Here is a 49,696-nt window from a genome sequence, read left to right on the forward strand (position 1 = left end):
CCGACTCGGCCCAGGGCCGCCATCAACGGGTGTACCAACAACTGCACGGCGAAACCCAAGATGCCGCTGAATTGGCGCGTGAATACCTGCAGGATCAATTGGCCCTGGTAGAAGCCACCGACTGCGACTTGCCAGAGGCCCCCGAACAGCTGCTGGCCTGGGTAGAGCAGCGCTGCGCCGAGGTGGCCCAGGCCTATGCCGACTATCTGGAACAGCGCCGAAACGGTGGGCCGCGGCGGTATTTCCAGAACAAGGCCCATGCGTTGTATTTCCTGCAGTGCGTGGCGCCGACCAAACAGGTCGACGGCGCCTGGCTCTACGGCTTGCTGCGCTATTGGCAAGACCAGCGCTTCGACGGCCTGCTCACCACTTACTTGGAAGAATTGGGCGACGGTGAAGCCGCGCAGAACCATGTGGTGATCTACCGCAAGTTGCTCAGCGAACACGATGCCGACAGCGAAGCCGGCCTTGAGGATGACCATTACCTGCAAGGCGCGCTGCAACTGGCGCTGGGTGTGTGTGCCGACGAGTTCCTGCCGGAGGTCATTGGCTTCAACCTGGGTTACGAGCAACTGCCGCTGCACCTGTTGATCACCGCCTATGAACTCAGTGAGTTGGGCATCGACCCTTATTATTTCACGCTGCATGTCACCATCGACAACGCCAGCAGTGGCCACGCCTGCAAGGCGGCGCAATCGGTGCTGAACCTGTTGCCGCTGGGTGAGGGCAAGGCAGGCTTCTATCGCCGGGTGGCCGCAGGCTACCGTCTGAATGATCTGGGCCTGGGCACCACGTCTGTCATCAAACAGTTCAACCTGCAGGACCAAGTGGTGGCGATGCTCGAGCGCAAGCGCGCCTTCGGCCAGCACATGCATTCGGACTATTGCCGCTTCGAAGGCCAAACCGTCAACCAGTGGCTGGCCCAGCCTGGACAGATCGGCGCGTTCCTCAAGGCCCTGGAAGACAAGGGCTGGATCCAGCACAACCAGGACCCCGCCAACAGCCGCTTCTGGCAACTCATCGAGGGTGCTGGCGCCGCAATGTTTGGTGTGTTCAGCGGTTATGAAAAACAGTTGATCCATGACTGGATCGCCGGTGAGTGGGTGGCCAGCGAACGCGTGGCGCCGGTGCGGCCGGGACGCGGCAGCCGGTTTTCCCGCGAGCAGCATCGTCCCGCGGATCCTGATACCCAGGCCCTGGCGGAGTCGTTGTGCAACCTGCCCGATGTGCAACAGCTCAATGCGCTGATCCCATGGCTGTCGGCACGCCGTCATTGCACGCCTGCCGGGCTGTATGCCACTCGCCGCTTTATCCAACTGCGTGCGCGCCTGCGCTAAGGAATGTGCCTATGTCTGCGCAACAACTGGCTGATCGTGCCTTGTTGAACCTGGGCCGGGGGTTGAAGGAGGGCGGTTATCGCTTTATCACGCCGACGCCCTTGACCCATGAGCGTGTCTATCGGCGGCTGGCGACGCCCCTGGCAATGACGCTGCGCGATGTGTTCGGGTGGTCGATGCCGTTTGATCAAGGCCTGTTGCCCGAGGCCTTGCGTGAGGAGTTGCAGCAAGCGGATGTGATCGAAAAACATGGCGCGCTATGGCGCAGCACGGTGCGTTGGTCGAGCCTCGATGAGCTGTTGTTCGCTCATTCGCCTTATCCCACCGATCAGGCGGACGCGGTGTTTTTCGGCCCCGACAGCTACCGCTTTGCCCAGGTAATCGAAGCCTACCTGCAACAGCGTTTCGAGCCCCTCAAGCGCGCCGTGGACATCGGCTGTGGCGCCGGTGTCGGCGCGCTGGTGATTGCTAAAGCCCGACATGACGCCCAGGTGCTGGCGGTGGATATCAACCCCCGTGCCCTGCGCATGACGGCAGTGAATGCCGAACTGGCCGGGCTGAATAACCTCAGCGTTTACCACAGTGACGTGCTGGCCAGTGTGGAGGGCGAGTTCGACCTGATCGTCGCCAACCCGCCGTACATGAAAGATGACCGCCAGCGCGCCTATCGCCATGGTGGTGGCGCCCTGGGGGAGCAGTTGTCGCTGCGCATCGTCAGTGAGTCCATTGGGTGCCTGGCCCTGGGCGGGAGCCTGCTGTTGTACACCGGGGTGGCGATGGTGGCCGGCAGCGATCCCTTCCTGGAGGCGGTCAAGCCGCTGCTGGGCAGCGACGCCTACGGCTGGACCTACCGCGAACTGGACCCGGACGTTTTTGGTGAAGAACTGGAAAAGCCAGGCTATGAGCAGGTGGAGCGCATTGCCGTGGTCGCGCTGACTGTCACCCGATTGCGCTGAATGCCGATGCTCACCTTTGGTATTGAAGAGGAATACTTCATCACCGACCTGCACAGCCGTCAGATGGTCGGCGAGCCGTCTGCGGCGGTGCTGGCGGCCTGCCGCGAAGCGATTGGCGCGGGCTTCTCCTTTGAGATGTTCCAGGGCCAGATCGAGGCGGCCTCTCCGGTGTTCACCTCCAGCGCCGAAGCGAAGAACTACTTCCGAGCAGTACGCGGCAACCTGGCGCAATCCCTGGCTGAGTTCGGCCTCGGTGTGGTGTGCGCCGGCAGCCACCCGCTGGCCGATTGGCGTGGGCAACGGCCGACCGATCAGGCGCATTTCCGGCAACTGTTCGACGATATTCAATACGTAGCGCGGCGCAGTGTGTTGTGCGGGCTGCATGTGCATGTGCAGGTGCCGCAGGCGTTGGACCGCATCGCGGTGATGAACCAGGTGTCGCCGTGGTTGCCGTTGTTGCTGCTGCTCAGTTGCTCGTCTCCCTTCTGGGACGGCGCGCCCAGCGGCTTTATGAGCTACCGCCAGGCCGCTTGCGACGAGTGGCCCCGCATGGGCGTGCCAGAACACTTCACCGACTGGGCCGAGTACCTGCGCTACCTGGCCCTGTTGCAACGCATCGGCGCGATCAAGGCCGATGGCAATGGCTGGTGGGGCATTCGCCCGGCGGCGCGTTACCCCACCCTAGAACTGCGCATGACCGACGCCTGCCCACGGCTGACGGATGCCTTGGCCCTCGCCACGTTGTTTCGAGTGATGGTCACCTATGCCTGCGCGATGCAGCGTCCTGGCGCTGGTTTCAGTGCCGAGGCGCGCTGGCTGCTCAAGGAGAATCGCTGGCAGGCCAAGCGGTATGGAGCCGCTGGTACCTTTGCGCTGGACGACACCGGCACCCTGGGCAGCGCTGAGCAATGGCTGCAATGTGCCCGACAGACGTTTGCCGCCACCGCAGAGGCCATGGGCGAGCCGCTGTTGTTCGATACCTTGAATGCCTTGCTGCTACGCGGCAACAGCGCGACCGAGCAGTTGCGTTGGCACGCCCAGGCCCAGGCCAGCGGCGCCGATGCGCTTGCCAGCGTGCGCCAGGTAGTCGATCTGCTGTTGGCCCAGACGCGCGGCGACCATTGATCGGGTGTCGCTCTACGTCGAAGGAACACTGATGGGGCTGCTGCGCCCTTAATGAGTAACCCCTCAACGGCAGGAGCGCAGAGCATGCGAGCGATGACTTACCAGGGCGCACACAAGGTGCAGGTGGATACCGTGCCCGATCCGATCATTGAACAACCCGACGACATCATTCTGCGGGTCACCGCCACCGCAATCTGTGGCTCGGACCTGCACTTGTACCGTGGCAAGATCCCGACCGTGGAGCATGGCGATATCTTCGGCCATGAGTTCATGGGCATCGTCGAAGAAACCGGCCCGGCCGTCACTGCGGTGCAACGCGGCGACCGTGTGGTGATTCCGTTCGTGATTGCCTGTGGCGATTGTTTTTTCTGCCAGCTCCAGCAATTCGCCGCCTGCGAAACCACCAACGATGGGCGCGGTGCGATCCTGAATAAAAAAGCCATCCCACCGGGGGCCGCGCTGTTTGGCTACAGCCGCCTGTATGGCGGCATTCCCGGCGGCCAGGCGGAGTGGGTGAGGGTGCCCAAGGCCAACACCGGGCCGTTCAAGGTGCCCGGCACCCTGGCGGATGAGAAGGTGCTGTTCCTCTCCGATATTCTGCCCACCGCTTGGCAGGCAGTGACCAATGCCGGCATTGGCAAAGGCTCTAGTGTGGCGATTTATGGTGCCGGGCCCGTGGGCCTGCTCAGTGCGGCGTGCGCGCAGATGCTGGGCGCCGAGCAGATCTTCATGGTCGACGACCATCCGTATCGTTTGGCCTATGCGCAGAAAATGTACGGCGTGATCCCGATCAACTTCGAAGAAGACGAGGACCCGGCTGACACCATCATCCGCCAGACCGCCGGCATGCGCGGCGTCGATGGCGTGGTGGACGCGGTGGGTTTCGAGGCCAAGGGCAGTACCACGGAAACCCTGCTCACGGCCCTGAAGATCGAGGGCAGCAGCGGCAAGGCCCTGCGCCAGTGCATCGCTGCCGTACGCCGCGGTGGAGTGGTCAGCGTCGCCGGGGTGTATGCCGGGTTTATCCATGGCTTTATGTTTGGCGATGCCTTTGACAAGGGCCTGACCTTCAAGATGGGCCAGACCCATGTGCGGCGGTTCTTACCGGAGCTGTTGGAGCATATCGAGCTGGGGCATCTGCACCCGGAGGCGATCATCACTCACAGGCTGCCCCTGGAGCAGGCGGCGCGGGGGTATGAGCTGTTTGATAAAGCCGAGGAGGAATGCCGTAAGGTGATCCTGCTGCCGGGTGGGAACGACCGGCCGCTGACCGAGCCGCTGGACGAACTGACGCCTGAGTTGCGCGTACAAGGCGTTCCCGGTTTCTAGGCCAATACCCGGGAAAATATGGGAGCTTGCCTGCGATAGCGGTGGTTCAGTTGAATATTCAGTGACTGACACGCCGCCTTCGCGAGCAAGCCCGCTCCCACAGGGGATCTGTGCCAGGCGCTGATTCTGTGGGCAATACAGGACCAATGTGGGAGCTGGCTTGCCTGCGAAGACGGCATGACAAGCAACACCTATCTACCTGACACCCCACAATCCAACTGTGGGAGCGGGCTTGCTCGCGAAGGCGGCCCAGGCCAAAGTAAGCAAAGCGCTCTTGCCCCACCACTCGGCACCTCGCTTGGGCTCGGTGTGCCCGTAATCCGCCCGCGTGGTTTGACGGGGCGCCTAAGATCACAAGCAGATCAAGATCAAGAGCGGCTCGCTTCGCATCGTGGTTACCGACTGCGCCTTCAGCCCACAGAGTTGTATGTTGCGATAACGGTGTGGCAGTCACTGCATCTGTTACTGCGCTACCGCTTTCGCAGGCAAGCCAGCTCCCACATGGTTCTTCTTTGCTTCGAAAGTGGTGTTTCCCACATTAGCCTCTGTCAGGCTGCGGCTTGCGGCTGAATGCGCAACTCGCCGTCGACATCCTTGACCAGCCCACTGGCCACAAACAGCGGTGCCAGGCGTTTGTGCAGTTGCGGCTCGACGAATTCCTTCACCGTATCCAGCGCCAACACACCACTGAGCGGCAGCTCGGCCTTGGTGTACGACAACCAGGCCTTTTTCAACGCCATCAACACATCACTACCCGCCGTCGAAGCGAAGCGGCGGTGCACGGGCTTACCCTCGAAGGTGAAGGTGTGTTGGAACTCGTAGCCGCTTTCATCGCCGCCGTTGGCCGTGCAGCGCACGCAGGTGCAAGGGCCGTCGCCGAAGGCGCTGCGCAGGTAGGCGTTGAAGTCCACCACGGGCTTGAGTGACAGGCGCTTATCAACCTCGAACAGGTCCCCGGTCATTTTTTCGTCAGTGTTCAACGTCCATTTCCTCGCAGTCGGTTGCTGTGTTTCAAAGCGCGGCACAATACCAGCCGAGCGTGGGTTTGGGGATTATTTGCATCGTGGGAAAGGGTCAGCGGAAGAATTCACCGGGGGTGGAATCAAACTGCTGACGAAACGCGTTGATAAAGGCTGAGGTCGATTCATAGCCACACCCCAATGCCACATCCGTCACCCGCTCGCCTTGTTCCAGGGCGGGCAGGGCGCTTAACAGGCGCAGGCGCTGGCGCCACGCGCGCAATGTCAGCCCGGTGTCACTCAGGAACACCCGACTGAGGGTTTTTTCGCTGACTCCCAGCTTGCGGCTCCACTCGCCCAACGTGGTCTGTTGCTCGGGGTGCAGGTTGAGGCTGCGGTAGATCTGCCGCAGCCGCGGGTCGTGAGGCAGCGGCAACATCAAATCCACCTGGGGCGCGGCGGCGAGCTGGTCGAGCAGCACCTGGGCCAGGCGTCCGTCCGCCCCGTCCTCGGTATATTCCACCGGCAATTGGCTGAAGTTGCGGATCAGCTCGCGTAGCAAACTGCTCACCTCCAGCACCTGGCAACGCTCGGCGGCCCAGGCGGTGACGCTGCAATCAAGATACAAACTGCGCATTTCCGTAAGGGGCGAACTGAACACCCGATGGGGCATGCCGGCCGGGATCCACACCGCACGCTGGGGTGGCGCGACGAAACGGCCGACGCTGGTCTGGATCTCCAATACCCCGGAAATCGCGTAGGACAACTGCACCCACGGGTGGCTGTGGCGTCGCGTCAGCGCCCGATTGGGCAAGGATTCAGTGCGCCCGTACACCGGCCTAGGCAGGCTGGAAAGCCCAGGAACACTACGGCGCACGGCTTTTTCATGTCCTTTAGGCGGCATTTACTGGCTCATTGGCGTTAGTCGGTAACAGGTGGTTACGTTAGAGTCGTCGCGACGCTCTTGGCAACCCCTGGAAGAATTGCTTATGACCCGGCCCCGGTTTCTCCCCGACAACTTCACCCTCACCCTGATCGCCACCGTGATCCTCGCCTCACTGCTGCCCGCCAGCGGCCAGACCGCCGTGGCGTTCGGCTGGGTCACCAACCTGGCCATCGCGCTGCTGTTTTTCCTGCACGGCGCCAAGCTGTCGCGCAAGGCCATCGTCGCCGGTGCCGGTCACTGGCGCCTGCATTTACTGGTGTTCAGCCTGACCTTCGTACTGTTTCCGTTGCTGGGCCTGGCGCTCAAGCCAGTGCTGTCGCCGCTGATCGGCACCGAGCTGTACATGGGCATGCTCTACCTCTGCGCCTTGCCGGCCACCGTGCAATCGGCGATTGCCTTTACCTCCCTGGCCCGCGGCAACATCCCGGCGGCCATCTGCAGCGCGGCGGCGTCCAGCCTGTTCGGCATCTTCCTGACGCCGCTGCTGGTAGCGCTGCTGCTCAACGTACACGGTGATGGCGGCTCCACAGTCGATGCAATTGTCAAAATCAGCGTGCAGTTGTTGCTGCCGTTCATTGCCGGGCAAGTCGCCAGCCGCTGGATTGGGGGCTGGGTCGGGCGTAACAAAGCCTGGCTGAAATTCGTCGACCAGGGCTCGATTCTGTTGGTGGTCTACGGGGCTTTCAGCGAGGCTGTCAACGAAGGCATCTGGCACCAGATCCCGCTGTGGGAATTGGGCGGCTTGGTGGTGGCCTGCTGCGTGTTGCTGGCCCTGGTGCTGGTGGCGTCTACGCTGCTGGGCAAGGCGTTTGGCTTTAATCAGGAGGACCGCATCACCATCCTGTTCTGCGGCTCGAAGAAAAGCCTGGCGACCGGCGTGCCGATGGCGCAGGTGCTGTTTGCCGGGGCGAGTATGGGGGTGTTGATTTTGCCGTTGATGCTGTTTCACCAGATCCAGTTGATGGTTTGTGCGGCGTTGGCCCAACGCTATGCCCAGCGGCCGGAGAGCATTCCTGAGTTGATGGGGCAGGTGGATCCGTGACGCACCTCTCATTGGCGGGTAAATAAGCTCAAGTTAACCGGCGTGCCGACGACTTACTTCTTAACTAACCCAAGAAGGAGTGTCGGCATGAACGTTCATCGTGTAGCGGTAATGACTGGCCTTCTGGGGCTGTGGGCAAGTACCTGCGGCGCCGCACAAACCGTGGGGCAGGGCACCATCAGGTTCAGCGGCGCCATTGTCGAGTCAGGGTGTGCGACAAATGCGCGCAGCGGTTCGGTAATGGAACTGCGCGGCTGTGCCCAATCCAGTCGTGGCAGCCGAATCGAGGTGCGCAGTGTCGCGCCGGTGGTCAGTGTCGACGCACCCCATGTGCGGCTGGTGGCGGACAGCGGCGAGGGGCGCTATTACGATCAGCGTTACGTGTTGGTAGACCGCGCCGGTAAGCTCATCCAGTCAGGCAACTACATCATTACCATGACTTCGCCTTAGGTCGTCGGGCGACGATCCGCAGCAACAGCGGTGCGAGAAACCTATAGAATGCTCGGCGGCGGCGCTTGTCCTGGGTGGCCGTTTGATCACCGTCAGAGTACCGCGCCCGTCAATGAGCCTTTCAGCCGCAACCCCCCAAGCCAACTGGCAACCGGTCATCGCCCTCGCGCTGGCCGCGTTTGTGTTCAATACCACCGAATTCGTCCCGGTCGGGCTGCTCAGCGCCATCGGCGCCAGCTTTGACATGCCCGTGGCCAGCGTCGGCCTGATGCTCACCATTTATGCGTGGATCGTGTCGCTGACCTCGTTGCCGGTGATGCTGCTGACCCGCAACGTCGAACGGCGCAAATTGCTGATCGTGCTGTTCGGCCTGTTTATCGCCAGCCATATTCTTTCCAGCGTGGCCACCAGCTTCGGCTTGCTGATGGTCAGTCGGGTCGGCATCGCCCTGGCCCATGCGTTGTTCTGGTCGATCACGGCTTCACTGGCCGTACGCCTGGCGCCAGAAGGCAAGCAGGTGCAGGCCCTTGGCTTGCTGGCCACCGGCACATCCCTGGCGATGGTGTTGGGCATTCCCTTGGGCCGTCTGTTGGGCGAGGCCATGGGCTGGCGCACTACCTTTTTGGTGATCGCCGCGTTCGCCGCCGCGCTGGTGTTCTGGCTGGCGCGCACCTTGCCGTTGCTGCCCAGCCAGAACTCCGGCTCCCTGCGCAGCCTGCCGCTATTGTTCAAGCGTCCGGCGCTGGTGGCGCTGTACGTGCTGACGGCGATGACCGTCACCGCCCAATTCACCGCCTACAGCTACATCGAACCTTTCGTCGAAGGCGTCGCCGGCCTGGGCGGCAGTGCCGTGACCCTGATCCTGCTGGTGTTCGGTGGTGCTGGCATCATCGGCTCGTTGTTGTTCAGCCTGGTGCATCGCTTCAACCCCCACCTGTTCGTGATCGGCGCGGTGTCTATCCTCGCCGCGTGCCTGGCGCTGATGCTGCCGTTGAGCGGCGCCGAGTCTTACCTGGTGGGGCTAAGTATTTTCTGGGGCATGGCGATCATGGGGTTTGGCCTGGCCATGCAGTCCAAGGTGCTGGTGCTGGCACCGGATGCCACGGATGTGGCCATGGCGATGTTTTCCGGGATCTACAACATCGGCATCGGCGGTGGTGCGTTGATGGGCAGTTGGGTCGGCAGCCACTTCGGCTTCGCCTGGATCGGCGCGGCGGGCGGTTTGCTGGCGGGGTTGGCGTTGGTGGGGTATTGCCTGGCGATTCGGCGGTTTGGGCAGGGTGGTGCCCCGACGCCAAGCTGATCGGCCCGTATCCAACGGATAACTGCAGGCTATATGTGGGAGCTGGCTTGTCGGGTCGCCGCATCGCTGCGATGGCGGCCTGACAGCCGACACAGTCCTACTGAGTACATATCCATTCCTGCGGTAACGGCCACCTAGGGTTCCGCCCTGACGGCGGCTCACTTTTGAAAAGCGCAAAAGTAAGCAAAACGCTCTTGCCCCACCACTCGGCACCTCGCCTGGGCTCGGTGTGCCCGTAATCCGCCAGTGATTTGGGGGGCCGCCGCCACGCGCCATCCATGGCGCGGGGCGGCTAAACCGGCATCCCTGCCGGTTTACCCCCCAAATCCCTGTCGAATTCCGGCCAGCGTGGTTTGACGGGGCGCCTAAGATCAAAAGCAGATCAAGAGCGACTCGCTGCGCATCGTGGTTACCGTCTGCTGCTACAGCCCACAAAGTTGTGTAGATACCTATGCTGCGATGGCGGCCCGACAAACGACACATTCCCACCTGACACGCCGCGATCAAACTGTGGGAGCGGGCTTGCTCGCGAAAGCGGAGTGTCAGTCACTGCGTCTGTTACTGCACGACCGCTTTCGCAGGCAAGCCAGCTCCCACATTTGATCTTCACTGCCTTGAGCATTGCGTTCGCTTGACTGACTGTTCTACGCCACCGGAATCAACGGATCGGCCGCTGCCAGCGCCACCGCTCTATCCGCCGCCGGTGGGTAGATCCACACGCTATTGATCTGCTGTTTGAGCTCCTTGGCTTCCTGGCCCACCAGCTTGAGCTGACGGTCCCAGCCTTCGGTGTACACCGCGCCCCAGGCGCCGAGGTCGAGGCAGGTGACGTATTTGGGTTGGCTGTAGGCCATGGGGGCTACGCCGATCAGATCGGCGGCGACGTTGTTGCCGGCGTAGCGGCCCAGGGCGATGGCGTGCTGGCAGGACATGGCAGCGACGTTGCCCAGCTCGTCTGTGGCGGCGTAGGCCACGTCGCCAGCGGCGAAGATGGCAGCCTGGCCCTTGACCTTGAGGGTGGCGTCCACGTGCAGGCGGCCCTGGGGATCGCGGGTGCCCTCAACCTGTTCGGCCAGCGGGTTGGCGCGAAAGCCGATGGTCCAGATCACGGTGCTTGATTCAATCCGCTGCCCATCCGCCAGGGTCACGCCACCGGCGTCCACCGAGGCGACCGAGGTGTTCAGTACCCATTCAAGCCCCAGTGCCTGGCTGGCTTCGATGATCGAGGGGCGTATGCCATCGCCCATCGACGCGGCAATCTGCGGCCCGCGGTCTACCACGATCACACGGATGTTGGCCGTTTCACCCAGCGCTTCCCGCAGGCGCGCCGGCATTTCGGTGGCGGTCTCGATACCGGTAAAGCCGCCGCCGGCCACCACCACGGTATTGCGGGCCCGACTGTCGGGCAGATTTTTGAGGGCCTTGATATGGGCCTCAAGGCGCGCGGCGTCTTCGATCTGATCCACATCGAACACGTGCGCGATGCCGTCCATGTCTGGGCGGTTCAAGCGGCTGCCGGCAGCCACTACCAGGCGGTCGTAGCTGAGGGTGGCCGGGATGCCGGCCGCGTTGCGATAGGTCACTTGCTTATTAGGGGCGTCGATGCTTTCGGCGGCGCCTTGCACAAAGGTCACGCCCACAGCGTCGAACAGCGCATCAAGCGGGGCCAGCATGGTATGCACATCGGGCTCGTAGAACCGCGGGCGAATACGCAGCTCCGCTTGGGGGGCGAGCAGGCTGATGCGCACATCGTTGCGTTCGTGCTTGTCCAGCAGCCGAGCGGCGCTCAAGGCGCTCCACACGCCACCAAACCCGGCGCCGATGATCAGAATATGTTGTTTCATGGGGTTGCTCCAGAGACCAGGTAAGCCGCAAGGCATTGCCGGATCACTGTAAAAGCAGCAGGGTCTGTCCGAAAGGACAGATAACCCTGGATGACTGCCAGGTCAATCGGCCTAGCGGGAAAAACGCTCGCGGTAGTCGCGCGGTGAGATGGCCAGGTGGCGGTGGAAGGTGCAGCGCATGCGTTCTTCGTCGCCAAACCCGCACAGCCCGGCGATCTGCTCGATGCTGCGCTGGGAGTCTTCAAGCATGCGGCGCGCCGCTTCCATGCGAAACAGTTCGATGGCCTTGGCCGGGGTGCGACCGGTTTTTTGCTTATAGACCCGGGCAAAATTGCGTGGGCTCATATGGCTCTGCGCGGCCAGGCGTTCGACGCTGAGGTCGCTGTCGCGCAGGTTGTCGCTGATCCAGGCATGCAGCGCATCAAAGCCGGCGCTGTCGGCGGTTTGCGCTTGCAGCACCTGGCTGAACTGCGCCTGGCCACCGGGGCGCTTGAGGAACACCACCAGTTCGCGTGCCACTTGCAGCGCCACTTCGCGCCCGCAGTCGGCCTCCACCAGCGCGAGCGCCAGGTCGATCCCGGCGCTGACGCCCGCCGAGGTCCACACCTGGCCTTGCTGTACGAAGATCGCGTCCACGTCCACCTCGATGCTCGGGAAGCGTTGCTTGAGCAGCTCGCACATTGCCCAATGCGTTGCCGCGCGGCGCCCCTCCAGCAAGCCCGCCAGCGCCAGCAAAAAAGTGCCGCTGCACACCGAGGCGGTACGTCGCGCCTGACCGGAGGCGTTGCGCAACCAGTCCACCAGCGCAGTATTGTCCAGCATGGCTTGCTCAATGGCGGGCGCGCCGGGTACCACCAGAGTGTCGATGGCGGCTGGGTCCAACTGCGCCAAAGCCACCGTGTCGACGCTCAAGCCTTCGGCGGTTGGCATCAGCCCGCCCGCCAGGCTGGCGTTGTGCAGCACATAACCTTGCAAACCGCGCTCGGCCATGGCCTTGGTCGCGGCCCAGAACACCGTTTGCGCGCCGGTCAGGTCGAGCAGGCCCATGTGCGGGTAGGTCAGGAACACCAGAGTGCGGGGTTGGCCAAGCGGGGAGAGTGCGGTCATGCGCTGGTCAGTTGCTCAATTTGGCTCAAGGTGCAGAAGTTTGCGCCCATGACCACCCTCAATTGCTCGGGTTGTTCAAGTTTGGCTGTCATGGTGGCGGTCTCCGGTGAAGGGGCTGGGCCCTGTTTTACCATGTCCCGCCAGTCAGTTTAAGCAGTCGCGCAGCGTTTGGTCTTGGTTGAATACTGTTTTGGCCAGGCCCTTCTGCAAACGTCGGTCAGGATTCACCGTTCTGATCGCCTCTGTTTGTTACTATCGCCATCCCGTCACCCGGAGTCGCCGCTCTATGCAACACCAGTGGGATGAAATGCACCGCACCCGCAAGCCCACGTTCGTCCTGTGTGGCGAGCCCCAGGGGGATGTGCTCAATCTCTATGTTCACGGTTACTCGGCGTTCTTCAACCGCCAGCAACTGGGCAATTTCAAGCAACAGTTGGCGGCTATCGAAGGCTCGACCAACCTGATGCTGTTCTGGCCGGCGGGGCATTTTCTGGAAAACCTGTTTGCACCGTTCAAGGACGTGCTCGCCTCATTGCTCGGCGGTGGCGGCCTGGGCGCGGCGACGGTGGGCGTGGGCAAGGCCATTGCCTATTTCCTTGATCATTACAAAAGCGTCGAGGCGCGGGTGGATGAAGTGGCCAAGACCTTGTTGCCCGAACTGGCCGGCTACCTGCACGACCAGTCGCTGCCGGTACGGCGCATCAACCTGATCGGCCATTCCCTGGGCGCGCGCATTCTGGTCAAGAGCCTGCTGGCCAGCCCCGAGATCGCTCGCGAACTGCCGTTGAATAACCTGTTGTTGATGGGCGGGGCGATCTGTACCTCGAGCCCTTGGGACGAGGTGTCGGCGCCGCTGAAGGGGCGGTTGATCAACTGCCATTCGAGCAAGGACTGGGCGCTGGCCATGAAGCCCGATACCGAGCGTTGCATTGGCCGCTATGCGATTGACGTGACGCCCGCGCTCAAGGCCAAGGTGACCAATGTGCACCTGGCCAGCTTCGATCATGCCGCCTATTGGCCGCAGTTGAAGACGGTGGTGCAGTACACCGATTTGCTGCAGGAGCGGCGCGGCATGATCCGTGTGGACTCGCGCAGCAGTGACGTGCGGTTTGCCGAAGCGGACGGGGACCTGTACCCGGCATTGGTGCAAGCGCGGCCGGAGGAGCTGAAGTTTCTTGCCGAACTGATGGCGCAAAAGCGCAGTGCCGCGATTGATGCCAGTGTGCGCGAACCGTTGAAACTGGCCATTGAGTTGCAGCGCATGGGCGGCGACAGCTTTATGAACCTGGCTCGTGGCCATGGCGTGGGCTATCGCCAGATTGCCGAAGACGTGGCGCAACGCCTGGGCATCAAGTTCGACCAACCACTTGAACACGTGGCGCTGGCAGAGATCGAAGGGCAGGTCGCAGAAACACTGATCGAGCAGTACAAGGACAAACTCAGCCGCGCTGATCGTCAGGCGTTCGAGGCCGAGCTCCAGGCGGCTGCGCAAAAAGAGCAGGGGTTGTTCAACCGCCTGGATGTGGGCCGTTCGGCTACCGCAGCCTTGAGCGGCACGGCGTTGGCCGGGCTGACCGGGTTTATCCTGCGGCGCGGTGCGGCGACGGCGATCCCGGTGGTGGGCCAGGCGCTGGCTGCGGCGATGTTGCTGGTCAGCGGTGTTCGGGCGTTTTCCGGCCCGGCGTATTCGATCACGACCTTGGCGGTACTGGTGGTCGGCGTGATCCGCCAACGCATGGAGCGCGAGGCGCTTAACCAGGAACTGGACCTGGTGGTGCAAGTGGTGGAAGCGTTTGACCTGCCACGGGACACGGTGATGCGCACGGTCGCGTCTGACTGATAAGCTGCTGCCCAAGTCTTGTGTATTTGCCTGGAATAGCGCGTGAAATTCAGCCTGCCAAAAATCGCTACCGCTCCGTTTTGCCCGCCGGAAGTGGCCGGCTCTGTCGCTGTTGATCCCAAGGCCTCGTTTTTTAAACGGGTGTTGATGTTCGCTGGCCCCGGCCTGTTGATCTCCATCGGCTACATGGACCCCGGCAACTGGGCAACGGCCATTGAAGCCGGTTCACGCTACGGCTACAGCCTGCTGTTTGTGGTGCTGCTGGCCAGCCTGGCGGGGATGGCGGTGCAATGCCTGTGTTCAAGGCTGGGCATCGCCACCGGCAAGGACCTGGCGCAACTGTGCCGTGAGCGCTACAGCCAGCGCTCTGCTCGTACCCAGTGGGTGTTGGCGGAAATCTCCATCATCGCCACAGACCTTGCCGAAGTGCTCGGCTGCGCCCTGGCGTTTCACCTGTTGCTCGGCGTGTCACTGACCACCGGCATTGTCATCACCGCATTCGACACGCTGTTGATCCTGGCCCTGCAAAATCGTGGTTTTCGCCGCCTGGAAGCGATCATGCTGGCGCTGGTCGCCACCATCGGCGTGTGCTTTTTCATCGAACTGGTGCTGATCAAACCCTATTGGCCGGATGTGCTCAGCGGGTTCACCCCTTCACTGTCGGCCATCAGCGATGCGGCGCCGTTGTACCTGGCCATCGGCATCCTCGGCGCGACGGTCATGCCCCATAACCTCTACTTGCACACCTCTATCGTGCAGACCCGCCTGATCGGCAAGGACCTGGCGAGCAAGCAGGACGCGGTCAAGCTGGCGCGTATCGACACTATCGGCTCCCTGGCCTTGGCGCTGTTGGTCAACGCCGCGATCCTGGTGCTGGCGGCTGCAGCCTTCTATAAGACCGGCCATACCGATGTGGTGGAAATCCAGGACGCCTATCACCTGCTCGACCCCTTGGTCGGCGGTGCTTTCGCCAGCATCCTGTTCGGTATCGCCTTGCTGGCTTCGGGCCAGAGTTCGACCTTTACTGGCACCATTGCCGGGCAAGTGATCATGGAGGGTTACCTGAACCTGCGCATACCCTGCTGGCAGCGCCGCCTGATCACCCGCGGGCTGGCGCTGATCCCGGCGTTCCTGGGGGTATGGCTGATGGGCGACGATGCCATCGGCAAGCTGCTGATTCTCAGCCAGGTGGTACTGAGCCTGCAGCTGCCCTTTGCGCTGTACCCGTTGATCCGCATGACCGGCGACAAGCAATTGATGGGGCCCTTCGTCAACCGGCTGCCCACGCGGCTGCTGGCGTGGTTTCTGTTCGCGGTGATCAGTGGGGCGAATGCGTGGTTGATTGGGCAGTGGGTGTTCTGAGCCAGGGTTGAGTCAGTGCTCTTTTTCTCAACCCGGCCTTCGAACAGTTTGCGCTCCGTCAGGGGGCGGTCACACTCACCGATCCCAATACGGCACCGTCCCAAAACACTCCACGAAATAGTCGATCACCGTGCGCACCTTCAACGACAGCCTCCTGCTGCCCGGCCACAGGGCGGCGATCTGTTGGGGCTCCAGGGTTGTCGCGACCTCGTACTCAGTCAGCACCGCCTGCAAGGTGCCGGCCCGCAGGCTTTCGCCAATCAGCCAGGACGGGAACACCACCAGGCCCAAGCCTTGTTCGGCGGCGTGGGTGAGGGTGTCGGCGTGGTTGCCGGTGATGGGGCCGCTGACGCTGTAGGCTGTCCAGTCGCCTTGGCCGTGGCGGAAGAACCAGCGCTGCTGGCCGGTGATGCCTTTGTAGGCCAGGCAGTGGTGGTGGGCCAGTTCGTCGGGGTGGCGCGGCGTGCCGTGCTGGGCCAGGTAGGCAGGGCTGGCCGCGATACGAAAGCGTTGCGGCGCGAAGATGCGCGCCTGCATGCCCGAATCATTGAGCACGCCGATACGAAACAGCAGGTCGGTGCCATCTTGCAGCGGGTCGACGAAGGTGTCGGTCTGCTGGATATCCAGCTGCAACTTCGGGTAGCGCCGGCACAACGCTCCCAGCCAGGGTGAAAGGTGGCGCTGGCCGAACACCATGGGCGCGTTGATACGCACCAGGCCGCTGGGTTCGCTGTCTTGCTCTTGCAGGGCCTGGTTCGCCGTCTCCAACTGCTCCAGTAGCAAGCGCGCGTGGCGGCCCAGCAGGCGGCCGGCTTCGGTGGGGCTGACGGCGCGCGTATGGCGATAGAGCAATTGCTGGCCGACGGCCTGTTCCATCAGTTGGATCTGCCGCGAAATGGAGGAGGGCGCCAGGCCTTCGCGGCGGGCCACTTCAGAAAAGCTGCTCTGGTCCAGCACGGCCACAAACAGGCGTAGCGCCTTGAAACTCAGTTCATTCAAGCCCTGCATCATCTCTCCAGGCTGTGCGTTTTGCGCAAAGGTGTTGTCCGCATGCTCCCATTTATCGCACAGGACGGCCACCGGATAATGCGCGCCATGTTTTTCTTTCTTGATACACGGGTGATGTATGCAGGCACGTTCTACCGAGGGGCTGGCGCAGGCCAGCCCGAGCAATAACCTTTTACGGCTGCTGCTGTTGCCGTTGGTGATTCTGGCGGGCATGGGCCTGTCGGTGGAGGCCGGCTTGCTTGGGCCATTGGGCGCGCAGGTCGGGCATTTGTGGGCGACGTTGAGCATCTTTGGCGTTGGCACGGCGATTTTGTTTTTACTGCTGCTGTTCAGCGGCCCGCAAAAGGGCCCGGCATTCACGCAGTTGCCGCGCTGGCAGCTGATCGGCGGGTTTCTGGGGCCGATGTACGTGGTGGTGCTAACCCTGGCCACACCGCATATCGGTATCGCGATGACCATGATCGCGATCCTCTCGGGCCAGGTGGGCAAGAGCGTGTTGATCGACCACTTCGGCTGGTTCGGCACGGCGCGCAAACGGGTCAATGGTGAGCGCTGGATCGCGTTGGCGTTGATTGTGGCGGCATTGATTCTGATTGCACGAGGTTAAGGCGATGAATCTGTTTATGTTGTTGGTGCTGGTGATTGCAGCGGGTGCGGTGTTGAGTGTGCAGGCCGCTATCAACGGGCGTCTGGGTCAGACTGTGGGGGTATTGCGCAGCAGTTTGTTGACCTTCGCGGTGGGCGCGCTGACCACGGCGTTGTTGATATTTTTCTTCGAGCCGGCCCAGGCCGTCAGCCTGCTGGAGGTGCCCAAGTGGCAATTGACCGGTGCCCTGTTTGGCGTGGTGTACATGATGGTGATGGTCGGCGCGGTGCCTGTGGTCGGCACGGCCGTCGCCACGGTGGCGGTGATTGTCGGGCAATTGGGCATGGGCATGTTGATCGACAACTTTGGCTGGCTGGGCAACCCGGCGATCGAGCTGTCGGGCAGCCGTATCCTCGCCATGCTGTTGCTCGCCCTGGCGTTGGTGTTCATGTACCGCAGCAATAGCCGCCGGGCCGACTGACGGCGCTGAACCATGCTTGCTTGCTCAGGGTCACTGCTTAAGGTGTGGCGCTCGCCGCACCGGACGACCATGAAAAAGGAGTCTGACCATGCCAGATCAAACCTGTGCTTGCCCTCACTGCAAATGTGTATTGGGCGCTGACGCAATCATGAAAGACGGCAAGGGCTATTGCTGCCAGGGCTGTGCCGAGCACCATGCTCACGGTGAACCCTGCGCCGCCGCAACGGGTTGCGAATGTGCCAAGTCGGCCCACGGTTGACAGCATTGACCTGCGGGCCCGGATACCCGGTGCCTGCAGGGTGAGTAAAAACAGTTCGCTTGCCCGCGGCCAGTCTTTACCATGGCAGCCCATCCTTGATTGATGTGTACCCGCCATGGCCCTGGCCGCGCCTCCCGACCTCACTGATCACGCCGTTCCCGTGCAACCGTTGGCGCGTACCTACCCGCGTGGGTTGTACGTAGAGCCGCACAGCCACGATTGGGGCCAACTGCTCTACGCCATGAGCGGGGTGATGTGGGTCGAGACGCCACGCGAAGCCCTGGTGGTGCCGCCCCAGCGCGCGGTGTGGTTGCCGCCGGGGGTGGAACACGGGATCCGCGTGGTCTCCGATTTGCAAATGCGCAATATCTACCTGCGCCCGGCATTGGCGGCGACGCTGGACAGCCAGGTGCAGGTCATCGAAGTGGGTCGCTTGTTGCGGGAGTTGATCGTGACCTTGGTGGAGCAGGGCGATCACGGCGATGCGGCCTACTACGAGGCTGTCGTAGGCCTGGCTCTGCTGGAGTTGCAACGCGCACGTCGCTCGTCTATCCGCATTGCCATGCCGGTGGCGGCGGATCGTCGGCTGATCAATGCGTGCCAGGCGGTCATGGCTGCGCCTTCCCTGGACATCCCGTTCGAACAGCACGCCGAGGCAGCGGGCGCCAGCGTGCGCACTTTAGCGCGGCTGTTCCAGCAGCACCTGGGCATGGGGTTTGCCCAGTGGCGCCGTCAGGTGCAGTTGGCCACGGCGGCTGCGGAGTTGATCCAAGGCCAGCCGGTGAGCGGCATAGCGCGCACCCTGGGTTACTCGCCCAGCAGCTTCAGCGACATGTTCAGACGCGAACTGGGCGTGTCGCCGTCCCAGTACCGGAGTTGGCCGAAATCCTGAAGCACTTGGCCGATACCCACGGTAGGCGCGCCCTAGACTGAGCCCATCAATCCACCGGGCGCAGCCTTCATGAGCTATTTGATTTCCTTGGCCATCGGCCTGTTTGTCGGCGTGATCTACGGCGCGCTGGACTTCCGTTCACCGGCACCGCCCGCTATCGCACTGGTCGGCCTGATGGGCATGCTGCTCGGCGAAAAGCTCTGGCCCATGGCGCGACAGTTGGTCGGTGGTTGGTTGTCCTGATCCCTTTTCCCTTCGACGGATGCCCTCGATGAACGCACTGCAATTTACCGCCACCGGCGACCTCGCCCACCTGAGCCTGGTGGAGGTGCCCGTGCCGGTGCCGTCTGCCGGCGAAGTGCTGGTGCAGATTAACGCTGCGGGCCTGAACCCCAGCGACGTGAAAAACGTGCTTGGCCGCTTCCCCTACACCACGCTGCCACGCATCCCAGGGCGTGATTTTGCCGGCGTGGTGGTGGAGGGGCCGCAAGCATTGCTCGGCCAGGCAGTCTGGGGCACCGGTCGCGACGTGGGTTTTTTCGCTGACGGTTCCCATGCCCAATACCTGCGCGTATCCGCCAAGGGCGTGGCGCACAAACCCGCGCATTTGAGCTTTGCCCAGGCGGCCAGCCTCGGCGTGCCCTACACCACCGCCTGGGATGCCCTGGAACGCAGCGGCGTTGGCCAGGGCACGCGCTTACTGGTGATTGGCGCCAACGGTGCGGTCGGCAGTGCGGCGCTGGCGCTGGCGAAGATACGCGGCGCGCAGGTGCTGGCGGCTGTGCGCAAGGCCGATCAGCTCGAGTTGTTGCAGGCTCAAGGGTTGGACGCGATTGCCTTGGGCAAGCCAGAGGCGCTGGGCGCGCAAGTGCAGGCTGTGTTCAAGGGCGGCGCCGACGTGATCTTTGACACCACCGGTTTCTGGCTGCCTGCCGCGGTGGCGGGGCTGGCACCGTTCGGCCGCATTGCGATCATCGCCGCCCCGGTTGACGGCCACGTGCAGTTACCGGCCCTGGCACTGTACCGCAAGGGTGGTTCGGTGGTGGGGGTTAACTCGTTGCTTTATAGCTGCGAACAATGCGCGGTGATGTTGGAGGCGTTTGGGCGCTTCTTTGATGAAGGCCTGTTGCCGCTGCCTACGGGATTACGTGAAGTGGCGTTGGTGGAGGGTGTTCAGTGCTATGAACAAGTAAATAGTGGCAGCCCGGACAAAATCATTTTCCTGCCTTGATGGGATCAAAAATGTGGGAGCGGGCTTGCTCGCGAATGCGGTGTATCAGTCACCTATATATCGACTGACACTCTGCATTCGCGAGCAAGCCCGCTCCCTCATTTTTTTGATCTTTATTCGGTTTCGGGAACGCCTTTTTCCCACGCCGACCAGTTCTTCACAATCGCCTGGACCAACGGGTTGCCCGTGCGGTACAGGTTTTCCAGCGCCGGTACAAAACCACCCTGGTCCGCATACTTGAGCAGGTTGTCTACCTCGCTGTAGCCCGGATAAGGCCGGTCAAAGTCGGAGCCGGCGCGCACCACGGCCAGACGCTGGATATCCAGCAAGCCTTCGCGGCTGGCGCGCAGCAGCGCTTCGTAGGTGGAGTTGTCCTCTTGTTGGGTGGTGCAGTATTCGCCTTTGTTGTCGGTGAGCAACTTGGTCCAGACTTCGGCACGTTCGCTCAACCGGGTACCGGAAAACCAGGTGTTGCCCGCCAGGGTGTCGCAACGCGTGACTTGCGGCGGCTGGTTGGCGGGGGCGGCGGGGTAGTGTTTGCGCCAGGCGGCGGACTCTTTGCTTTCTGTCAGTTCCACCTTGTGCGACAAGGCAAACGCCTTGGCTTGCAGCTTTTGGTTGAGCTCAAACACTTCGGTCTTGTAGTCCAGCGGGGGTTTTTCGTTGGGGCCCTTGGTGTTGATCCCGATATAGCCCGTCGGCCAGTCCTTGGGTGCATCCCGTGAATCCAGCTCCCACTGCGTGCCGAACTCCACCAGGTAATGAGCCCAGGCGGCGGTGCCGATGGTGCCGTGCTTGGGGCTGATACCGGCGATCCCGGCGACCAGGAAGTAACTCTGGCGCAGGTCGAACTTGGGCGACAAGGCCAGGGCCAGGGTAGACGCGGCCGCGTTGGTCTGGCCCATGCCGGTCACCAGCAGGCACACGTCCTGGGCGTTGCAGCGAATCACCGGGTATTCGGCGGACAAGCCCGGAACGCGTACCTCTTGTTTAAGTTCGAGGCGGTCGATCCAGGTTTGCGCCTCGGGGGCGAACATGGTGATCAGCATCACCTTGGGTTTGATCGGCGCCGGGTTATCCGCCAGCACCACGTGGGGCAATAGGGCCAGGCCTGCGGCCAGCGAGATACGGGTCAATGCGTTCATCTACAGCTCCTTGATCAGAATTGGTAGCCCACGCCGGCGTAGTAACCCCAGCCGTCGGAGCGTGCACGGAAGTTGCCTTCGCCGAAATTCAACTCGCTGCCGTCCTCCCAGTTGCCGCCGTTGTGAAAGTAACGGCCGACCAGGGTAAAGCGCAGGTGGGTAAACGAGTACAGCAACACGTTGGTGGCCACCAGGGAATTGGCGGTGCGCGCCGGGTTGTCCTTGTGCAGGTCCGAGCCGAAATCGTAGTTGGTAAAACCGATGTAGGTCAGCGAGGCGCCGTTGTCGAACTTGCCGATGGGCACGATGTACTTCATCTGCGCCCGGTAGCCGTCCCAGGAATACTCATTGCTGGCGCCATAGTTTTCCCACTGGTAGCGCCCATAGAAGTTGGCCGACAGGTTGACCCGCGAGTGGGTGTCGATATCGGTGCCCAGGCCGCTGTACAGGGTGTTGGCGCGATTTTCCTTGCGGCTGCCGTGGTCGTAGATCCAGTCAAAGGCCACATACCATTCCTTGAACGGGCCGAACGCCAGGCTGCGTCCTGCGAGGTAGTCGATGGAGATCCGCGGTTCATGCTCCATGAACACCGGCGAGCCATGGTCCCACACGCCTTTGTCATTGCTGTTACCGATGGTGAGGATCTTCGGCACATCGATATAGCCGTACAACTCAAAGGGACCCTTGCGCCCGAAGTACTCGTATTCCAAGTAGATGTCATCTTGAGGCTTGGGGCCGAAACTGATGTCTTTGCTGCCGATCAGCGTGAGGTCCTGGTTGAACCACTCGGACAAATAGACGCCTTTTTTCGTCGGCGGGTTGGCTTCAGGGCTGAGGGTTTCGCCCTGTGCTGAGTCATCCACGGGCTTTTGCTGCGCCAAAATGGGTGCACTGAGTACTCCCGTAACGGCGGCCAGTAGCAACGAAACGCCAAGACAAGCGCGAGGCTTTGAGGTGGGGTGCATTGAAAGTCCTTATTCTTACGCGGTTTAAGCCCGATCAGACGGGTAGGAGTGAACTTGGCGGTCAAGTTCGTTCCGCAAACGTTTGCATAGGCTGTACCAACTTGGGTCAATGGCTTGAACTGTTTAGAAAAAAGACGAATTTGCCGACGCTTTGGTCAGGAAAACAGTGGGTTTTCTGTCATCCTGACGCGCTAACCCTGTGGAGGAACCCGATGTTCGAACACTACCTGCGTGCCTGGCACCTGAGTGCCGATGGAGAGCCTATCGTCACACCGGGCAGCCACCTCTTGCCGGTGCGCTGGCAAGGCGTGCCGGCGATGCTGAAAATTGCCCATACCCCTGAAGAAAAACTCGGCGGCCGCCTGTTGAGCTGGTGGGCAGGTGACGGCGCGGCACGCGTATTCGCCCATGACCACACCGCCGTGTTGATGGAGCGCGCCACGGGGCCAGGTTCCTTGATGCGCATGGCCCTCAATGGCCAGGACGATGAAGCCAGCCAGATAGCCTGCGCCACCCTGGCCCGGTTGCATGCGCCTCGTGCGTCGCCGCCTGAAGGGTTGGTTGGGCTGGATGAGTGGTTCAGCTCCTTGTGGCACGCCGCCGACCAGGAGGGCGGCGCCTTACGCGACTGCGCGACGATGGCCCGCACATTGCTGGCTGCGCAACAGGAGGTGGTGGTACTGCACGGTGATTGCCATCACGACAATATCCTCGATTTTGGCCCGCGGGGCTGGCTGGCGATTGATCCCAAGCGGGTGATGGGCGAGCGCGGTTACGATTACGCTAATTTGATCTGCAACCCGGATTTGCCGACCAGTAGCGACCCGCTGCGTTTCAGCCGCCAGGTTGGGGTTATCGCCCAGGCGGCCAGCCTCTCGCGTCCGCGATTGTTGCAATGGGTAGTGGCTCATGCCGGGTTGTCCGCCGCCTGGTTTCTGGAAGACCAGGAGCGCGAGCGTGCCATGAATGAGTTGCAGGTTGCTCGCCTGGCACAACGGGCACTGGCTCAGTTGAATACTTGAAGTGCGGCCTGCCGCCGGTACTCACTCGGCGTCTGGTGCATTTCGATACGAAAGTGGCGGTTGAAATTCGACAGGTTGGCGTAGCCCACCTCAAAGCAGATGTCCGCCACTGACATCTGGCTGTGCAACAGCAAGCGGCAGGCACGCTGCACGCGGAACTTGCGCATCAGGTCGATAAAGCCGTGGCCGGTGTTGCGTTTGAAAAACCGCGAAAAGCCGGGTTCGCTCATGTCCAGTTGCCGGGCGATGTCCGACAGGCGTACATCGCCGGTCAGTTCCCGCATCAGGTAGTCAAGCGCCTTGTTGATGCGTTGGGCACTGCGCGCGTCCAAAGTGGGTGCGTAGCAAGGGCTGGCCAGGGTTTTGGCCTGTGAAGGCGGAGCATTCTTCAGGGTGTCGAGCAGTTGCAGGAACAGGGTCAGGCGTTGCAAGCCCTGGGCGCTGCCGATGGCCTTCATCAGCCGTGCCGCGCCCGTTGCGGTCTCGCCGGTGAATTCGATGCCCCGGCGCGCCCGTTCAAACAGTGGCTGTAAATCACCGAGCTCAGGCAGGGTGGTGCGCAGGGCGAGGAGGGTGGCGCCGTCGAATTGCAGCACCACATCGCGCCCGTGCAGGTGTTCGCCGGGGGCCAGGTCGCCGATCCAGTCGTGGGGCAGGTCAGGGCCGATCAGTGCCACATGCCCGGCGCCGAACGCACCGATATAGTCGCCCGCCACCAGCTTGCCGCTGCCTTGGCGGATCAGGTGGATTTCGAATTCAGGATGATGGTTCCAGCGCGCCAATTCATAGGGATAGTCATGTTCGAACCAGCGAAAGCCATGTTCCGGTTCGGGCAGGATCACCTCAAGCTCCGCAGGGCGGTGCTCGAACAGGGTGGCGGGGCTGATGGGCATGGTGCTGCCTCTTGTGGGGTGCAATCGCCCCAAAATACCCGCACTGGCAATCGGTGCGCTAGCCCCGGTTTCGCCTGCGACTGATACTTTTTTGATCCTGGCTCACAGGTTAAAAAAGTATCAGCCGAGCCTTCGCCAGTCGTTTGTGAGACGGCAGGCCAAGCTGCTGTAATCGAGGCTCAACAACAAAGGTCGGCAAGCTGTTCTGGGCGGCGCTCACCGGCTACCGGCAATAACCTTTACAGGACCCTCCCATGAAACGACTCGAAGGCAAAAGCGCGCTGATCACCGGATCGGCGCGGGGCATTGGCCGTGCGTTCGCCCAGGCTTACATCGCAGAAGGCGCCACCGTGGCCATCGCCGACATCAACCTGCAAAGGGCCCAGGCCACCGCCGCTGAGCTGGGCCCCCAGGCTTACGCCGTAGCGATGGACGTCACCGACCAAGCCTCCATTGACGCGGCCATCGCCTCCGTGGTGGGCCACGCCGGCAAGCTCGATATCCTGATCAATAACGCGGCCCTGTTCGACCTGGCCCCCATCGTTGACATCACCCGCGACAGCTTTGAACGGCTGTTCTCGATCAACGTTGCCGGCACCTTGTTCACCCTGCAGGCCGCAGCCCGACAGATGATCAGCCAGGGGCATGGCGGTAAGATCATCAACATGGCCAGCCAGGCCGGGCGGCGGGGTGAGCCGTTGGTGGCGGTCTACTGCGCGACCAAGGCAGCGGTGATCAGCCTGACGCAATCGGCGGGGTTGAACCTGATCAAGCAGGGTATCAACGTTAACGCTATCGCTCCTGGTGTGGTGGATGGCGAGCATTGGGATGGGGTGGATGCGTTGTTCGCCCGGCATGAAGGGCTGGCGCCTGGCGAGAAGAAAAAGCGTGTAGGCGATGAGGTGCCGTTTGGGCGGATGGGCACGGCGCAAGACCTGACCGGCATGGCGATCTTCCTGGCGTCGGCGGAGGCCGACTATGTGGTGGCCCAGACCTATAACGTCGATGGCGGCAATTGGATGAACTAGTGTTTGACGCTGACCCAACTGTGGGAGCTTGCTTGCCTGCGATAGCGGCCTGAGAGCCGCCACCTATCTACCTGGCACCCCACGATCAACCTGTGGGAGCGGGCTTGCTCGCGAAGGCGTCCTGGCAGTCAACACAGTTGGATTGTGTACATATCCATTGCTGCGGTAACGGCCACTTAGGGTTCCGCCCTGACGGCGGCTCACTTTGCAAAAGCGGCAAAGTAAGCAAAACGCCCTTGCCCCACCACTCGGCACCTCGCTTGGGCTCGGTGTGCCCGAACACAGGCTTGAATCCGTGGGCCGCCGCCACGCGCCATCCATGGCGCGGGGCGGCTAACCCGGCGTCCTGCCGGGTTACCCACGAATTCAAGCCTGCGTTCGGCCAGCGTGGTTTAACGGGGCGCCTAAGATCAAAAGCAGATCAAGAGCGACTCGCTTCGCATCGTGGTTACCGTCCACCGTTACAGCGTTGTGTAGATACCTATGGTCATCGCAGGCAAGCCCACCTTTGAACTTCAGCGTTCTTGAGAATAGGGTGAGTCAGCAACGCGTCGATCCACGCAGTAAACTACCCCATACTTCAACTTCTCTACGCTCGCCCTGAGGCGGTCGTACGTGCAGACCACCAGAGAACGACCATGAGCCTTTCGAAAGCCGCCCTCGCTTCATTCGACGTCGACGCCCAGAAGAGCTTCACACCTTTATGCCCCAACGAATTGCCGGTAGCCGGAGGCGACCGCATTGGTGCCGAACTCAACTACATGGCCAGCCTCGCCGGCCACCGCATTGGCAGCAAGGACGCCCACACCCCCCACGCGCCCTGGGTGGTCGCGCAACACAGCGAGATGCTGCAACCCACCGGCCTGGTCCATGCCGATGTGACTTGGGTCAGCCACTGCGTGCCGGGCACTGAGGGGTTCACGCTGCTCGATGAGTTGCCCGCGCCCTATGACTACGACTACTTCATCTGGAAAGGTGTCGAACCCGACCTGCACCCCTATGGCGCCTGTTATCACGACCTGCACGACAAGCTGTCCACTGGCGTCATCGAGTACCTCAAGGCCCACGGCGTGGTTCGTGTGATCGTCGGCGGCTTGGCGCTGGACTACTGCGTCAAGACTACCGCGTTGCAATTGCTCAAGGCCGGCTTGCACGTTGTTCTGCATTTGCCGGCGTGCCGCAGCATCAGCGAGGAGGGCGGTGTACAGGCCGTCGACGAATTGCTCAAGGCCGGTGCACACATCAGCCGCACCCGCGAAGAACTGGCCCTGATTGCGCAGGGCTAAGCCTCAACGTTCAATCGAGCGACTCCACCGCGCATTCCACTCTGGCCGTGCCTGGTTGACCTGGTCCCAATCAATCGAAATGGCCGTTTGCAGATAACCCTGCATGGCTTCCACCCGCGCACGGGTTTTATCGGTGGTGGGGGTGCTCGGGTTCGACGGGATCTGGTCACCTTCTTCCAACGCCGGCGCCTGGGCCTCGGCGGTCAGCAAGAACGCTGCGAGCTTCTGCGCCAGTTCCGGCTCGTCATTGCGGGCGATCACGCATTCGGCCACGTTGAGCACCACCGCACCTTCTTTGGGCTGCGCGTACTCCATCGGTATGCCGAGCAGCTTTTGTGTGGCGACCTGGGTCGGGGTCAGGGGGAAGATCGCGGCCTCATCGGTCTGCACCATCTCGGAGATTTTCGCGGAGCTGGCGATGTATTCCAGCACATTGGGGCCAACGGTCTTAGGCCAGGCCTTGAAGCCCGGTTCCACATGGGTTTCATCGCCACCCTGGATGCGGTTGAACATCAGGAAGCCATGCAGGCCGAAGGTGGAGGAGGCCAGGGATTGGAACACCACTTTGTCCTTGAAGCGCGGGTCGGCCAGGTCCATCCATGAGGTGGGCGCGGCCCAACCTTTGTCCTTGAACATCTTGGCGTTGTAGCCAAGGCCAGTGACGCCCAGGGTCACGGCCACGGCTTCGTCCTTGATTCGGGCCTTGACCGGGATCTGTTCCAGCGGCGGGCTCGGCGCGAGCTTGTCGCACAGGCCCATGGAGATGGCGCGGTACATGATGCCGTCGTCGAGGAACATCACATGCATCTGCGGGTTGGCCTTGTTGGCCTGAACCTTGGCGAGGATGTCCGAGGAAGTGCCAGGTACGATCACGACCTTGACGTTATTGGCCTTTTCGAAGGCGGGCAGCACCTTGTCGGCGTACACCCGTTCCATGGTGCCGCCGTTCATGCCCAGGTACAGCGTGGGGGCGGCATGGGCCGTGCCGGTGAGCAAGGCGAGGGACAAGCAGGACAACGCGAGACGTGATTGCATGGGGTTTTTCCTCTCAGGCTTGGAAACGACGGATGGAAAACGCTTCGATGGGTTGGCGGCTGGCGCCGTCGCAGACGATCTCTGCCAAGGCTTCACCGACGGCGGGGCCGAGCTGGAACCCGGCACCGGCAAAGCCGAAACCGTGGAGCAGCCCAGGTTGGGTACTGCTGGGGCCGATCACCGGTTCGTGGTCGGGCAGGTAACCTTCGGTGCCACTCCAGGTGCGAATGGCCTGGGCACCCTGGAGAAACGGGTAGAGTTCGCCGGCGTTGCGCAGAATCTCCAGCACCGCCGCCTGGCCCGGCCTGGCCTGCTGCGGGCCCAGGGCAAAGCCGCGCCCGCCGCCGAGGATGCAATTGCCGCGGGCGACTTGCCGCGCATAGATGCCGCCACCCTCGACGCCGGTGCTGACGGTCATCACCCCCGGCAGCGGCTCGGTGACCAGCATCGCCGGGTGCGCCGAGATGATCGGCACCGGTTCGCCCAATTGCGCGGCGACCTTGCCGGCCCAGGCGCCCGCGCAGTTGAGCAGCCACGGCGCTTGCAAGTGCAGGCCGTTGGCGCAGTGCACCTGGAACAGCCGGCTGTCGTGCTCGATGCCGATTACTTCGGCTTGCTCGTATACCGCAGCGCCATGGCGCTGGGCGGCACGGGCAAAGGCCGGGGCCACCAGGCGCGGGTTGGCATGCCCGTCATCGGGGCACAACGAGGCGCCCACTGCCACGTCGCCCACCCAGGGGAAACGCCTGCGTAACTCGCTGCGGTCCAGCAGCTGCAAGCCCAAGTCGAAGCCACGGGTCTGCTCGGCGTAGGCTTGCAGTGCGGCAAAATCCCCAAGGCTGCGTGCCAGCTTCAAATGCCCGGAGCGCACGTATTCACCCTCGATACCAATCAACCCGGGCAGGTCGGCCCACAGTTGATGGGCGCGTTGCGACAGCGGCAACTGATGCAAGGGCCGCCCCTGGCGCCGCACGCCGCCGTAATTGACGCCGCTTGCATGCGAGCCACAAAAATCCCGTTCTACCAGGGCCACACGCTGGCCTTTCTGGGCGAGTATCAAGGCCGCCGAAGCCCCGACGATGCCTCCCCCCAAGACGATGACGTCGATCATGGCTGCACCTGCACGCCAAACGGCAGCGGCTTGATCGGTGCCTGGCCACGCAAGCGCCCAACTTGGGGGAGGTCACGCCCGCTACGCTCGGCCACGATTTCCGCCGCCGCCAACCCGCACATTCGCCCCTGGCAGCGGCCCATGCCGACGCGGCAATGGGCTTTGACCCGGTTGATTTCCCAGTGGCCTTCATCCACCACGGCGCGCACCTCGCCGACGCTGACCTCTTCGCAGCGGCACAAGATCAGGTCATCGGGCGCCTGCGCGGCCCAGTGTTCGGGGAAGGGGAAGGCGGTTTCCAGGCCCTGGCGAAAGCGCTGGATACGCGCCAACTGCCGTTCCAGCGCGACGCGGCGGCGCTGATCGACCACGACACCGGTGTCCTCCAGCAGCGCCAGCGCAGCACACTCGCCGGCCATTTGCGCAGCATCGGCGCCCATTATTCCGGCGCCGTCGCCCGCCAGGTACACCCCTTCGACACTGCTGCGCCCGGCGCTGTCACGTTGCGGCAGCCAGGCGCGGTTGAGGGGGTTCCAGGCAAACTCACAGCCGAGCAGATCGGCCAGTTGCGTTTCGCTGCGCAGGGCGTGGGCGAAGGCCACCGCATCGCATGGCAGGGTCTGGTCGCCCCAGCGAATGCCGCGTACCCGTTGGTCGCCATCGATCTGCTTGAGCATTGCGCCCTGATGCACGGGAATCCCGTGGGCGGTCAGCCAGGCGCGGTAATACATGCCCTTGGCCAGGGTCGCCGGTTGCCTGAGCAGCGCCGGCAAGGCACGGCATTGGGCGCTCAGCGGTGCACTGTCGAGCACCGCCAGCACCTTGGCACCGGCCTTTGCGTATTGGTAAGCGACCAAATAGAGCAACGGCCCGGAGCCGCAAAACACCACACGTTCGCCAATCGCGCAGCCTTGGTACTTCAAGGCGATCTGCGCCGCGCCCAGGCTGTAGACACCGGGTAACGTCCAGCCTGGCACCGGCAGGATGCGGTCGGTGGCGCCGGTAGCGACGATGACCTGCGCGTATTCGAGGCTGTCGGCGCGCCCGTTATTGAGCATGTCCAAGCGACCGTCCTCGGCATTCCACACCAAGGTGTCCGGCCGGTAGTCGATCAGCGCTGCCAGTTCATCCATGGTTTGGTGCACGGCTTGGGCCTTGCGCGCTTCAAACCCGTAGATCTGCCGGGCGGTGCGTTGGAACCCTGGGGGTTGGCGCCGATAAATCTGCCCGCCACCGCGCGGGCTCTCATCCACCAGGCACGGTGTGATGCCATGGTCGAGCAAGGTGCGCGCCGCGCTGATCCCCGCCGGGCCTGCACCCACTATCACTACCGGCTTCATGGCTGGCGCCCCGGATCACGGCTGATCGCCTGGCCTTCTTCCAGCAGGGTCGAACAGGCGCGCACCCGTCGCCCATCGGCCAGGCGCACCCAACAATCCTGGCACGCGCCCATCAGGCAAAACCCGGCGCGGCGCTCGGCACTGAAATCGCTGCTGCGCAGGTGCTCGGCGCAGGTCAGTATGGCGGTCAGCAGGGTATCGCCGAGCAACCCCGTGGCGGGCTGGTCGTCGAGGGTGAAGGCCAGGGCAGGGCGTTGGGTTTCGCTCAGTCGCTTGAACAAGGCCATCAGTGTTTCCCCACCAGCACGCGGTCCAGGCCGTAGACCCGGTCGAGCACAATCATGGTCGCTGCCGTCAGTGCGATCACCAGCGCCGACACGGCCGCCATCATCGGGTCGATGGACTCGGTGGCGTACACGTACATGCGCACCGGCAGGGTTTGCGTGGCCGGCGAGCTGACGAAAATCGACAGGGTCACTTCATCGAAACTGTTGATGAACGCCAGCAACCACCCACCGGCCACACCGGGCAAAATCATTGGCAAGGTGATCTGCCGGAACAGCGTAAAGCGCCCAGCGCCGAGGGATTCGGCGGCCTGCTCGGCACTGCGATCAATGCCAATGGCCGCCGCCAATACCAGGCGCAACACATAGGGGGTGATGATCACCACGTGTGCGAGCATCAGCCAGGTAAAGCTGCCGTTCACGCCCATCAGCGCAAACAGGCGCAGCATCGCCACCCCCAGCACCAGGTGCGGAATGATGATGGGCGACAGGAACAGCGCACTGAAGAAGTTGCGCCCCGCAAACGAGTAGCGACTGATCGCCAGGGCCGCCGGCACCGCGATCAGGGTCGCCAGGGTGGCGGCGGTGAAGGCCAGGATCAGGCTGTTATAGAAGGCCTGGATAAAGTCGGCGCGTTCGAACACCGCGCGAAACCAGCGCAGGGAGAAGCCCGACGTGGGCAGGCTCAAGGTGTTCTCTGGCGTGAACGCCACCAGGCACACCACCACCAACGGCGCCATCATGAACAGCACCACCATGGCATGGAAACCGAGGGCCAAAGGACCGTTTCTAGACATGCGCTTAAACCCCCAGGGACTTTTTGTAGCGGCCTTCGACCATGCGGTTCCAGCTCAGCATGATCAGCAGATTGACCAACAGCAGCGCCACCGCGAGGGTCGCGCCCATGGGCCAGTTGAGTTCCGAGAGGTACTGGTCATACACCACGGTGGCGACCATCTTCAGGCGCCGCCCACCCAGCAGGCCGGGGATCGCAAAGGAGCTGGCAGCCAAACCGAACACGATCAAGGTGCCGGACAGCACACCGGGCATCACTTGGGGCAGCACGATCTTGCGCATCACCGTGGCCTGGCTGGCGCCCAGGGACAACGCCGCCTGTTCGGCCGACGGGTCAAGTTTTTGCAGCGAGGTCCACACCGGGATAATCATGAACGGCAGCATCACGTGCACCAACGCGATGATCACCGCGAATGGCGTATACAGCAGCTTCACCGGACTGCCGCCGAGGGCCTGGATCATTTGGTTAATCAGCCCGTCGGCACCCAGCAGCAGGCTCCAGCCAAACGCGCGCACCACCACCGAAATCAGCAGCGGCGTGAGGATCACGATCAGGAAGATCGAGCGCCATGGCGTGCCCATGCGGCTGAGAATGTAGGCCTCCGGTACGCCGATCACCACGCACAGCAGTGTCACCAGGGCGCTGATCCAGAAGGTGCGCCAGAAAATCTCGTAGAAGTAGGCGTCGCTCAACAGCGCCGCGTAATGGGCCAAGGTCCACTCATCGGCCTTTACGCCCACTTGGTAGTCGAACACATTGAACGACAGCACCAGGGTCAGGCCCAGCGGTATGATCAAAAGCCCGGCAAACAGCACCAGCGCCGGCAGCGAGAGCAGGTAGCCGCGACTCATGGGTGCACCTCATCGGCCGCCAGTACGCGCAGCAAATCGGCCTGCCATTGCAGGCCCACCACCGCGCCGTTAGCCAAGGGCGCGCTACCGTCGTTACTGCGCACCACGGTAATTTCGCCCAGGGCAGTGTGGACGCGGTACAGCCATTGGCTGCCGAAAAAGTAGCGGTCCAGCACTGCGCCTTGCATGCGCCCGGTGCCCGCGTCCACCAGTTGGATTTTTTCCGGGCGCAGGCTCAGGGTCAGTTCACCTGCGCCGCCGTCGTGGCGCACTTGAGGGATGCCGAGTGCGTCGTAGTCGCCGGCCAGCAGATTGGCCTTGCCGACGAAGTCCGAGATAAAGCGCGTGCGCGGGTGTTCATAGAGCTTGTAGGGCGCGTCGATCTGGGTCACACGCCCGGCCTGCATCACCACCACGCGGTCGCTGATGGACAGGGCTTCGGCCTGGTCATGAGTCACCATCAAAGTGGTGATGCCCACCGCGCACTGGATACGCCGGATTTCAAACTGCATCTCTTCACGCAGGTTGGCGTCGAGGTTGGACAGCGGCTCATCGAGCAACAACACCGGCGGTTCGATCACCAGCGCACGGGCCAGGGCCACGCGCTGACGCTGGCCACCGGACAGCTCGCGGGGGTAGCGCTCGGCATGTTGAGCCAGGCGCACCAGCTCCAGCACGCTGTTGACGCGGGTGGCGATGTCGGCCGCTGGCACCTTGCGCATCTTCAGGCCGAAGGCGACGTTGTCGCGCACGCTCATATGCGGGAACAGCGCGTAGCTCTGAAACACCACGCCCAGGCCACGGCTGGCGGGTTTGGCGTGGGTAATGTCGCGACCGTCGAGCAGGATCTGGCCACCGCTGACGTCGACGAAACCGGCGATCATTTGCAGGGTGGTGGTCTTGCCACAGCCTGAAGGGCCCAGCAGGGAAACGAACTCGCCTTGTTCCACCGCCAGATCAGTGGCGACCACCGCGTCGACGGCGCCATAGCGTTTGCTCAAGGCCTTGAGTTGGAGAAATGCCATGTCTGCTTTCCACCTTTATTCAGTCGCGTCAAATACGCGCTTTCTTGTTTTGGGCAGATGCGAAAAGTGGTGCCGGTGCGTTGGCGCTCGATCTCAAGTCGGCTGCCGGTTGTTGTTCATTTCGCCCCTGTGGACGCAGATTAGGACGAAGACTAGGATGGGTGGAAGATAGAATTTCACTCAGCGGACTACTATTTTAAGATTTATTCATTGAGCAGAATTATTAGCGAGATTAGGTGTGATGAATTCTACTGAGCGGAATAACGACGGTAAGGATATCGGTGCGGGCAGCGTGTCCCGGCTGTTTGCCGTGCTGCGAGCGCTGGGGAGGTACCGGAGGGTGGCGAGCGGGTTACCCAGCTCGCCCAACAGGTGGGCTTGTCCCAACCCACCACCCATCGCCTGCTGCGTAGCCTGATGGACGAAGGCATGGTTGAGCAGGATGCGCGCAGCAAACGCTATCGCCTGAGCCTGGAGTTCTTCGCGTTGGCGGCCAACGCAGGCAAGACCGGCAACCTGCGCGACCTGGTGCGCCCCAGCCTGTTGCGCCTGAGCGCGTCGCTGGGGGACTCGCTGTTTCTGCTGGCGCGCTCAGGCTTTGACGCCATTTGTCTGGACCGCAGCGAGGGCCCGTACCCGATCCGTACCTTCACCGGCGATATCGGTGGGCGCGTGGCCCTGGGCGTGGGGCAGGGCAGCCTGGCGATCCTGGCGTTTTTGCCGGAAGAAGAGCGCGAGACGGTGATCCGCTACAACCTGCCACGGCTCAAGGACTTCCACCTGTATGACGAAGTGCTGCTGCGCTCCGAAGTGGAGAGCGTGCGCAACCTGGGTTATGCGGCACGCAACACTGGTGTGCTGGAAGGCATGGCGGGGCTGGCGGTGCCCATCCTCAACCGCGACGGGTACGCGGTCGCGGCATTGAGCGTGGCGACCATCAGCGACCGCCTGGGGCCGAGCCGCTTGCCGATGGTGGTGGAGTTGCTCAAACGCGAGGCGGCGGCCATCGGGCCGCGCCTCAATCCGTTTGATCCGACGTTGCGCAGGCCTTCGCAGACCTTTGGGGGTTAACCCGAGCCTTCACAACAGCATATTGGATCCAGTTACGGTATAACCCTGAGACGCTTTCGTCATTCGAGGCCCCGTTTTTCATGCAAAACCCTTTGCAACGTCCGCTGTGGCAAATCTACCTGTTGTTCCTGGCACCGATGGTGCTGTCCAATTTCCTGCAAAGCTTTTCCGGTACCCTCAACGGCATTTACGTTGGGCAAATGCTTGGGACCCAGGCGTTGGCTGCGGTGTCGGGGATGTTTCCCATCGTGTTTTTCTTCATCGCTCTGGTGATCGGCCTGGGGGCGGGCGCCTCGGTACTGATCGGCCAGGCATGGGGCGCCCAGGAGACCGGGATGGTCAAGGCGATCACCGGTGCCACCCTGACCCTGGGCGCATTGGTGGGCCTGGCCGCCGCCGTGCTGGGCAGCCTGTTTGCGCGCCCGGCGTTGCAAGCGTTGGGCACCCCGGTGGACGTGCTCGACGACGCGGTGGGCTACGCCCAGATGATGATGTTGATCATGCCGTTGCTGCTGGTGTTCATCCTGTATACCCAACTGCTGCGCGGGGTCAGCGACACGATTTCGCCTTTGCTGGCATTGATGGTCTCCACCCTGGTGGGCTTGCTGCTGACGCCTGCGCTGATTCGTGGCTGGATCGGCCTGCCGCCCATGGGCATCCAGAGTGCGGTGTATGCCGGGCTGGTGGGTAACGCCTTGGCGATGCTGTTTTTGATCCTGCGCCTGCGGCACAAAAACCACGTGATGGCGCCAGACCGCGAGCTGCTTGCCGCCTTGCGCCTGGACCGCGTCATCCTCGGCAAAGTCCTGCGCATCGGCCTGCCGACGGGCTTGCAGATGGTGGTGCTATCGCTGTCGGAGCTGGTCATCCTGGCCCTCATCAACGGCCACGGCTCCCAGGCCACGGCGGCCTATGGCGCGGTGACGCAGATCGTCAACTATGTGCAGTTCCCGGCGCTGTCGATTGCCATCACCGCCTCGATCCTCGGCGCCCAGGCGATTGGCGCCGGGCGCCTGGAGCGCATCGGGCCGATCCTGCGCACTGGGCTGGTGATCAACCTGTGCCTCACCGGTGGCTTGATCGTGCTCGGCTATGGGCTATCCCACTGGTTGCTGGGCCTGTTCATCACCGACGACAGCGCACGGGTGCGGGCCGAACACCTGCTGCACATCATGCTCTGGAGCATTCTGGTATTTGGCTTCCAGGCGGTGATCGGCGGCATCATGCGCGCCAGCGGCGTGGTGCTGATGCCGGTGGCGATCTCGATCTTCTGCGTGCTCGGCGTGGAACTGCCAATGGCCTATCTGTTCAACGCCCACTTCGGGTTGGAAGGGGTGTGGATGGCATTTCCGGTGACCTACCTGGCGATGCTGGTGTTGCAGATAGCCTATTACCGCTTGGTGTGGCGGCATAAGCAGATCAAGCGGTTGGTGTGATAAAAAGCTGCGCAACTTGAAGGAAAGAAGGCATTAACGTCATGGCGAACCCCTACGCCGAATTATTCCAGGCCCCCGGTGCCCGGGCCTTTGTGCTCGCGGGCATGCTGGCACGCATGCCGATATCCATGACTGGCATCGGCCTGATCACCATGCTGTCCCAGGTGCATGGCGGCTATGGCCTGGCCGGTTCGGTGGCGGCGGTGTTTGCCCTGGCCACGGCGATTTGCGCGCCGCAAGTGTCACGTTGGGTGGACCGCTACAGCCAGGGCAGGGTGCTGCCAATTGCCGCGCTGATCGGCGGCGGGGCGCTACTGATGTTGCTGCTGTGTACGCGGTTGCAGGCGCCGAATTGGACGCTGTTTCTGTTCGCCGCGCTGGCGGGCTGCATGCCCAATATGTCCGCTATGGTGCGGGCGCGCTGGACCGAGTTGTACCGTGGCCAGCCCAGGCTGCAAACCGCGTTTGCCCTGGAGTCGGTACTCGATGAGGTGTGCTTCATCATCGGCCCGCCCATATCGGTGGGGTTGAGCGTGGCGGTGTTTCCAGAAGCCGGGCCCTTGGTGGCGGCGCTGTTGCTGGCGGTGGGCGTCACCACCTTTGTGCTGCAACGGCAAACCGAGCCACCGGTACACGCGCATCAGGGCGCGCACGGTCGCTGGCTGATTGCTTCGCCGTCGGTATTGATCCTGATGATTCTGCTGCTGGCCATGGGCGTGATTGTCGGCGTGGTGGATGTGGTCAGCGTGGCCTTCGCCCAGCATCAGGGCCAGCCGGCGGCGGCGAGTATCGTGCTGTCGGTGTATGCCATTGGTTCGTGCCTGGCCGGGTTGGCCTTCGGTGCCCTCAAATTCAAGGCACCGTTGCCACGCCAGTTCCTGTACTGCGGCGTAGCCACGGCGTTGACCACCTTGCCCTTGCTGCTGGTGAGCAATATTCCCGGCTTGGCCGCTGCCATCTTTATCTCCGGGTTGTTCTTCGCGCCCACCTTGATTGTGTCGATGGCCATGGTGGAGCAGATCGTCCCGGCCAGCCGCCTGACCGAAGGCATGACCTGGCTGATCACCGGCCTGAGCATCGGCGTGGCCATTGGCGCCGCCAGTTCGGGGTGGATGATCGACCATTTTGGTGCCACCAGCGGGTTCTGGGTGGCCCTGGCAGCGGGGGCGGTGGTAGCGGGCTCGGCGGTATTGGGTTACCGGCGGTTGGGCTAGTCAGTCAATCGTTGGGCATGGCTCTGGGTAATGATGCTGCAGAAACTCGTTCAGCGCCTGACGCGTAAGATCATTCAATGTCACTTTCTTACGGTTTGCCGCCAGGGCAGCGGCCAAATGCAAGTCATGCCCGACGCGTACGTTGAATGAACCTTTGCACGGTTTCTCCGGCGTGTGCCCCAGGCTCTGGCAGGTAGCGAGATAATCATCCACCGCGCCACGGAAGGCTGCGTCCAGTTCAGCCACAGTTTTGCCTTCATAGCTCACCAATGCCTTGATGAACAGGATTTTACCAAACAGGCAGTTGTCCTCGAGGCTGGCTTCGATGGAGCCGATGTAGCCTTTGTGTTTCAGTTGGTTGTTCACTGAATCAGTTCTCCTGATTTCAATTGTTCGATGATCTGGCGCCGAATGTAGTGTTTCAGTTCGTTGCCGGGGTGAGGCTTGTGCAGGGTGATCATTGCACTGGGGTCGCCCATGTCGAACTTGACCCGGCTTCCGGTCCCTTCAATCTGTGTGTATCCCAATCGGCGTAATAACGTGACGAGCTCAGACCAGGTAAATGCCATGTGCTCATTGAGCAGTTTGGCGAGCAGCTTTTCATTTTTGGACACGGCGTTCCCTGCGTGTAACTAAATGTAGTTGCAAAAAGTGGTGTTCGTCAATCCTAGCTCAGGTTCGCGTTGCTTCCCGGGGATTGATGTAACCCCTGATGACAGCTCCCTCGGCGCCACCCATCCCCCCGCTAATTTTTCCCCGCCCGGTTCGTTTTATAGGGACGACGTGCCTTTGTGCTTCCCGCCTATTGCCCCGGATTCCAAGAAATGAATGCTGAAGACTCCTTGAAACTTGCTCGCCGGTTTATCGGGCTGCCCCTGGAAAAACGCCAACTGTTCCTGCAGGCCTTGCAGAAAGAAGGCGTGGATTTTTCAAGGTTTCCGATTCCGGCAGGGGTGGAGGTGGAGGACCGCCAGGCGCTGTCCTACGCGCAGCAGCGCATGTGGTTTCTATGGCAGTTGGACCCGGCCAGCGGCGCCTACAATTTGCCCGGCGCGGTGCGTTTAAGTGGCGTGTTGAGCCTGCCAGCGCTGGAGCAAGCGTTCGCCAGCCTGGTGGCGCGTCACGAAACCCTGCGCACGGTGTTCCAGCGTCAGGCCGATGAGCGGCTGGCGCAGGTGGCGGTGGAGCCGTCGGTGACCGTCGAGCACCTGGACTTCACCGCCTTGGCCTTTGATGCACGGGAGCAGGCCGTCAACGCCGCCGCCACCCGTCAATCGCTGTTGCCGTTCGACCTGGAACACGGGCCACTGCTGCGCGTGCAACTGCTCAAGCTTGCCGAGCAGGAGCACGTGTTGCTGCTGACCCTGCACCACATCGTCTCCGACGGTTGGTCGATGAATGTGCTGATCGACGAGTTCATCCGTTGCTATGACGCCCATGAGCGCAACGAAGCGCCCCAACTGCCGGCGCTGCCCATCCAATACAGCGACTACGCCCTGTGGCAGCGCCGCTGGCTGGAAGCGGGCGAGCAGGCGCGTCAGTTGGAGTACTGGCAGGCCCGCTTGGGTGATGAGCATCCGGTACTGGAACTGCCCACCGACCACCCGCGCCCGGCCATGCCCAGCTACCAGGGCACACGGCATAACTTCGCGATTGAGCCGGCGCTGGCCGCGCAACTGCGCAGTTGCGCGCAAAAACACAATGTCACTCTGTTCATGCTGCTGCTCGGTGCCTTCAATGTGCTGCTGCACCGCTATACCGGCCAGGGCGATATCCGCGTCGGTGTGCCGATTGCCAATCGCAATCGCACCGAAGTCGAGGGGCTGATCGGGTTCTTCGTCAACACCCAGGTGTTGCGCACCGAATTGAGCGGGCAAACCCGGGTTGCCGAGTTGCTGCAAGGGATCAAGGAGCACGCCCTGGGCGCCCAGGCTCATCAGGAGTTGCCCTTCGAACGTCTGGTGGAAGCGCTGAAAATCGAGCGCAGCCTGAGCCACACGCCGCTGTTCCAGGTGATGTATAACCATCAGCCGGTAGTCGCCGACATCGCCTCGGTCAGTACCGCATCGGGGCTGGAATTGGCCCTGGTGGAGTGGCAAGGCCGCACCACCCAGTTCGACCTGACCCTGGACACCTACGAAAAGTCCGGCACCCTGCATGCCGCGCTGACCTACGCCAATGACTTGTTCGATACGCCCACCATCGAGCGCATGGCCCGGCACTGGACCCGCCTGCTGCAGGCCATGGTGCTCGATGGCGAACAGCGCATCGGCGAATTGCCCATGCTCGATGCGGGTGAACAGCAACGGCTGGTTCACACCTGGAACCAGACCGCCGAGGCCTACCCGACCGAGCGCGGGGTTCATCACCTGATCGAAGACCAGGCGCGGCGCAGCCCCGATGCACCGGCACTGGTGTTCGGTACCACCACCTTGACCTACGCGCAGCTGGATGCACGCGCCAACCAGTTGGCCCATGCCTTGGGCGGGCAGGGCGTAGGGCCGGACGTGCTGGTGGGGATCTGCATCGAGCGCTCCATCGAAATGGTGGTTGGCCTGCTGGCGATTCTCAAGGCCGGTGGCGCCTACGTGCCCCTCGACCCTGAGTATCCCCAGGAACGCCTGGCCTACATGATCGAAGACAGCGGCATACAACTGCTGCTCAGCCAGCAGAGCCTGCTGGCGTCGCTGCCCGTCGCCGGTATCCAGGTGATTGCTCTGGACCATCCGGCGCTATGGCTCGACGGCTACAGCAGCGAGTCGCCGAACGTGGCCTTGCATGCCCTGAACCTGGCCTACGTGATCTACACCTCGGGCTCCACCGGCAAGCCCAAAGGCGCCGGCAACAGTCATCGCGCCTTGGTCAACCGCTTGAGCTGGATGCAGCAGGCGTATGGCCTGGGTGCCAATGACGCCGTGTTGCAGAAAACCCCGTTCAGCTTCGACGTGTCGGTGTGGGAGTTCTTCTGGCCGCTGATGACCGGCGCACGCCTGGTGGTGGCGGCGCCTGGGGAGCACCGTGAACCGGCGCGCCTGATTGACACCATTGGCCGGCACGCCATCACCACCTTGCACTTTGTACCCTCGATGCTGCAGGCGTTCATCCATGAACCGGGCGTACAGGCGTGCGCAAGCCTTACGCGTATCGTCTGTAGCGGCGAAGCCTTGCCCCTGGATGCGCAACAGCAAGTGTTCGCCAAGTTGCCGACTGCGGCGCTGTACAACCTCTATGGCCCGACCGAGGCGGCCATCGACGTCACGCACTGGACCTGCATCGACGAAGGCGCCGACAGCGTGCCCATCGGCCGCCCGATCGCCAACCTCGGCACCTACGTGCTGGACGCACAACTCAACCCGGTGCCGGCTGGCGTCAGCGGCGAACTCTACCTGGGCGGCGTCGGCCTGGCGCGCAATTACCACCGGCGCCCGGCCCTGACCGCCGAACGTTTTGTGCCTAGCCCGTTCGTGACGGGCGAGCGCCTGTATCGCACCGGTGACCGTGTGCGCCAACGCGCCGATGGGGTGATCGAATACCTCGGCCGTCTCGATCATCAGGTCAAGTTGCGCGGCTTGCGTATCGAGCTGGGCGAAATCGAAGCACGCCTGATGCAGCATCCACACGTGCGCGAAGCCGTGGTGCTGGTACATGGCAGCAAGCAGTTGGTCGCCTATCTGGTGCACGAGGGCGAGGCGCCAACGGACCTCAAAGCCTGGTTGCTCAGCAGCTTGCCGGAATACATGGTGCCGACGCATTTCATTGCGCTGCCCAAGCTGCCGGTGACCGCCAACGGCAAGCTCGACCGCAAGGCGTTGCCAGTGCCGGATGCGGCATTGCAACAGGCGTTTGTGGCGCCACAAGGCGACCTGCAAACGGCCCTGGCCGCCATCTGGAGCGACGTGCTGGGCGTTGAGCAGGTCGGCCAGGACGATAACTTCTTCGAACTGGGCGGCGATTCGATCATCTCCATCCAGGTGGTCAGCCGCGCCCGTCAGGCCGGCATTCGCCTGAGCCCGCGTGACCTGTTCCAGTACCAGAGCATTCGTAGCCTGGCGCTGGTGGCGCGCTTGGAGCAGGTCAGCTTGATCGACCAGGGCCCGGTCAGCGGCGAGGTCATGCTGACGCCCATCCAACACAGTTTTTTCGACCAGCCGATCCCGGCGCGGCATCACTGGAATCAATCCTTGTTGCTGGTGCCCGGCGAGGTGCTTGAGCCTGCACGCCTCGAGGCAGCGCTGGCGCGATTGACCCAGCATCACGACGCCTTGCGCCTGCGTTTTGTGCAGCAGGCTGACGGCTGGCAGCAGAGCCATACCGCCTATGTCAGCGAACCACTGTTATGGCAATGCCAGGCCAGCACCGACGCCGAGTTGGCGGCGCTGTGTGATGAAGCCCAGCGCAGCCTCGACCTTGCCCAAGGCCCATTGCTGCGCGCCGCGTTGGTGAACATGGCCGATGGCAGCCAGCGTGTGCTGCTGGTGATCCACCACCTGGTGGTGGATGGCGTGTCGTGGCGCATCCTGCTTGAAGACCTGCAACAGGCCTACCGCGAACAGGCACTGCCGGCGAAAACCAGTGCCTACCAGCACTGGGCGCAACAGTTGCACAGCCATGCGCAGACCCTCGATGAGCAACTGCCGTACTGGCGAGCTCAGTCCATCGACGCCGAACTGCCGTGTGATCACCCCGAGGGCGGTTTGCAAAACCGCCTGGGCGCCAAGCTGGAAACGCGCCTCGACGCCGAGCACACCCGCCGACTGCTGCAAGACGCGCCGGCGGCCTACCGCACCCAGGTCAACGACTTGCTGTTGACCGCCCTGGCACGGGTGATCAGCCGTTGGAGCGAGCAACCTGCCGCGCTTATCCAATTGGAAGGTCATGGTCGGGAAGACCTGTTTGACGACATCGACCTGAGCCGCACCGTCGGCTGGTTCACCAGCCTGTACCCGGTGCGCCTGCACGCCGAAGGGGAACTGTCGGCGGCGATCAAGTCGGTGAAGGAGCAACTGCGCGCCGTACCGAACAAAGGCATTGGCTACGGCCTGTTACGTTACCTCGGCACGCCTGACACCCGCGAAGCGTTGTCGATCCTGGCCGCGCCGCGCATCACCTTCAACTACCTGGGCCAGTTTGATCGCCAGTTCAATGAGTCGGCGCTGTTAGTTCCTGCCACCCAGGGCAGTGGGCAGGCCCAGGACCTGGAAGCACCGCTGGCCAACTGGTTGACGGTGGAAGGGCAGGTGTATGGCGGTGAGCTGGCGTTGCAATGGGGCTTCAGTCGAGAGATGTTCGAGGCGGCAACTGTGCAGCGTCTGGCGGATGAATACGCAGCCGAACTCAAGGCGCTGATCGAGCATTGCTGTGCCACGCCGGCAGGCCAGGTGAGCCCGTCGGATTTCCCGCTGGCACGCCTAACCCAGCCGCAACTGGATGCCTTGCCCGTGGCCGGGCCGGCCATTGCCGACCTTTACCCGCTGTCGCCGATGCAGCAAGGCATGCTGTTCCACACCCTGTTGGAACCCGAGGCCCAGGCCTACATCAACCAGTTGCGCCTCGACATCGACGGCCTTGATTTGCTCGCTTTCGGGCGTGCCTGGCAGGCCGCACTGGATCGCCACGACATCCTGCGTAGCAGCTTCCATTGGCTGGGCCTGGACAGTGCTCATCAGCTGATCCAGCGCCAGGTCGACCTGCAATTGCAAGTGATCGAAGACCCCGACGCCGATTTCGACACCCTGGCCCAGGCCGAACGCGAACGTGGTTTTGCCCTGAATGCCGCACCGCTGTTTCGCCTGACGCTGGTGCGCGGTGCCGGTGCGGCCTGGCACTTTATCTTCACCAGCCACCACATCCTCATGGACGGCTGGAGTAACGCGCAGTTGCTCGGTGAAGTCATCGCCCACTATGCGGGGCAGGCAGTGCCGGCGCCGCTCGGGCAGTTCCGCGATTACCTCGCCTGGCTGCAACAACAATCCTCGGGCGAAGCGTTCTGGAAAACCGCCCTGGCGGCATTGCCGGCGCCGACCCTGCTGGCGCAAGCGCTGCGCACGCCGATAGACGGGGCGGGCATGGCGGACCACCACGTGGCACTGGAGAGCGACTTTACCCGCCGCCTCGGCGAGTTCGCACGCCAGCACAAAGTCACCCTCAATACCCTGCTGCAAGGGGCTTGGAGCCTGTTGCTGCAACGCTACACCGGCCAGAACTGCGTCGCTTTCGGTGCCACGGTGGCCGGGCGTTCCGCGCCGCTGCCGGGGATCGAGCAGCAATTGGGCCTGTTCATCAACACCTTGCCGATCATCAGCGTAGCCTCGCCTGCCCAGTCGGCCGCGACGTGGCTCAGCGAACTGCAAGCGCTCAACCTCAGCCTGCGCGACCATGAACATGTGCCGCTCTACGACATCCAGGGCTGGGCCGGCCAGCAAGGCGCGCTGTTCGACACCTTGCTGGTGTTCGAAAACTTCCCAGTCGCCGAGGCGCTCAAGCAAGGCGCACCGGCCGGCCTGACCTTCGGTCGCCTGCACAACCATGAGCGCACGCACTATCCATTAACCCTGGGCATCGAACTGGGCGCCAGCCTACGCCTGGAATTCAGCTATGACCGTGCCCAGTTCAGCGAGGCGCAAGTGGCGCAGCTGAGCGCCAACCTGCACCACCTGCTGGCGCAATTGCTTGCAGACGCTCACATGCCGCTGGGCAACCTGCGCCTTCTCGACGCTCCCACGCAACGGCAGATGCTCGCCCTGAGCCGCTCGGCCGCAGCGCCCCAGGCCAACGAACGCGTGCATCAGCGTATCGCTGCCCAGGCCGAGGCGACGCCAGACGCCCTGGCTGTTCAGGCCGGTGACGCCAGCTTGAGCTACGCCCAGTTGAACCAGCGCGCCAACCGCCTGGCCCATCGCCTGTTGGCGCTGGGTGTCGGCCCCGGCCAACGGGTGGGCCTGGCTTCGCGGCGTGGCCCGCAGTTGATCGTCAGCCTGCTGGCAGTGCTCAAAAGCGGGGCGGCCTACGTACCGCTGGACCCTAAATACCCGGTTGAGCGTTTGGCCTATATGCTCGCCGACAGCCGCCTGGACCTGCTGCTCAGCGAAACCGGCTTGCTCGCCGACCTGCCTTTACCCCAAGGCCTGACCCACGTGGATTTCAGCGCCAGTGGCGACGAACTCACCGGCTACCCGGCGACCAATCCGCCTAATCACGCGGCGGCGGCTGACCTGGCTTATGTGATCTACACCTCCGGCTCCACCGGCCAGCCCAAGGGCGTGGCCATCGACCATGCCGCCCTCGGCCAGTTCTGCGACAGTGCCACGCTGTACAGCCGACTGAGCGCCGAGGACCGCGTGTTGCAGTTTGCGACCTTCAGTTTTGATGGCTTTGTCGAACAGTGCTTCCCGCCCTTGTGTGCAGGTGCCGCGCTGATCATGCGCGGCGATGAACTCTGGGATGCCGGGCAACTGGCGCAAGAAATCGTCAAGCAGGGCGTGACCCTGGCCGATTTGCCCGCCGCCTATTGGTACCTGTTGGCGCAGGAATGCGCCGAGCACCGTCGCTCCCTGGGAAAGCTGCGCCAGGTGCATGTGGGCGGTGAAGCCATGTCGGTGGAAGGGATACGTGCCTGGCATGCCGCGGGCTTGGGCAATGTGCGCCTGGTCAACACCTACGGGCCCACCGAAGCCACGGTGGTCTCCAGCGTGCATGACTGCCAATTGGCCGATGCCACCGACGCCTACGGCGTGCCAATAGGGCAGGCGATTGCCGGGCGCGCTCTGTATGTGCTCGACAGCGGCTTCGAACTGTTGGCCACCGACGGCGTGGGCGAGCTGTGCATTGGTGCCGAGGTGGGCTTGGCGCAACGCTACTTCGACCGTCCGGCGCTGACCGCCGAACGCTTCTTGCCGGACCCGTTTTCCGCCACGCCCGGTGCGCGGCTTTATCGCAGTGGCGACCTGGCCCGTTACAACGCGGCGGGTGCGCTGGAGTACGTCGGGCGTATCGACCATCAAGTGAAGATTCGTGGTCTGCGTATCGAAATGGGCGAAATCGAAGCCAGCCTGCAAGCCTTGCCCAACGTGCGAGAAGCCGCGGTGCTTGCGCAGCCTAGCGCCACCGGCGCGCAGTTGGTGGCGTACGTGGTGCCCGCCGAAGGCCAAGCGCTGGAGCCCCAGGCACTGGCGACACGCTTGCGCCAGACATTGCCGGACTACATGGTGCCCGGCCATTGGGTGGTCCTCGATGCCTTGCCGTTGAACCACAACGGCAAGCTCGACCGCCGCGCACTGCCCACCCCCGACCTGAATCAGGCCAGCGCCGCCTACGTGGCACCGCAAAGCCCATTGCAAATCCAGTTGGCGGCGATCTGGCAAGCAGTGTTGCAGGTCGAGCAGGTTGGCCTGGAAGATCACTTCTTCGAACGCGGCGGCCATTCCTTGCTAGCCACCCAAGTCATCTCCCGGGTGCGCCATGACCTCAAGCTGGAAGTGCCGTTGCGGGCCCTGTTCGAACAGCCGACGCTGGCAGCCTTTGCTGCGGCTTGCGCAGGCGTGCAGGTCGATACGGCGCCCGTGATCCAGGCAGTTGGCCGTGACCAGCCGCTGGCGTTGTCCTTTGCTCAGGAACGGCAGTGGTTTCTTTGGCAATTGGACCCCACCAGCACGGCCTATCATGTGCCCACCGCCTTGCACCTGCGCGGTGGACTCGACATCGCGGCGCTGGAGCGCGCCGTCGAGGCCCTGGTGCAGCGCCATGAACCGCTGCGCACCACCTTTGTGGAGACGGGCGAGCACACTGTGCAAATCATCCACCCAAGCCTGGCAGTGCCGGTTGAACAACAAAAGGTCGACGCCGGCGCTATCGAGCAGGCAGTCACTGAAGAGATCCAGCGCCCGTTCGACCTGCGCAACGGCCCGCTGATGCGCGTCAAGTTGCTGATCGTCGCGCCTGATCACCACGTGCTGGTCATCACCCAGCACCACATCATCTCTGACGGCTGGTCGATGCAAGTGATGATCGACGAGTGGGCGGCGCTGTACCAAGGCGACGCAGGCTTGCCGGCCTTGCCGATCCAGTACGCCGACTATGCCCAGTGGCAGCGCGACTGGATGGCGGCTGGGGAACAACAACGCCAGCTCGATTACTGGTGCGCTCGTCTGGGTCACGAACATTCGCTGCTGGACCTGCCCCTGGACCATCCACGCCCCGCAGTGCAGAGCCATCGTGGCGCGCGCCGCCAGATTCATCTGGAGCGTGTGCTGTTGACTGAACTCAAGGCCCTGGCCCAGCGTCAGGACGTGACGCTGTTCATGCTGTTGCTGGCTTCATTCCAGACCTTGCTGCACCGCTACAGCGGCCAGTCACAGCTACGTGTCGGCGTACCGGTCGCCAACCGTAATCGCTTCGAAACCGAGCGACTGCTGGGCTTTTTCGTCAACACCCAGGTGCTGCAAGCTGACGTGCACGGGCAGATGCCGTTCGAACAGTTGCTGGCCCAGGTCAAGCTGCGTGCCCTGGAGGCGCAGGCCCATCAGGACCTGCCGTTCGAGCAGCTCGTGCAAGTGTTGCAGCCCGAGCGCAGCCTGAGCCATAACCCGCTGTTCCAAGTAATGTTCAACCACCAGGACAGCCTGCGTTCAGCCCCGGTGCAATTGCCCGGCCTGACTTTGCAGCCAGTGGATTGGGCCGGTCACAGCACGCAGTTCGACCTGAACCTGGAAACCGAGGAATCGGTGGACGGTCTCTGGGCCTCGCTGACTTACGCCACGGATCTGTTTGACGCGGCGACCGCGGAACGCCTGGCCGAGCATTGGCAAAACCTGCTGCGTGCGGTCCTGCAGGATGCCTCGGTGGCCTTGGACGACCTGGCGATGCTCAGCCCGTCGCAATCGCAGCAAATGGTGCACGACTGGAACCGCAGCGACACCGACTACCCACGCGAACGCTGCGTACACCAGTTGTTTGAGGCCCAGGCCGCGGCGCAACCCGACGCCATTGCGCTGCACTTCAATGACGAGCGCCTGAGCTACGGCGAATTCAACCGCCGCGCCAATCGGCTGGCCCACCGTCTGATCGACATGGGCGTCGGCCCGGACGTGCTGGTGGCGGTGCACGTGGAGCGTTCCTTGGACATGGCGGTCGGCTTGCTCGCGACCCTCAAGGCCGGTGGCGCTTATGTGCCGCTCGACCCGCAGTTTCCGGCAGAGCGCCTGGCCTACATGCTTGAAGACAGCGGCGCCCGGGTATTGCTAACGCAACCGCACCTGCTGGGGCACCTGGCTCAGCCGCACGGCGTGCAGGTGCTGATGGTGGCGGATGCCGGCACAGCGCAGCACAACCCTCAGGTTGCCGTGACACCGGAGCATCTGGCCTACGTGATTTACACCTCTGGCTCCACTGGCAAGCCCAAAGGGGTGATGGTTCGTCACAAGGCGCTGTGCAGCTTCACCAGCGGCATGGCCGGCACGTTGAGTATCGGCCAGGATGCGCGGCTGTTGTCGCTGACCACCTTCTCGTTCGACATCTTCGCCCTGGAGCTGTATGTGCCGCTGAGTGTCGGCGGTACCGTGTTGCTGAGCACCCAGGCAACGGCCCTCGACCCCGAGGCGATCCTCGATCTGGCCCAGCGTGAGGCGGCGAATGTGCTGCAAGCCACGCCTTCGACCTGGCGCATGTTGCTCGACAGCCCACGGGCTCATTCACTGCGTGGCATCGCCTGCCTGTGCGGTGGCGAAGCGCTGCCCGTCGATTTGGCCCAGCGCATGCTCGACCTGCAAGGCCCGCTGTGGAACCTCTATGGCCCGACGGAAACCACCATCTGGTCGGCGGCTCATCGTTTGCATCAGGCATTGCCGTTCGTTGGACGGCCCATCGCCAATACCGGCTTGTTCATCGTCAATGCCGGTCTCACGCCATGCCCCCAAGGTGTGTCCGGTGAGCTGCTGATCGGCGGTGTGGGCCTGGCGCGGGGTTACCACGGGCAGCCGGCGCTGACCGCCGAGCGCTTCGTGCCCAACCCGTTTGGGGCACCGGGCGAACGGCTGTACCGTACCGGCGACCTGGCACGCTATCGCGCCGACGGCGTGGTGGAATACATCGGCCGTGTCGACCATCAGGTCAAGGTCCGGGGTTTCCGTATCGAACTGGGTGAAATCGAAGCCTGCTTGCGTGAGTTCGACGGCGTACGCGAAGCCGTGGTGCTGGCCGATAACGACCGGCTGATCGCTTACCTGGTCAGCGCCGCGCCGCAGGCGTCGCAGGTCTATAAAACCGCGCTGCGCGAGCGCTTGCCGGACTACATGGTGCCCGCGCAGTGGCTGTTCCTCGACAGCCTGCCGCTGACCCCCAACGGCAAGCTCGACCGCAAGGCACTGCCCAAACCGGATGCCAGCCTGTCGCTCAAGGATCATGTGGCGCCCGTCACCCCGCGTGAGCAGCAGGTGGCGGCGATCTGGGCCGAGGTACTGGAATTACCCCAGGTGGGCCTCGACGATCATTTCTTCGAGTTGGGCGGGCATTCATTGCTGGCCACGCGGGTGGTGTCACGGGTGCGTCAGGCCCTGGGGCTGGAAGTCCCACTCAAGTCCTTGTTCGAACAGCCGCTGCTGGGTGATTTCGTGCGGGCCTTGGGCGAGGAGGGCGTCACCGCGCCTGCGCTGATCAAGGCCGACCGCACGCAACCTCTACCGCTGTCTTATGCCCAGGAGCGCCAGTGGTTCCTCTGGCAACTGGACCCGGCCGGCGCCGCGTATCACATCCCCAGCGCCTTGCGTTTGCAGGGGCCGTTGGACCTGACCGCGCTGCAAGAGAGCTTCGATAGCTTGATGGCTCGCCATGAAAGCCTGCGCACGTATTTCCGTCAGGACGCCACCGGCGCGGTTCAAGTCATTGACGCCCAGAGCCGGGTCGATATCGAGCAGGTCGACAGCGATTATGCCGGCCTCAAGGCGCGGGTCGCGCAGGTGGTCGCCCAGCCTTTCGACCTGCTGCGTGGGCCGCTGCTGCGGGTTACCTTGCTGCGCCTGGCCGAGGACGACCATGTGCTGGTGCTGGTGCAGCATCACATCGTCTCTGACGGCTGGTCGATGCAGTTGATGGTCGAGGAACTGGTGCAGGCGTATGCCGCTAACAGCCAAGGCCAGGACGTGCAATTGCCGGCGCTGCCGATCCAGTACGCCGATTATGCCGTGTGGCAGCGCGATTGGATGGAGGCCGCAGAGCAGGCGCGTCAATTGGCCTACTGGCGTAAGCAATTGAGCGGCGAGCAACCGGTGCTGGAGTTGCCGTTCGACCACCCGCGCCCAGCACAGCCAAGCCATCGCGGCGCACGCTTGGGTATCGAGTTGCATCCTGAGTTGTTGGGCAGATTGCGCGCATTGGCGCAGCACGCTGGCGTCACACTGCCGATGCTGCTGCTGGCGTCTTACCAGGCGTTGCTGCATCGCTACAGCGGCCAGGAGGATGTGCGCGTGGGCATGCCGATTGCCAACCGCAATCGCCTGGAAACCGAGGGGTTGATTGGCTTCTTCGTCAACACCCAAGTGCTCAAGGCCGATATTCACGGGCAAATGAGCACCGAGCAATTGCTGCATCAAGTGCGTCAGCGTTCCCTGGAGGCCCAGGCTCACCAGGACCTGCCGTTCGAACAGCTTGTGCAGGCATTGCAGCCGGAGCGCAGCCTGAGCCTGAGCCCGTTGTTCCAAGTGTTGTTCAATCACCGTGTGAGCGCTGCCGACAGCCATCTGCATCGCCTGGCCGACCTGCACGTGGAAGTCCTGGATCTGGACGAAGGCGTGGCCCAGTTCGACCTGGCGCTGGATGTGGAAGAAAGCCAGACGGCCCTGCGTGCCTCCCTGAGTTATGCCACCGACCTGTTCGCCGTGGCGACCATCGAACGCATGGCCGGGCACTGGCAGAACCTGTTGCGGGCAATGGTGGTCGACCCACAGCAGCCCATCAGCCAATTGAGCCTGCTGGGCGAGGACGAGCAACAGCAGATTCTTGAGCTGTGGAACCAGACCGACGCCGGTTTTTCAGCCGAGCGCCTGGTGCACGAATTGGTCGGTGATCGCGCCCGGGAAACCCCGGACGCGGTGGCGGTGAAATTCGATGCTCAAACCCTGAGTTACGGCGAGCTGGATCGCCAGGCCA

General features: G+C 62.9%; 38 protein-coding genes and 1 pseudogene (1 of these 39 running past the window's edge). 22 read left to right on the forward strand and 17 right to left on the reverse strand.

What is annotated here, in order from left to right:
* The 4 genes from MF6394_RS22840 to MF6394_RS22855 all read left to right on the forward strand — a co-directional run.
* A protein-coding gene (locus MF6394_RS22840) for an iron-containing redox enzyme family protein (RefSeq protein WP_078467619.1) crosses the window boundary here: on the forward strand, positions 1-1,337 show its 3' portion. Its footprint begins 43 nt before the window's first position; only the last 1,337 of its 1,380 coding nucleotides appear in the window; the start codon falls outside the window, past its left edge; its stop codon occupies positions 1,335-1,337.
* A gap of 11 nt (positions 1,338-1,348) precedes the next feature.
* On the forward strand, positions 1,349-2,293 hold the full coding sequence (locus MF6394_RS22845) for a N5-glutamine methyltransferase family protein (RefSeq protein ID WP_078467620.1): 945 nt from the start codon (positions 1,349-1,351) through the stop codon (positions 2,291-2,293).
* 6 nt (positions 2,294-2,299) lie between these two features.
* Positions 2,300-3,418 carry a carboxylate-amine ligase gene (locus MF6394_RS22850; protein WP_078467641.1) on the forward strand — a complete coding sequence of 373 codons (1,119 nt, stop codon included), beginning with the start codon at positions 2,300-2,302 and terminating at the stop codon, positions 3,416-3,418.
* A gap of 84 nt (positions 3,419-3,502) precedes the next feature.
* On the forward strand, positions 3,503-4,747 hold the full coding sequence (locus MF6394_RS22855) for a zinc-dependent alcohol dehydrogenase (protein WP_078467621.1): 1,245 nt from the start codon (positions 3,503-3,505) through the stop codon (positions 4,745-4,747).
* Positions 4,748-5,295: 548 nt separating this feature from the next.
* On the opposite strand, the gene MF6394_RS22865 is transcribed toward MF6394_RS22855, so the two are convergent.
* On the reverse strand, positions 5,296-5,727 hold the full coding sequence (locus tag MF6394_RS22865) for a hypothetical protein (protein WP_034134520.1): 432 nt from the start codon (positions 5,725-5,727) through the stop codon (positions 5,296-5,298).
* Positions 5,728-5,821: 94 nt separating this feature from the next.
* A complete protein-coding gene (locus MF6394_RS22870; RefSeq protein ID WP_078467622.1) occupies positions 5,822-6,610 on the reverse strand; it encodes an AraC family transcriptional regulator in 789 nt (262 codons plus the stop codon).
* Positions 6,611-6,695: 85 nt separating this feature from the next.
* On the opposite strand from MF6394_RS22870, the gene MF6394_RS22875 reads away from it, so the two are divergent.
* The 3 genes from MF6394_RS22875 (at position 6,696) to MF6394_RS22885 (ending at position 9,447) form a co-directional block, all read left to right on the forward strand.
* Positions 6,696-7,694 carry a bile acid:sodium symporter family protein gene (locus tag MF6394_RS22875; protein WP_078467623.1) on the forward strand — a complete coding sequence of 333 codons (999 nt, stop codon included), beginning with the start codon at positions 6,696-6,698 and terminating at the stop codon, positions 7,692-7,694.
* A gap of 87 nt (positions 7,695-7,781) precedes the next feature.
* Positions 7,782-8,144, forward strand: coding sequence for a type 1 fimbrial protein (locus MF6394_RS22880; protein ID WP_044273987.1), 363 nt, complete (start codon positions 7,782-7,784; stop codon positions 8,142-8,144).
* Positions 8,145-8,256: 112 nt separating this feature from the next.
* On the forward strand, positions 8,257-9,447 hold the full coding sequence (locus MF6394_RS22885; protein ID WP_078467624.1) for a sugar transporter: 1,191 nt from the start codon (positions 8,257-8,259) through the stop codon (positions 9,445-9,447).
* Positions 9,448-10,091: 644 nt separating this feature from the next.
* Here MF6394_RS22885 and MF6394_RS22895 read toward each other — a convergent pair.
* The gene (locus MF6394_RS22895) at positions 10,092-11,291 is read right to left on the reverse strand and encodes an NAD(P)/FAD-dependent oxidoreductase (RefSeq protein WP_078467626.1); all 1,200 of its coding nucleotides are present in this window, start codon (positions 11,289-11,291) and stop codon (positions 10,092-10,094) included.
* Positions 11,292-11,402: 111 nt separating this feature from the next.
* Complete coding sequence (locus MF6394_RS22900; protein ID WP_044274543.1) at positions 11,403-12,398, reverse strand: GlxA family transcriptional regulator; 996 nt, start codon at positions 12,396-12,398, stop codon at positions 11,403-11,405.
* Positions 12,399-12,684: 286 nt separating this feature from the next.
* Between MF6394_RS22900 and MF6394_RS22905 the strand changes: the two genes are divergently transcribed.
* On the forward strand, positions 12,685-14,238 hold the full coding sequence (locus MF6394_RS22905) for a DUF726 domain-containing protein (protein WP_069558752.1): 1,554 nt from the start codon (positions 12,685-12,687) through the stop codon (positions 14,236-14,238).
* A gap of 42 nt (positions 14,239-14,280) precedes the next feature.
* Positions 14,281-15,600: an Nramp family divalent metal transporter gene (locus tag MF6394_RS22910; RefSeq protein WP_054918680.1), complete on the forward strand. Its 1,320-nt coding sequence runs from the start codon at positions 14,281-14,283 to the stop codon at positions 15,598-15,600.
* 75 nt (positions 15,601-15,675) lie between these two features.
* Here MF6394_RS22910 and MF6394_RS22915 read toward each other — a convergent pair whose 3' ends face one another.
* Positions 15,676-16,608, reverse strand: coding sequence for a LysR family transcriptional regulator (locus MF6394_RS22915; RefSeq protein WP_078467627.1), 933 nt, complete (start codon positions 16,606-16,608; stop codon positions 15,676-15,678).
* Positions 16,609-16,726: 118 nt separating this feature from the next.
* On the opposite strand from MF6394_RS22915, the gene MF6394_RS22920 reads away from it, so the two are divergent.
* The 6 genes from MF6394_RS22920 to MF6394_RS22945 all read left to right on the forward strand — a co-directional run bounded on the left by MF6394_RS22920 (position 16,727) and on the right by MF6394_RS22945 (position 20,057).
* Positions 16,727-17,215 (forward strand): DMT family transporter, encoded by a 489-nt coding sequence (locus tag MF6394_RS22920; RefSeq protein ID WP_069558749.1) that lies wholly within the window; start codon positions 16,727-16,729, stop codon positions 17,213-17,215.
* A 4-nt stretch (positions 17,216-17,219) separates the two neighbouring features.
* Positions 17,220-17,675, forward strand: coding sequence for a DMT family transporter (locus tag MF6394_RS22925; RefSeq protein ID WP_044274535.1), 456 nt, complete (start codon positions 17,220-17,222; stop codon positions 17,673-17,675).
* An 88-nt stretch (positions 17,676-17,763) separates the two neighbouring features.
* A complete protein-coding gene (locus tag MF6394_RS22930; RefSeq protein ID WP_019816816.1) occupies positions 17,764-17,934 on the forward strand; it encodes a putative metallothionein in 171 nt (56 codons plus the stop codon).
* A gap of 115 nt (positions 17,935-18,049) precedes the next feature.
* Complete coding sequence (locus MF6394_RS22935; RefSeq protein WP_044274533.1) at positions 18,050-18,826, forward strand: AraC family transcriptional regulator; 777 nt, start codon at positions 18,050-18,052, stop codon at positions 18,824-18,826.
* A gap of 69 nt (positions 18,827-18,895) precedes the next feature.
* Positions 18,896-19,069, forward strand: a complete 174-nt coding sequence (locus MF6394_RS22940; protein ID WP_078467628.1) for a DUF1427 family protein — start codon at positions 18,896-18,898, stop codon at positions 19,067-19,069.
* A gap of 28 nt (positions 19,070-19,097) precedes the next feature.
* Positions 19,098-20,057: a quinone oxidoreductase family protein gene (locus MF6394_RS22945; protein ID WP_078467629.1), complete on the forward strand. Its 960-nt coding sequence runs from the start codon at positions 19,098-19,100 to the stop codon at positions 20,055-20,057.
* Positions 20,058-20,170: 113 nt separating this feature from the next.
* Here MF6394_RS22945 and MF6394_RS22950 read toward each other — a convergent pair whose 3' ends face one another.
* Both MF6394_RS22950 and MF6394_RS22955 read right to left on the reverse strand, forming a co-directional pair.
* Complete coding sequence (locus tag MF6394_RS22950) at positions 20,171-21,202, reverse strand: purine-nucleoside phosphorylase (protein WP_078467630.1); 1,032 nt, start codon at positions 21,200-21,202, stop codon at positions 20,171-20,173.
* Between the two features lie 14 nt (positions 21,203-21,216).
* On the reverse strand, positions 21,217-22,167 hold the full coding sequence (locus tag MF6394_RS22955) for a nucleoside-specific channel-forming protein Tsx (RefSeq protein ID WP_078467631.1): 951 nt from the start codon (positions 22,165-22,167) through the stop codon (positions 21,217-21,219).
* A gap of 212 nt (positions 22,168-22,379) precedes the next feature.
* Here MF6394_RS22955 and MF6394_RS22960 point away from each other — a divergent pair, with 212 nt between their 5' ends.
* Positions 22,380-23,189: an aminoglycoside phosphotransferase family protein gene (locus tag MF6394_RS22960; protein ID WP_047711112.1), complete on the forward strand. Its 810-nt coding sequence runs from the start codon at positions 22,380-22,382 to the stop codon at positions 23,187-23,189.
* On the opposite strand, the gene MF6394_RS22965 is transcribed toward MF6394_RS22960, so the two are convergent.
* Entirely contained in the window at positions 23,174-24,082 is a 909-nt protein-coding gene (locus MF6394_RS22965; protein ID WP_047711111.1) for a helix-turn-helix domain-containing protein, read from the reverse strand. The two genes, MF6394_RS22960 and MF6394_RS22965, sit on opposite strands and share 16 nt — an antisense overlap.
* A gap of 254 nt (positions 24,083-24,336) precedes the next feature.
* Here MF6394_RS22965 and MF6394_RS22970 point away from each other — a divergent pair, with 254 nt between their 5' ends.
* A complete protein-coding gene (locus MF6394_RS22970; protein ID WP_047711110.1) occupies positions 24,337-25,110 on the forward strand; it encodes an L-iditol 2-dehydrogenase in 774 nt (257 codons plus the stop codon).
* Positions 25,111-25,748: 638 nt separating this feature from the next.
* Positions 25,749-26,396 (forward strand): isochorismatase family protein, encoded by a 648-nt coding sequence (locus MF6394_RS22985; protein ID WP_078467633.1) that lies wholly within the window; start codon positions 25,749-25,751, stop codon positions 26,394-26,396.
* 3 nt (positions 26,397-26,399) lie between these two features.
* Here the strand turns inward: MF6394_RS22985 and MF6394_RS22990 are convergent, their stop codons facing one another.
* The 7 genes from MF6394_RS22990 to MF6394_RS23020 are packed head-to-tail and all read right to left on the reverse strand — an operon-like array spanning position 26,400 to position 32,838.
* Positions 26,400-27,431 (reverse strand): ABC transporter substrate-binding protein, encoded by a 1,032-nt coding sequence (locus tag MF6394_RS22990; protein ID WP_047711108.1) that lies wholly within the window; start codon positions 27,429-27,431, stop codon positions 26,400-26,402.
* Positions 27,432-27,444: 13 nt separating this feature from the next.
* A complete protein-coding gene (locus tag MF6394_RS22995; protein ID WP_047711107.1) occupies positions 27,445-28,542 on the reverse strand; it encodes an NAD(P)/FAD-dependent oxidoreductase in 1,098 nt (365 codons plus the stop codon).
* Positions 28,539-29,882, reverse strand: coding sequence for an FAD/NAD(P)-dependent oxidoreductase (locus MF6394_RS23000; protein ID WP_047711106.1), 1,344 nt, complete (start codon positions 29,880-29,882; stop codon positions 28,539-28,541). Before MF6394_RS23000 ends, MF6394_RS22995 begins: the two co-directional genes overlap by 4 nt.
* Positions 29,879-30,169: a (2Fe-2S)-binding protein gene (locus MF6394_RS23005; RefSeq protein ID WP_047711105.1), complete on the reverse strand. Its 291-nt coding sequence runs from the start codon at positions 30,167-30,169 to the stop codon at positions 29,879-29,881. Before MF6394_RS23005 ends, MF6394_RS23000 begins: the two co-directional genes overlap by 4 nt.
* Entirely contained in the window at positions 30,169-30,963 is a 795-nt protein-coding gene (locus MF6394_RS23010; RefSeq protein WP_044274510.1) for an ABC transporter permease, read from the reverse strand. Before MF6394_RS23010 ends, MF6394_RS23005 begins: the two co-directional genes overlap by 1 nt.
* 4 nt (positions 30,964-30,967) lie before the next feature.
* Positions 30,968-31,813 carry an ABC transporter permease gene (locus tag MF6394_RS23015; protein WP_047711104.1) on the reverse strand — a complete coding sequence of 282 codons (846 nt, stop codon included), beginning with the start codon at positions 31,811-31,813 and terminating at the stop codon, positions 30,968-30,970.
* A complete protein-coding gene (locus MF6394_RS23020; RefSeq protein ID WP_069558403.1) occupies positions 31,810-32,838 on the reverse strand; it encodes an ABC transporter ATP-binding protein in 1,029 nt (342 codons plus the stop codon). The genes MF6394_RS23015 and MF6394_RS23020 overlap by 4 nt, the downstream gene beginning before the upstream one ends.
* Before the next feature lie 241 nt (positions 32,839-33,079).
* Here MF6394_RS23020 and MF6394_RS23025 point away from each other — a divergent pair.
* The 3 genes and pseudogenes from MF6394_RS23025 (at position 33,080) to MF6394_RS23035 (ending at position 36,559) form a co-directional block, all read left to right on the forward strand.
* Positions 33,080-33,909: pseudogene (locus MF6394_RS23025) on the forward strand (IclR family transcriptional regulator).
* Between the two features lie 80 nt (positions 33,910-33,989).
* Positions 33,990-35,345 (forward strand): MATE family efflux transporter, encoded by a 1,356-nt coding sequence (locus MF6394_RS23030; RefSeq protein ID WP_047711101.1) that lies wholly within the window; start codon positions 33,990-33,992, stop codon positions 35,343-35,345.
* Positions 35,346-35,386: 41 nt separating this feature from the next.
* Positions 35,387-36,559 (forward strand): MFS transporter, encoded by a 1,173-nt coding sequence (locus tag MF6394_RS23035; protein WP_044274503.1) that lies wholly within the window; start codon positions 35,387-35,389, stop codon positions 36,557-36,559.
* Here the strand turns inward: MF6394_RS23035 and MF6394_RS23040 are convergent, their stop codons facing one another.
* Complete coding sequence (locus tag MF6394_RS23040; protein ID WP_078467634.1) at positions 36,560-36,925, reverse strand: type II toxin-antitoxin system HicB family antitoxin; 366 nt, start codon at positions 36,923-36,925, stop codon at positions 36,560-36,562.
* Positions 36,922-37,173 (reverse strand): type II toxin-antitoxin system HicA family toxin, encoded by a 252-nt coding sequence (locus tag MF6394_RS23045; protein ID WP_078467635.1) that lies wholly within the window; start codon positions 37,171-37,173, stop codon positions 36,922-36,924. Before MF6394_RS23045 ends, MF6394_RS23040 begins: the two co-directional genes overlap by 4 nt.
* 210 nt (positions 37,174-37,383) lie before the next feature.
* Here MF6394_RS23045 and MF6394_RS23050 point away from each other — a divergent pair.
* Positions 37,384-49,696, forward strand: a 12,313-nt coding sequence (locus MF6394_RS23050; protein WP_078467636.1) for a non-ribosomal peptide synthase/polyketide synthase, incomplete at its 3' end; no start/stop codon positions are given.

The sequence above is a fragment of the Pseudomonas sp. MF6394 genome (genome assembly GCF_002018845.1).
Classification (GTDB): Bacteria; Pseudomonadota; Gammaproteobacteria; order Pseudomonadales; family Pseudomonadaceae; genus Aquipseudomonas; species Aquipseudomonas lactis.

Coding starts and splice junctions, on each gene's coding strand:
- MF6394_RS22930 (WP_019816816.1), top strand. CDS start 17,764: ATGCCAGATCAAACCTGTGCTTGCCCTCACTGCAAATGTGTATTGGGC.
- MF6394_RS22970 (WP_047711110.1), top strand. CDS start 24,337: ATGAAACGACTCGAAGGCAAAAGCGCGCTGATCACCGGATCGGCGCGG.
- MF6394_RS23000 (WP_047711106.1), bottom strand. CDS start 29,882: ATGAAGCCGGTAGTGATAGTGGGTGCAGGCCCGGCGGGGATCAGCGCG.
- MF6394_RS22895 (WP_078467626.1), bottom strand. CDS start 11,291: ATGAAACAACATATTCTGATCATCGGCGCCGGGTTTGGTGGCGTGTGG.
- MF6394_RS22900 (WP_044274543.1), bottom strand. CDS start 12,398: ATGACCGCACTCTCCCCGCTTGGCCAACCCCGCACTCTGGTGTTCCTG.
- MF6394_RS23030 (WP_047711101.1), top strand. CDS start 33,990: ATGCAAAACCCTTTGCAACGTCCGCTGTGGCAAATCTACCTGTTGTTC.
- MF6394_RS22880 (WP_044273987.1), top strand. CDS start 7,782: ATGAACGTTCATCGTGTAGCGGTAATGACTGGCCTTCTGGGGCTGTGG.
- MF6394_RS22905 (WP_069558752.1), top strand. CDS start 12,685: ATGCAACACCAGTGGGATGAAATGCACCGCACCCGCAAGCCCACGTTC.
- MF6394_RS22870 (WP_078467622.1), bottom strand. CDS start 6,610: ATGCCGCCTAAAGGACATGAAAAAGCCGTGCGCCGTAGTGTTCCTGGG.
- MF6394_RS22990 (WP_047711108.1), bottom strand. CDS start 27,431: ATGCAATCACGTCTCGCGTTGTCCTGCTTGTCCCTCGCCTTGCTCACC.
- MF6394_RS22885 (WP_078467624.1), top strand. CDS start 8,257: ATGAGCCTTTCAGCCGCAACCCCCCAAGCCAACTGGCAACCGGTCATC.
- MF6394_RS22955 (WP_078467631.1), bottom strand. CDS start 22,167: ATGCACCCCACCTCAAAGCCTCGCGCTTGTCTTGGCGTTTCGTTGCTA.
- MF6394_RS22935 (WP_044274533.1), top strand. CDS start 18,050: ATGGCCCTGGCCGCGCCTCCCGACCTCACTGATCACGCCGTTCCCGTG.
- MF6394_RS22985 (WP_078467633.1), top strand. CDS start 25,749: ATGAGCCTTTCGAAAGCCGCCCTCGCTTCATTCGACGTCGACGCCCAG.
- MF6394_RS23020 (WP_069558403.1), bottom strand. CDS start 32,838: ATGGCATTTCTCCAACTCAAGGCCTTGAGCAAACGCTATGGCGCCGTC.
- MF6394_RS23010 (WP_044274510.1), bottom strand. CDS start 30,963: ATGTCTAGAAACGGTCCTTTGGCCCTCGGTTTCCATGCCATGGTGGTG.
- MF6394_RS22920 (WP_069558749.1), top strand. CDS start 16,727: ATGCAGGCACGTTCTACCGAGGGGCTGGCGCAGGCCAGCCCGAGCAAT.
- MF6394_RS22960 (WP_047711112.1), top strand. CDS start 22,380: ATGTTCGAACACTACCTGCGTGCCTGGCACCTGAGTGCCGATGGAGAG.
- MF6394_RS22965 (WP_047711111.1), bottom strand. CDS start 24,082: ATGCCCATCAGCCCCGCCACCCTGTTCGAGCACCGCCCTGCGGAGCTT.
- MF6394_RS23035 (WP_044274503.1), top strand. CDS start 35,387: ATGGCGAACCCCTACGCCGAATTATTCCAGGCCCCCGGTGCCCGGGCC.
- MF6394_RS22925 (WP_044274535.1), top strand. CDS start 17,220: ATGAATCTGTTTATGTTGTTGGTGCTGGTGATTGCAGCGGGTGCGGTG.
- MF6394_RS22875 (WP_078467623.1), top strand. CDS start 6,696: ATGACCCGGCCCCGGTTTCTCCCCGACAACTTCACCCTCACCCTGATC.
- MF6394_RS23015 (WP_047711104.1), bottom strand. CDS start 31,813: ATGAGTCGCGGCTACCTGCTCTCGCTGCCGGCGCTGGTGCTGTTTGCC.
- MF6394_RS22940 (WP_078467628.1), top strand. CDS start 18,896: ATGAGCTATTTGATTTCCTTGGCCATCGGCCTGTTTGTCGGCGTGATC.
- MF6394_RS22950 (WP_078467630.1), bottom strand. CDS start 21,202: ATGAACGCATTGACCCGTATCTCGCTGGCCGCAGGCCTGGCCCTATTG.
- MF6394_RS23005 (WP_047711105.1), bottom strand. CDS start 30,169: ATGGCCTTGTTCAAGCGACTGAGCGAAACCCAACGCCCTGCCCTGGCC.
- MF6394_RS22845 (WP_078467620.1), top strand. CDS start 1,349: ATGTCTGCGCAACAACTGGCTGATCGTGCCTTGTTGAACCTGGGCCGG.
- MF6394_RS22855 (WP_078467621.1), top strand. CDS start 3,503: ATGCGAGCGATGACTTACCAGGGCGCACACAAGGTGCAGGTGGATACC.
- MF6394_RS22945 (WP_078467629.1), top strand. CDS start 19,098: ATGAACGCACTGCAATTTACCGCCACCGGCGACCTCGCCCACCTGAGC.
- MF6394_RS22915 (WP_078467627.1), bottom strand. CDS start 16,608: ATGCAGGGCTTGAATGAACTGAGTTTCAAGGCGCTACGCCTGTTTGTG.
- MF6394_RS22850 (WP_078467641.1), top strand. CDS start 2,300: ATGCTCACCTTTGGTATTGAAGAGGAATACTTCATCACCGACCTGCAC.
- MF6394_RS22995 (WP_047711107.1), bottom strand. CDS start 28,542: ATGATCGACGTCATCGTCTTGGGGGGAGGCATCGTCGGGGCTTCGGCG.